The organism is Jannaschia sp. GRR-S6-38, from assembly GCF_029853695.1.
GTDB lineage: Bacteria > Pseudomonadota > Alphaproteobacteria > Rhodobacterales > Rhodobacteraceae > Jannaschia > Jannaschia ovalis.
Genome location: NZ_CP122537.1, coordinates 3,112,333 through 3,168,501, shown reverse-complemented (window position 1 = coordinate 3,168,501; position 56,169 = coordinate 3,112,333). Strand labels below are relative to the sequence as shown.

Annotated in this window: 54 protein-coding genes (2 of these 54 cut by a window edge); 30 read left to right on the top strand and 24 right to left on the bottom strand. The window is 70.2% G+C overall.

Annotated elements, in window-relative coordinates; translation table 11 throughout:
• Positions 1-184 carry the 5' end (the start) of a carbohydrate ABC transporter permease gene (locus tag P8627_RS16290; protein ID WP_279965304.1) on the bottom strand. The gene continues 761 nt to the left of window position 1, outside the view, so only the first 184 of its 945 coding nucleotides appear in the window; the start codon lies at positions 182-184; the stop codon falls past the left edge of the window.
• A 96-nt stretch (positions 185-280) separates the two neighbouring features.
• Positions 281-1,588: an ABC transporter substrate-binding protein gene (locus P8627_RS16285; RefSeq protein WP_279967503.1), complete on the bottom strand. Its 1,308-nt coding sequence runs from the start codon at positions 1,586-1,588 to the stop codon at positions 281-283.
• 196 nt (positions 1,589-1,784) lie between these two features.
• Here P8627_RS16285 and P8627_RS16280 point away from each other — a divergent pair, with 196 nt between their 5' ends.
• Complete coding sequence (locus P8627_RS16280) at positions 1,785-2,825, top strand: LacI family DNA-binding transcriptional regulator (protein WP_279965303.1); 1,041 nt, start codon at positions 1,785-1,787, stop codon at positions 2,823-2,825.
• 25 nt (positions 2,826-2,850) lie between these two features.
• Here the strand turns inward: P8627_RS16280 and P8627_RS16275 are convergent, their stop codons facing one another.
• The 4 genes from P8627_RS16275 to P8627_RS16260 form a co-directional block, all read right to left on the bottom strand.
• Positions 2,851-3,687, bottom strand: coding sequence for an ABC transporter permease (locus P8627_RS16275; protein ID WP_407932953.1), 837 nt, complete (start codon positions 3,685-3,687; stop codon positions 2,851-2,853).
• Between the two features lie 9 nt (positions 3,688-3,696).
• Complete coding sequence (locus tag P8627_RS16270) at positions 3,697-4,494, bottom strand: ABC transporter ATP-binding protein (protein ID WP_279965302.1); 798 nt, start codon at positions 4,492-4,494, stop codon at positions 3,697-3,699.
• A gap of 50 nt (positions 4,495-4,544) precedes the next feature.
• Positions 4,545-5,546: an ABC transporter substrate-binding protein gene (locus P8627_RS16265; protein WP_279965301.1), complete on the bottom strand. Its 1,002-nt coding sequence runs from the start codon at positions 5,544-5,546 to the stop codon at positions 4,545-4,547.
• Positions 5,547-5,733: 187 nt separating this feature from the next.
• Positions 5,734-6,420 carry a GntR family transcriptional regulator gene (locus tag P8627_RS16260; protein ID WP_279965300.1) on the bottom strand — a complete coding sequence of 229 codons (687 nt, stop codon included), beginning with the start codon at positions 6,418-6,420 and terminating at the stop codon, positions 5,734-5,736.
• A gap of 114 nt (positions 6,421-6,534) precedes the next feature.
• Between P8627_RS16260 and P8627_RS16255 the strand changes: the two genes are divergently transcribed.
• From P8627_RS16255 to P8627_RS16220, 8 genes are all read left to right on the top strand, one after another.
• Complete coding sequence (locus P8627_RS16255; RefSeq protein ID WP_279965299.1) at positions 6,535-6,822, top strand: UxaA family hydrolase; 288 nt, start codon at positions 6,535-6,537, stop codon at positions 6,820-6,822.
• 2 nt (positions 6,823-6,824) lie between these two features.
• The gene (locus P8627_RS16250; protein WP_279965298.1) at positions 6,825-8,006 is read left to right on the top strand and encodes a UxaA family hydrolase; all 1,182 of its coding nucleotides are present in this window, start codon (positions 6,825-6,827) and stop codon (positions 8,004-8,006) included.
• Between the two features lie 71 nt (positions 8,007-8,077).
• Entirely contained in the window at positions 8,078-9,073 is a 996-nt protein-coding gene (locus P8627_RS16245; protein ID WP_279965297.1) for an Ldh family oxidoreductase, read from the top strand.
• Positions 9,074-9,192: 119 nt separating this feature from the next.
• Positions 9,193-11,613 carry a GcvT family protein gene (locus P8627_RS16240; RefSeq protein WP_279965296.1) on the top strand — a complete coding sequence of 807 codons (2,421 nt, stop codon included), beginning with the start codon at positions 9,193-9,195 and terminating at the stop codon, positions 11,611-11,613.
• Between the two features lie 102 nt (positions 11,614-11,715).
• Positions 11,716-12,294 (top strand): nucleotidyltransferase family protein, encoded by a 579-nt coding sequence (locus tag P8627_RS16235; protein ID WP_279965295.1) that lies wholly within the window; start codon positions 11,716-11,718, stop codon positions 12,292-12,294.
• A 160-nt stretch (positions 12,295-12,454) separates the two neighbouring features.
• Entirely contained in the window at positions 12,455-13,633 is a 1,179-nt protein-coding gene (locus tag P8627_RS16230) for an ammonium transporter (RefSeq protein ID WP_279965294.1), read from the top strand.
• A 134-nt stretch (positions 13,634-13,767) separates the two neighbouring features.
• Positions 13,768-14,238 (top strand): c-type cytochrome, encoded by a 471-nt coding sequence (locus P8627_RS16225; RefSeq protein ID WP_279965293.1) that lies wholly within the window; start codon positions 13,768-13,770, stop codon positions 14,236-14,238.
• Positions 14,239-14,243: 5 nt separating this feature from the next.
• A complete protein-coding gene (locus tag P8627_RS16220; protein WP_279965292.1) occupies positions 14,244-15,131 on the top strand; it encodes a c-type cytochrome in 888 nt (295 codons plus the stop codon).
• A 4-nt stretch (positions 15,132-15,135) separates the two neighbouring features.
• On the opposite strand, the gene P8627_RS16215 is transcribed toward P8627_RS16220, so the two are convergent.
• A complete protein-coding gene (locus tag P8627_RS16215) occupies positions 15,136-16,239 on the bottom strand; it encodes a S1C family serine protease (protein ID WP_279965291.1) in 1,104 nt (367 codons plus the stop codon).
• A gap of 4 nt (positions 16,240-16,243) precedes the next feature.
• Positions 16,244-17,200, bottom strand: a complete 957-nt coding sequence (gene lipA, locus P8627_RS16210; protein ID WP_279965290.1) for a lipoyl synthase — start codon at positions 17,198-17,200, stop codon at positions 16,244-16,246.
• A 172-nt stretch (positions 17,201-17,372) separates the two neighbouring features.
• On the opposite strand from lipA, the gene P8627_RS16205 reads away from it, so the two are divergent.
• Both P8627_RS16205 and P8627_RS16200 read left to right on the top strand, forming a co-directional pair.
• Complete coding sequence (locus tag P8627_RS16205; RefSeq protein WP_279965289.1) at positions 17,373-18,785, top strand: sensor histidine kinase; 1,413 nt, start codon at positions 17,373-17,375, stop codon at positions 18,783-18,785.
• A 20-nt stretch (positions 18,786-18,805) separates the two neighbouring features.
• Complete coding sequence (locus P8627_RS16200; RefSeq protein ID WP_279965288.1) at positions 18,806-19,234, top strand: response regulator; 429 nt, start codon at positions 18,806-18,808, stop codon at positions 19,232-19,234.
• Between the two features lie 6 nt (positions 19,235-19,240).
• On the opposite strand, the gene speB is transcribed toward P8627_RS16200, so the two are convergent.
• Positions 19,241-20,206 (bottom strand): agmatinase, encoded by a 966-nt coding sequence (gene speB / locus P8627_RS16195; RefSeq protein WP_279965287.1) that lies wholly within the window; start codon positions 20,204-20,206, stop codon positions 19,241-19,243.
• 93 nt (positions 20,207-20,299) lie between these two features.
• Between speB and P8627_RS16190 the strand changes: the two genes are divergently transcribed.
• The gene (locus P8627_RS16190) at positions 20,300-20,800 is read left to right on the top strand and encodes a flavin reductase family protein (protein ID WP_279965286.1); all 501 of its coding nucleotides are present in this window, start codon (positions 20,300-20,302) and stop codon (positions 20,798-20,800) included.
• Here the strand turns inward: P8627_RS16190 and P8627_RS16185 are convergent.
• Genes P8627_RS16185 through cysS form a run of 3 tightly spaced genes read right to left on the bottom strand, consistent with a single transcriptional unit; the run spans position 20,797 to position 24,739 of the window.
• The gene (locus P8627_RS16185) at positions 20,797-21,573 is read right to left on the bottom strand and encodes a squalene/phytoene synthase family protein (RefSeq protein WP_279965285.1); all 777 of its coding nucleotides are present in this window, start codon (positions 21,571-21,573) and stop codon (positions 20,797-20,799) included. The two genes, P8627_RS16190 and P8627_RS16185, sit on opposite strands and share 4 nt — an antisense overlap.
• The gene (cimA, locus tag P8627_RS16180; protein WP_279965284.1) at positions 21,570-23,174 is read right to left on the bottom strand and encodes a citramalate synthase; all 1,605 of its coding nucleotides are present in this window, start codon (positions 23,172-23,174) and stop codon (positions 21,570-21,572) included. The genes P8627_RS16185 and cimA overlap by 4 nt, the downstream gene beginning before the upstream one ends.
• The gene (gene cysS / locus P8627_RS16175; protein ID WP_279965283.1) at positions 23,171-24,739 is read right to left on the bottom strand and encodes a cysteine--tRNA ligase; all 1,569 of its coding nucleotides are present in this window, start codon (positions 24,737-24,739) and stop codon (positions 23,171-23,173) included. The genes cimA and cysS overlap by 4 nt, the downstream gene beginning before the upstream one ends.
• A 191-nt stretch (positions 24,740-24,930) precedes the next feature.
• Here cysS and P8627_RS16170 point away from each other — a divergent pair, with 191 nt between their 5' ends.
• A complete protein-coding gene (locus P8627_RS16170) occupies positions 24,931-26,109 on the top strand; it encodes a pyridoxal phosphate-dependent aminotransferase (RefSeq protein ID WP_279965282.1) in 1,179 nt (392 codons plus the stop codon).
• Complete coding sequence (locus P8627_RS16165) at positions 26,106-26,924, top strand: isocitrate lyase/PEP mutase family protein (RefSeq protein WP_279965281.1); 819 nt, start codon at positions 26,106-26,108, stop codon at positions 26,922-26,924. Before P8627_RS16170 ends, P8627_RS16165 begins: the two co-directional genes overlap by 4 nt.
• On the opposite strand, the gene eda is transcribed toward P8627_RS16165, so the two are convergent.
• The 3 genes from eda to hisI form a co-directional block, all read right to left on the bottom strand.
• The gene (eda, locus tag P8627_RS16160; protein ID WP_279965280.1) at positions 26,921-27,553 is read right to left on the bottom strand and encodes a bifunctional 4-hydroxy-2-oxoglutarate aldolase/2-dehydro-3-deoxy-phosphogluconate aldolase; all 633 of its coding nucleotides are present in this window, start codon (positions 27,551-27,553) and stop codon (positions 26,921-26,923) included. The genes P8627_RS16165 and eda overlap by 4 nt on opposite strands.
• Before the next feature lie 63 nt (positions 27,554-27,616).
• Positions 27,617-29,437: a phosphogluconate dehydratase gene (edd, locus tag P8627_RS16155; protein ID WP_279965279.1), complete on the bottom strand. Its 1,821-nt coding sequence runs from the start codon at positions 29,435-29,437 to the stop codon at positions 27,617-27,619.
• Positions 29,438-29,537: 100 nt separating this feature from the next.
• Positions 29,538-29,897 carry a phosphoribosyl-AMP cyclohydrolase gene (gene hisI, locus P8627_RS16150; protein WP_279965278.1) on the bottom strand — a complete coding sequence of 120 codons (360 nt, stop codon included), beginning with the start codon at positions 29,895-29,897 and terminating at the stop codon, positions 29,538-29,540.
• 68 nt (positions 29,898-29,965) lie between these two features.
• Between hisI and P8627_RS16145 the strand changes: the two genes are divergently transcribed.
• Positions 29,966-30,421, top strand: coding sequence for an iron-sulfur cluster assembly scaffold protein (locus P8627_RS16145; RefSeq protein ID WP_279965277.1), 456 nt, complete (start codon positions 29,966-29,968; stop codon positions 30,419-30,421).
• A gap of 201 nt (positions 30,422-30,622) precedes the next feature.
• Here P8627_RS16145 and P8627_RS16140 read toward each other — a convergent pair whose 3' ends face one another.
• The 5 genes from P8627_RS16140 to sciP form a co-directional block, all read right to left on the bottom strand.
• Positions 30,623-30,748, bottom strand: a complete 126-nt coding sequence (locus P8627_RS16140) for a hypothetical protein (RefSeq protein ID WP_279965276.1) — start codon at positions 30,746-30,748, stop codon at positions 30,623-30,625.
• Positions 30,749-30,865: 117 nt separating this feature from the next.
• Entirely contained in the window at positions 30,866-32,950 is a 2,085-nt protein-coding gene (recG, locus tag P8627_RS16135; protein ID WP_279965275.1) for an ATP-dependent DNA helicase RecG, read from the bottom strand.
• Entirely contained in the window at positions 32,947-35,193 is a 2,247-nt protein-coding gene (gene ligA, locus P8627_RS16130; protein ID WP_279965274.1) for an NAD-dependent DNA ligase LigA, read from the bottom strand. Before ligA ends, recG begins: the two co-directional genes overlap by 4 nt.
• Before the next feature lie 483 nt (positions 35,194-35,676).
• Positions 35,677-36,330 (bottom strand): response regulator transcription factor CtrA, encoded by a 654-nt coding sequence (gene ctrA / locus P8627_RS16125; protein WP_279965273.1) that lies wholly within the window; start codon positions 36,328-36,330, stop codon positions 35,677-35,679.
• Between the two features lie 147 nt (positions 36,331-36,477).
• Positions 36,478-36,756: a CtrA inhibitor SciP gene (gene sciP / locus P8627_RS16120; RefSeq protein ID WP_279965272.1), complete on the bottom strand. Its 279-nt coding sequence runs from the start codon at positions 36,754-36,756 to the stop codon at positions 36,478-36,480.
• A 130-nt stretch (positions 36,757-36,886) separates the two neighbouring features.
• Between sciP and mnmA the strand changes: the two genes are divergently transcribed.
• From mnmA to P8627_RS16100, 4 genes are all read left to right on the top strand, one after another.
• Positions 36,887-38,026, top strand: a complete 1,140-nt coding sequence (gene mnmA, locus P8627_RS16115; RefSeq protein WP_279965271.1) for a tRNA 2-thiouridine(34) synthase MnmA — start codon at positions 36,887-36,889, stop codon at positions 38,024-38,026.
• Between the two features lie 170 nt (positions 38,027-38,196).
• Positions 38,197-38,619, top strand: coding sequence for a DUF2852 domain-containing protein (locus P8627_RS16110; RefSeq protein WP_279965270.1), 423 nt, complete (start codon positions 38,197-38,199; stop codon positions 38,617-38,619).
• 61 nt (positions 38,620-38,680) lie between these two features.
• Positions 38,681-39,130 carry an RDD family protein gene (locus P8627_RS16105; protein ID WP_279965269.1) on the top strand — a complete coding sequence of 150 codons (450 nt, stop codon included), beginning with the start codon at positions 38,681-38,683 and terminating at the stop codon, positions 39,128-39,130.
• Between the two features lie 116 nt (positions 39,131-39,246).
• Positions 39,247-40,065: an arginyltransferase gene (locus P8627_RS16100; protein ID WP_279965268.1), complete on the top strand. Its 819-nt coding sequence runs from the start codon at positions 39,247-39,249 to the stop codon at positions 40,063-40,065.
• Between the two features lie 6 nt (positions 40,066-40,071).
• Here P8627_RS16100 and P8627_RS16095 read toward each other — a convergent pair whose 3' ends face one another.
• Positions 40,072-41,778 (bottom strand): divergent polysaccharide deacetylase family protein, encoded by a 1,707-nt coding sequence (locus P8627_RS16095; RefSeq protein WP_279965267.1) that lies wholly within the window; start codon positions 41,776-41,778, stop codon positions 40,072-40,074.
• Positions 41,779-41,905: 127 nt separating this feature from the next.
• On the opposite strand from P8627_RS16095, the gene P8627_RS16090 reads away from it, so the two are divergent.
• The 6 genes from P8627_RS16090 (at position 41,906) to lexA (ending at position 46,784) form a co-directional block, all read left to right on the top strand.
• The gene (locus tag P8627_RS16090) at positions 41,906-42,499 is read left to right on the top strand and encodes an anthranilate synthase component II (RefSeq protein WP_279965266.1); all 594 of its coding nucleotides are present in this window, start codon (positions 41,906-41,908) and stop codon (positions 42,497-42,499) included.
• On the top strand, positions 42,496-43,515 hold the full coding sequence (trpD, locus tag P8627_RS16085) for an anthranilate phosphoribosyltransferase (RefSeq protein ID WP_279965265.1): 1,020 nt from the start codon (positions 42,496-42,498) through the stop codon (positions 43,513-43,515). The genes P8627_RS16090 and trpD overlap by 4 nt, the downstream gene beginning before the upstream one ends.
• Positions 43,512-44,324, top strand: a complete 813-nt coding sequence (gene trpC, locus P8627_RS16080; RefSeq protein ID WP_279965264.1) for an indole-3-glycerol phosphate synthase TrpC — start codon at positions 43,512-43,514, stop codon at positions 44,322-44,324. Before trpD ends, trpC begins: the two co-directional genes overlap by 4 nt.
• Positions 44,321-44,800, top strand: a complete 480-nt coding sequence (moaC, locus tag P8627_RS16075; RefSeq protein WP_279965263.1) for a cyclic pyranopterin monophosphate synthase MoaC — start codon at positions 44,321-44,323, stop codon at positions 44,798-44,800. Before trpC ends, moaC begins: the two co-directional genes overlap by 4 nt.
• On the top strand, positions 44,797-45,972 hold the full coding sequence (locus P8627_RS16070; RefSeq protein ID WP_279965262.1) for a molybdopterin molybdotransferase MoeA: 1,176 nt from the start codon (positions 44,797-44,799) through the stop codon (positions 45,970-45,972). Before moaC ends, P8627_RS16070 begins: the two co-directional genes overlap by 4 nt.
• Before the next feature lie 119 nt (positions 45,973-46,091).
• Positions 46,092-46,784, top strand: a complete 693-nt coding sequence (gene lexA / locus P8627_RS16065) for a transcriptional repressor LexA (protein WP_279965261.1) — start codon at positions 46,092-46,094, stop codon at positions 46,782-46,784.
• Positions 46,785-46,791: 7 nt separating this feature from the next.
• Here lexA and P8627_RS16060 read toward each other — a convergent pair whose 3' ends face one another.
• Positions 46,792-48,849, bottom strand: coding sequence for a ComEC/Rec2 family competence protein (locus P8627_RS16060; RefSeq protein ID WP_279965260.1), 2,058 nt, complete (start codon positions 48,847-48,849; stop codon positions 46,792-46,794).
• Positions 48,850-48,973: 124 nt separating this feature from the next.
• Here P8627_RS16060 and gltX point away from each other — a divergent pair, with 124 nt between their 5' ends.
• Entirely contained in the window at positions 48,974-50,371 is a 1,398-nt protein-coding gene (gene gltX, locus P8627_RS16055) for a glutamate--tRNA ligase (protein WP_279965259.1), read from the top strand.
• An 81-nt stretch (positions 50,372-50,452) separates the two neighbouring features.
• The gene (gene gltA / locus P8627_RS16050) at positions 50,453-51,748 is read left to right on the top strand and encodes a citrate synthase (RefSeq protein WP_279965258.1); all 1,296 of its coding nucleotides are present in this window, start codon (positions 50,453-50,455) and stop codon (positions 51,746-51,748) included.
• Positions 51,749-51,821: 73 nt separating this feature from the next.
• Here the strand turns inward: gltA and P8627_RS16045 are convergent, their stop codons facing one another.
• The gene (locus tag P8627_RS16045) at positions 51,822-52,925 is read right to left on the bottom strand and encodes a DUF6456 domain-containing protein (RefSeq protein WP_279965257.1); all 1,104 of its coding nucleotides are present in this window, start codon (positions 52,923-52,925) and stop codon (positions 51,822-51,824) included.
• A gap of 207 nt (positions 52,926-53,132) precedes the next feature.
• Here P8627_RS16045 and P8627_RS16040 point away from each other — a divergent pair, with 207 nt between their 5' ends.
• A complete protein-coding gene (locus tag P8627_RS16040) occupies positions 53,133-53,462 on the top strand; it encodes a DUF6477 family protein (RefSeq protein WP_279965256.1) in 330 nt (109 codons plus the stop codon).
• Here P8627_RS16040 and P8627_RS16035 read toward each other — a convergent pair.
• Positions 53,417-54,946 carry a trimethylamine methyltransferase family protein gene (locus P8627_RS16035; RefSeq protein WP_279965255.1) on the bottom strand — a complete coding sequence of 510 codons (1,530 nt, stop codon included), beginning with the start codon at positions 54,944-54,946 and terminating at the stop codon, positions 53,417-53,419. The genes P8627_RS16040 and P8627_RS16035 overlap by 46 nt on opposite strands.
• A gap of 139 nt (positions 54,947-55,085) precedes the next feature.
• On the opposite strand from P8627_RS16035, the gene P8627_RS16030 reads away from it, so the two are divergent.
• Positions 55,086-56,024, top strand: a complete 939-nt coding sequence (locus tag P8627_RS16030) for an ATP-grasp domain-containing protein (protein WP_279965254.1) — start codon at positions 55,086-55,088, stop codon at positions 56,022-56,024.
• Between the two features lie 46 nt (positions 56,025-56,070).
• A protein-coding gene (gene guaA / locus P8627_RS16025; RefSeq protein WP_279965253.1) for a glutamine-hydrolyzing GMP synthase crosses the window boundary here: on the top strand, positions 56,071-56,169 show its 5' end (the start). Its footprint extends 1,476 nt past the window's final position; only the first 99 of its 1,575 coding nucleotides appear in the window; it begins with the start codon at positions 56,071-56,073; its stop codon lies off the right edge, out of view.

The following is a 56,169-nucleotide window of genomic DNA, read 5'->3' as shown; positions in this document are numbered from 1 at the left end:
CGCGGAAGTTGGTGAAGCTCAGCCGCACCGTCCAGATCAGCGGGAAGATGTTGATCGCCAGCAGCAGCACGATCGACGGGCCCACGAAGAGCCAGGCGATGGCCCGGTCGCTGAGCCCGCGAATGCGGCGTGCGACATCCGGCGGGGTGGCGCGGGCCACCCGATCGATTGGGGTCTCAGCCATCTGAACCTTCCCGGGGATGGGGCGCGGCGCTCCGCGGAGCGCCGCGCCTTGGAAGGAGCCCCCGGTGCCCGACGGGCCCCGGGAACCCGGTCGCGATCAGAGCTTGCCTTCGTCCTCGAAGGTCTCCGTCCAGTCCTCGATCAGCTTGTCCAACGCCTCCTGCGCGGTGCCCTGGTCGGCGACCACGTAGTCGTGCAGCCGCTTCTGCATCGCCAGGAGCAGCTCGGCATAGGCCGGCTCCTGCCAGAAGTCCTGGACTTGGTTCATTGCCATCAGGAAGTCGCCCGCGAAGGGGGCCGAGGCCTCGAAGCCGTCGCCCTCGATCACGGCGGTGTGGACAGGGTAGCCGCCCAGTTCCCACCATTTCTGCTGCACATCGGGCTGCGCGAACCACTTGATGTATTCCAGCGCGGCGTCCTGCTTGTCGCTATAGGACACGACGCTGATCCCCTGTCCGCCCAGCGTCGAGGCGGCGACATTGGCCGAGGGGTTCACGAAGAAGTCGATCTTCTCCCCGCCCACATCCGGGTCGGCATAAAGGCCCGGGAAGAAGGCGAACCAGTTCATCGCCATCGCCACCTGGCCCGATTTGAACGCGTCGAGCGACTGCTCCATATAGGCGTCGGTATAGCCCGGCGGCGTGCAGCACTCGTAGAGCTCCTTGTAGAACTCGAGCCCCGCGACGGCCTCGGGCGAATTCACCGCCCCGTCCATCTGGTAGCTGCCCGGCTCGGTCTCGTATTTGAAGCCATGCGTGTAGAGCGCGGCCGTGGCGCCCATCGTGATCCCCTCCGAGCCGCGCTCGGTGAAGATGGAGGCGCCGTAGCGGGTCTGGCCGTCGATCTCTCGGTTCTGGAAGAACGCGGCGATCTCCTTGAGCTCGGCCATGGTGGTGGGCTCGGCCAGCGGACGGCCGTGCTCGGCCTGGAAGGCCTCCTGCACCTCGGGCATCTCGAACCAGTCCTTGCGATAGAACCAGCCCAGCGCGTCGCCCATGGCGGGCAGCGCGTAGTAATTCTCCGATCCCTTGGGCCAGGTGGAATAGGCATAGACCGCCGCGTCGGCGAAATCGTCCATGCTGATGGCTTCGGCCTCGAAGAAGTCGTTGAGCTTCACGTAATGGCCGTTCTCGGCGCCGCCGCCGATCCACTGGCTGTCCCCGATCAGAAGGTCGCAGAGCTGGCCGCCGGAGTTGAGCTCGTTGAGCATACGGTCGGCGAAATTGGGCCAGGGGACGAATTCGAAGCTCATGCTGTGGCCGGACTCGGTCTCGAAATCCTTCGACAATTCGACCAGGGCGTTGGCCGGATCCCAGGCCGCCCAGCACAGGGTCAGGTCTTCGGCCTTCGCGGCGCCGGCCATCGAGACGATGGCTGCCGTGCAGCCGAGTAAAGCGCGTTTCATCATTAATATCCTCCCGTTTCGGATCGCGGTCTGTCGCCGCCGACCATCGCCCGGAGTTGGCATCTGAACCTGCCGCAGGGGACGAGGGTGCTATTGAGGTACGTGCCTCAACTCGATTCGGCAACAGAATTGTCTGAGGTGCGCACCTCATTTTGCGCTTTCTTACCCGGGGACGCCTATCGTAATGTCCGGCGCCATGACCGACCGCACAACCGACCGCACCACCACCCGCCCGACCACCCGCGACGTCGCCCGCGCCGCGGGCGTCAGCCTCGCGACGGTGGACCGGGTGTTGAACGGCCGTGCGGGAGTGCGCACCAAGACCGTCGAGAGCGTGCAGGACGCGATCCGGCGGATCGGGTTCGAGCGCGATCCCGTGGCCGCCGCGCTCGCGCGCCGCCGCGACCTGCGCTTCGCTTTCGCCCTGCCCGAGCATGGCGACCAGTTCCTGTCGCGCCTGACCGCGCATGTCGCCGAGGCCGACGCGGCGCTCGGCGCGGAGCGCGTCCGCGTCGAGGTCATCCACCTGCCCGACGGCCCCCACCGCGCCGCCGAGCGGCTGGACCAGATGAAGGCCGGCGACTGGGACGGCCTGGCGCTGCTCGCGCCCGGGACGCCGGTGCTGCGCGACGCGATCGGACGGTTGCGCCAGCGCGGCATCCCCACCGTCGCCGTCATCGCCGACCAGCGCGCCGCGGCGCGCTTCGTGGGCATCGACAATCGCGCGGCCGGGGCCACGGCCGGCGCGCTGATGGGCCGGTTCGCGGCCGGGCGCCGCGGCTCGATCCTGGTGCTGACGGACCGGCTGTCGCTGCGCGACGCCGTCGAGCGGCGGCTGGGCTTCGACACGGTCATCGGCGCGCGCCATCCCCATCTGCGCCCCCTGCCCTCCGTCGAAACCCGCGGCGACGCGGCCCGGACGCGCGAGGTGATCGCCCGCGCGCTGGAGCTGCGGCCGGACCTGGTCGGCGTCTACATGCTGTCGCTCGAGGCGCAGGTGCCGCTGCGCGCCCTGGCGGAATTCGCGACCTCGGACATGATCCGCATCGCGCATGAGCGCACGCCCTTCACCGAGACGGCGCTGCGCGAAGGGCTCGTCGATGCGATCATCACGCAGGATACCGGCCATGTCGTCCGCAGCGCGATCCGGACGCTGCGCGCCGAGGTGGAGGGGCGCCCCGTCCTCGCCGCGCAGGAGCGGATCCGGATCGAGATCCTGCTGGAGGAAAACCTCTGAGGGACTAAGCCGGCCGGCTCGGCCCTCAGGTTCCCCGGTCCGCCCAGCCCGCGAAGATCCGCTCCAGCCAGACGACGATATAGTAGAGAACGATGCCCAGGACCGCGAGCGCGATGAGCACCGCAAACATCAGCGGATAGTCGGAATTCGTCTTGCCGCTGTCGAACAGCGCCCCGAGACCGCGCCCGTGCGGCGAGACGATCTCCATCAGGTTGGTGCCGATGAAGGCCAGGGTGACCGAGACCTTCAGCGCGCCGAAGAACTCCGGCAGCGTCTTGGGCAGCGCGATCTTGCGGAAGATCGTCAGCTTCGACGCCCCGAGCGAGCGCAGGATGTCGCGGTATTCCGGCTCGAGCGTGGACAGCCCGATCGAGACCGAGACGGCGATCGGGAAGAAGGAGATCATGAAGGCGATCAGCACCGTGTTGAAGTCATGCGCGCCCACGAAGAGCAGCGCCACGATCGGCACGACGGTCGCCTTCGGAATCGCGTTGAACCCCACCAGCAGCGGATAGAGCGCATCGCGCATCACCCGGCTGAATCCCATCACCATGCCAATCAGGACCCCCACGATCATGGCCAGCACGAGCCCCACCACCGTCCGCCACAGGGTCTGCCAGCCCATGACGATGAACAGCTCCCAATAGCGCGAATAGGCCGGCGGCAGGTCGGAGGGCGAGGCCATGACGTAGTTCGGCCAGTCGTTGACCCAGACCAGCGCCTCCCAGACGGCGAGGAAGACCAGGATGGCGACGACGGGCGCGACCACGGCCCGGCTGGTCAGCCGCGAGATCAGCGTGGCGTTGCGCGGCGCGACGGTCGGCGCCTCGGGCGCGGGGCTGTCGGCGGGAACATAGGCCATGGCGGGCTCCTATTCGGCGGCTTCGGCCGGGGCGCGGCCCTGCGCGACGGCGATCTGGTGGCGCAGCACATTGAGCTGGTCGGCGGCCTTGGCGGTGTAGAGCTGGTCGATGTCGCGCGCGCCCTGCGTCTCGACATCGAGGACGTATTGCACCGTCGCGGGGCGGCCCGAGAGCACGAAGACCTCGTCGGCCAGGAAGATCGACTCGCGCAGGTCATGGGTGATCAGGACGCCGGTGAACGGCTCCTCGGCCTTCAGCCGGTGCATGGTCTGCCACAGATCCTCGCGCGTGAAGGCGTCGAGCGCGCCGAAGGGTTCGTCGAGGATCAGCACATCCGGCTGGTGGACCAGCGCGCGGCAGAGCGAGGCGCGCTGGCGCATCCCGCCCGACAGCTCCGAGGGGCGCTTCTCCTCGAACCCTTCCAGCCCGACAAGCGACAGCAGATGCCGCGCCCGGTCCTGCTGCGCGCGGCGGTCGAGCCTCGTGGGCACGATCTCGAGCGGCAGAAGCACGTTCTGCAGGATGGTGCGCCATTCCAGCAATACGGGGTTCTGGAACGCCATGCCCACAGTCGAGCGCGGCCCGGTCACCCGCTCGCCATGCAGCCAGACCTCGCCCTGATCGGGTTTCATAAGGCCCGCGATCAGCCGCGTCAGCGTGGACTTGCCGCAGCCCGACGGCCCGACGACGGCCGCGAAGCCGCCCTCGGGCACGGCGATGTTCAGGTCGCGCAGCACCGGCAGCGGGCCGGCGGCGGTCTGGTAGGCGTGGGTGACGCCCTTGATCTCGATCAGGTGGTCGGACATGGGCCCCTCCGGTCCGGTGCGCGGGCGACGCGGGGCCGCCCGCGCGGGTGTCAGTTCATCGCGAAGCCGCCCTCGGGCAGATAGGCGTCGGTGAAATAGAGCGCCGCGTCGGGCGCGTTCTGGAAGTCGTAGGTCTCGGCGATCTGTTCCAGCGCGCGGGCCATGCGCTCGGGGTCGATCGTGCCCATGCCGTTCGCGGCGACGTAGTCGGTCATCACGTTGGCGTCGACGGCCAGCTGCAGGCGCCGCTTCTCGAGCTCGGCATCGGCGGCGGGGTTGCGCGCGATCAGGCTGGCGATGGCGGCGTCCGGATCGGCGATGGCATCCTTCCAGCCTTCGGCCACGGCGGCGAGGAAGGCTTGCACCAGCTCGGGGTTCTCCTCCGCGAAATCGGTGTTGACGATCACCGCGTTGCCGTAGAGCGCGAGCCCGTGATCGGCCATCAGGATGGTCGAGATGTCGTCTTCGGGCACGCCCAGGCGCACGAGGTTCAGGAAGGACGAGAACGAGAAGCCCGTCACCGCGTCGACCTCGCCCCCGGCCAGCATCGGCTCGCGCGTGGGAAAGCCCACCGGCTCGACCGTGATGGCCGACACGTCTAGGTCATTGGCCGTCGCGAAGGCCGGGAATTGCGCCCAGGCCCCGTCAGGCGGCGGCGCGCCCAGCACCTTGCCCTCCAGGTCCTTGGGCGCTTCGATCCCCAGCGATTTGCGCCCGACGATGGCGAAGGGCGGCTTGTCGTAGACCATCATCACCGCCGTCACCGGCGCGCCGGGGTTCTGGTCGAGAAACTTGATCAGCGAGTTTATGTCGGCGAAGCCCACGGGGAAGGCGCCGGTCGCGACCTTCGGGATCGCGTCGAGCGAGCCCTGGCCGGCGGCGACCTCGACCTCCAGCCCGGCCTCGGCGAAATGGCCGTTGTCGATGGCGGCGAAATAGGGCGCCGCGGGGCCTTCGAATTTCCAGTCGAGCGCGAAAGGCATCTCGGTCTGGGCGGCCACCGAAGTGGCCATGAGCGCCCCGGCGATCCCGGCAATGGCACGATGCAGCATGGTAGTCCTCACCCGTTGTTCTGTTGGCGGTCGGGTCGGCCCTGGCCGCACCCCCCGCGCGGTTCTAGCCCCGGCCCGGCCGTGATGGGCAGGTTCGGAGCGCGATCAGCGTAACTGAATCCCGGGGCGCGGCAACCGGCGCCGCATTTTTGGGCGCCCTGCCCCGCATCGAGCAGCCCGCAAGCCCTCAGCGCAGGTCGACCGCGTAGGTGAGCTCGGCCATCGCGTAGGTGCAGCGGCGCAGCTCGGCCACCTTGCCCGCGACGTCGCCCGCCTGCCGCCGGATGAGCAGAAGCGCCTCGCCCGCCGCGACCTCGAGCCCGTCCTGCCCGGCTTCGGCCACGGCCGGCGCCAGGGTTTCGGAGGCGGTGAGGATCGCGACGCCGTAGGCGCGCTGGTAGAAGGGATAGAGCGCGTTGGCCGGGGTCTGCCGCTCGCCCAGGCCCGGAAAGCGGTCGGCGGCGACGACGACCCGTTCGCGTGCGGCCAGCCGACCGTCGATCCGGCGCAGGCGGTCGATCTCGTAGACGCGGGGCGAGTCCAGCGCGACCTCGTCCGGCGTGGCGTCGCGCAGGGTGACCGACTGGCGCTCCAGCACCGGGGTGACCAGCGCGCCCGCCGCGTCGCGCAGCCGGAAGAAATGGAACAGCGCGGTCTCGTCGGTCGAGACGGCGACGAAGGTGCCCCGCCCCTGCCGCCGCTCCAGGATGCCGCGCGCTTCCAGAAGCGAGAGCGCCTTGCGCGCGGTGCCCTGGCTCGCGCCGTATTGCGCGCCGATCTCGGTCTCGGAGGGCAGCATCTGGCCGGGCGACAGATCGCCCCGCGCGATGCGGTCCGTCAGGTCGGCCAGGATGCGGCGATAGAGCGGTTCCATGCGCCACCGATAGCGGCGGACCGCCGGGCGCTCAAGTCTTATATCTTCACTCTTGTATAAGACTACTGAGAGGCGTAGAAGACACCCAGACTCAGGACACCCAGGGAGGATGAGATGAGCAAACCCCAGCTTCTCGTGCATGACAAAGCCGACAATGTCGGCGTCGTCGTGGTCGAGGGCCTCACGGCGGGCACCGACATGCTCGGCGTCGTGACCCACGACAACAGCGATTTCCGCCTGACGGCCAAGGCCGACATCCCGATCGGCCACAAGGTCGCCCTGAAGGAACTGAAGGCCGGCGATACCGTCATCAAGTATGGCGAGGATATCGGCAAGATGGTGGGCGACGCCGAGACCGGCGGTCACGTCCATACCCATAACTGCAAAACCAAGAGGTGGTAAGAATGGCGCTCGATTTCACCAACCGCATGGTCAATGCCTGGCGCCGCGAAAACGGCCGCGTGGGCGTCCGCAACCACGTCGTCATCCTGCCCGTCGACGATATCTCGAACGCCGCCTGCGAGGCGGTGGCCAACAACGTCAAGGGCACGCTGGCCATCCCGCACGCCTATGGCCGCCTGCAATTCGGCGAAGATCTGGAGCTGCATTTTCGCACCATGATCGGGACCGGCGCGAACCCCAACTGCGCCGCCGTGGTCGTCATCGGCATCGAGCCGGGCTGGACCAAGAAGATCGCCGACGGCATCCGCGAGACCGGCAAGCCGGTCGCCGAGTTCTCGATCGAGCAGAACGGCGATTTCGAGACGATCCGCGCCGCCAGCTGGAAGGCCAAGGAATTCGTCCACTGGGCGACCGAGCTCCAGAAAGAGCCCTGCCCGATCACCGATCTCTGGGTCTCGACCAAATGCGGCGAGTCCGACACGACCACCGGCCTCAGCTCCTGCCCGACCGTGGGCAACATGTATGACAAGCTGATCCCGCACGGCCTCTACGGCTGCTTCGGGGAGACCTCCGAGATCACCGGCGCCGAGCATATCTGCGAAAAGCGCGCCGCGACACCCGAGGCCGCCAAGAAGTTCAAGGAGATCTGGCAAGCCTATACCGACGACGTGATCTTCGCCCACCAGACCGACGATCTGTCGGACAGCCAGCCCACCAAGGGCAATATCGAGGGCGGCCTGACCACCATCGAGGAAAAGGCGCTGGGCAACCTCGAGAAGATCGGCCGCGAGTGCAAGTATATCGACGCGATGGGCCCGGCCGAAGAGCCGAAGAAGGGCCCGGGCCTCTACTTCATGGACACCTCCTCGGCCGCGGCCGAATGCGTGACCCTGATGGCCGCGGCGGGCTACGTGATCCACACCTTCCCGACGGGTCAGGGCAACGTGGTCGGCAACCCGATCGTCCCGGTCATCAAGATCTCGGGCAACCCGCGCACGCTGCGGACCATGTCCGAGCATATCGACGTGGACGTCACCGGCGTGCTGACGCGCGAGCAGACCATCGACGAGGCGGGCGACGCGCTGATCGACATGATCGAGCGCACCGCGAACGGCCGCTACACCGCCGCCGAAGCGCTGGGTCACCGCGAATTCTCGATGACCAAGCTCTACCGCTCGGCCTGAGTTCGGCACATGACTGCGGGCGTCCCGGCCTTTCCGCCGGGGCGCCCGTTCCACGTCCGCAGGAGAGTTCCATGCCGCAGACCGTCCCCGTCGCCGATCTCGAGGACCTGGCCGCGCGCGCCTTCCAGCGTGCCGGCGCCGATGCCGCCATCGCCGCCCGCGTCGCGCAAGCGCTGGTCGCGGCCGAGCGCGACGGCCAGGCCGGCCACGGGCTGAGCCGGATGCCCAGCTATGCGGGCCAGGTCGAGAGCGGCAAGGTCGACGGGCGCGCGCTGCCTCAGGTCGCGTTCCCCGCGCCCGGGCTGATGCGGGTCGACGCGCGCCACGGCTTCGCCTTCCCCGCCATCGACGCGGCCATCGACGCGCTGATCCCCGCGGCCCGCGCGCAGGGCATCGCCTGCGCCACGCTGCACCGCTCGCACCACGCGGGCCAGCTCGGTCCGCATGTCGAGCGGCTGGCCGATGCGGGGCTGGTCGCGATCATGATGGCAAACACGCCGGCCGCCATGGCGCCCTGGGGCGGCAAGACCGGCCTTCTGGGCACCAACCCCATCGCCTTCGCCGCCCCGCGCGCAGGCGCGATCCCGCTGGTCATCGACCTGTCGCTCTCGGCCGTGGCGCGCGGCAAGATCATGGCCGCCAAGCGCAACGGCACGCCGATCCCCGAAGGCATCGCGCTCGACGCCGCGGGCGCGCCCACCACCGACCCCGAGGCCGCGCTGGCCGGCACGATGGTGCCCGCGGGCGGGGCGAAGGGCGCGGCGCTCGCGCTGATGGTCGAGGTGATGGCCGCCGCGCTGACCGGCGCGAATCTCGCGGGCGAAGCCTCCAGCCTCTTCGACGCCGCGGGCGATCCGCCGGGGCTCGGCCAGGTGATCATCGCCATCGACCCCGGCGCGGCCTCGGGCGGGGCCTATGCCGCGACGCTGGAGCGGCTGGCGGCCGCCATCGAGGCCGATGACGGCGCGCGCCTGCCCGGCGCCAACCGGATGGCGAAGCGCGCCCGCACCGAGATCGAGGTGGGCGACGCGGCGCTGGCGGATCTCCGGGCGCTGGCGGGCGACTGACGCGTCGGGGCCCCGCCCCCGCCCCGCCGCCAAAAACCGACACCGCCCTGTCGCAACCCCCCTATCCCGCGCCGCGCCGCCTGCCCTAGCCTGAGTCCCGAAGCGACGGAGGGACGGACATGCAGGACAGCGCGCGCGTGGTCATCATCGGGGGCGGCGTGGTCGGCTGCTCGGTTCTCTACCACCTGGCCCGCGCAGGATGGACCGACGCGCTGCTCCTGGAACGCTCCGAGCTGACATCCGGCTCCACCTGGCACGCGGCAGGCGGCTTCCACACGATCAACGGCGATCCGAACGTGGCCAAGCTGCAGAAATACACGATCGAGCTCTACAAGGAGATCGAGGCGCTCTCCGAACAGGCCACCGGCGTCCACCAGACCGGCGGCGTGCTGCTGGCCTCGACGCCGGACCGCTTCGACTGGCTGAAATCCACCGCCGCGAAGGGCCGCTACCAGGGCATCGAGATCGACATCATCACCCCCGAGGAGGCGCATGAGGCCTTCCCGCTGCTCGACCCGTCGAAGTTCATCGGCGCCGCGCGCACGCAGGTGGACGGCCATCTCGACCCGTCGGGCACGACATATGCCTATGCCAAATCCGCCCGCAAGCTGGGCGCGAAGATCGAGACGCACACCAAGGTCGAGGCCATCACGAAGACCCATGACGGCTGGCTGGTCCACACGAACAAGGGCGACGTGCGCGCCGAGCACGTGGTGAATGCCGGCGGCCTCTGGGCGCGCGAGGTGGGCCGGATGGTCGGGCTGGAGCTGCCCGTGCTGGCCATGGAGCACATGTATCTGCTGACCGAGGACATGCCCGAGGTGGCCGAGATCAACGCCCGGACCGGCAAGGAGGTCATCCACGCCGTCGATTTCGACGGCGAGCTTTACCTGCGCCAGGAGCGCGGGGGCATGCTGATGGGCACCTACGAGAAGGCCTGCGTCCCCTGGTCCGAGCGCGAAACGCCCTGGGATTTCGGCCACGAGCTGCTGCAGCCCGATATCGACCGGATCGCGCCCAGCCTCGAAGTCGGGTTCGAGCATTTCCCCGCCTTCCAGAACGCGGGCATCAAGCAGATCATCAACGGCCCCTTCACCTTCGCCCCCGATGGCAACCCGCTGGTCGGGCCGATCCGCGGGCTGCCCGGCATGTGGTCGGCCTGCGGCGTGATGGCGGGGTTCAGCCAGGGCGGCGGCGTGGGCCTCGCGCTAGCCAACTGGATCACCGAGGGCGACCCGGGCTTCGACGTCTGGGCGATGGATGTGGCGCGCTACGGCGACTGGGCGACGCTGAGCTACACCAACCCCAAGGTGCAGGAGAACTACGCCCGCCGCTTCTCGATCCGCTTCCCGAACGAGGAGCTGCCCGCCGCGCGGCCCCACAAGACGACGCCGATCTACGACCGGCTTCTCGGGCTCGGCGCGCAGATGGGCGACAGCTGGGGGCTGGAGGCGCCGCTGTGGTTCTCGCCCGACGACACGCGGGACGTGTTCTCCTGGCGGCGCTCGACCGATTTCGACCATGTCGCCGCCGAGGTCCGCGCCTGCCGTGAGGGCGTGGGGCTCATGGAGATCTCGGGCTTCTCGAAATTCCGCGTGACGGGCCCCGATGCCCGCACCTGGCTCGACCGCATCTTCGCCTGCCGCATCCCCGCGCCGGGGCGCATGGCGCTGGCGCCAATGCTGAAGCATGACGGCAAGCTGCAGGGCGACCTGACGATCTCCTGCCTGGCGGAAGGCGATTTCTTCCTCGCCGGCTCGGGCATGGCGGAGGTCTTCTACATGCGCTGGTTCGAGACCCATCGCGGCACCGAGGACGTCACGGTCGAGAATATCGGCCTGAAGATGTGCGGCCTCTCTGTCGCCGGACCGAAATCGCGCGAGCTGATGGCCACGGTCACGGGGCGCGAGTTCGGCAATGACGCGATGCGCTTCATGCGCGTCGCGCGGATGGATGTGGGCCTCGCCCCCTGCATCGTCGGCCGCGTCAGTTTCACCGGCGATCTGGGCTACGAGATCTGGATGGCGCCCGAATATCAGCGCGCGGTCTTCGAGCTGCTGATGCAGGCGGGTGCGCCGCTGGGTCTCAAGCCCTTCGGCCTGCGCGCGCTCAACGCGATGCGGCTGGAGAAGAACTACGGCGGCTGGGGCCGGGAATACCGGCCCATCTACGGTCCGCTGGAAGCCGGTCTCGACCGCTTTGTCGCCTATTCGAAGGATGCGGAGTTCATCGGCAAGGCCGCCGCGCTGGCCGAGCGCGACGCGGGCGGCAGCCTGCGGCTGCGCAGCTTCGCGGTCGAGGCGGTCGATGCCGACGTGATCGGGGACGAGCCGATCTTCCTCGGCGACGCTTGCGTGGGCTGGGTCACCTCGGGCGGCTTCGCGCACCATGCCGGCCGGTCGATGGCGCTGGGCTACGTGCCGCGCGACGAGGCCGACAGCGAAGGCCCCTGGACCATCGAGGTGCTGGGCCACCGCCTGCCGGCGCGCATCCAACACGCGCCGCTCTTCGACGCGAACGGAGCGCGGCAGCGCGGCTGAACGGGAAGGCGCGAGGGGCCCGCCCCTCGCGCGCCCCGAGCCATGTCTGACCAGGGGAAGACCGCATGGCGACGGCCCTGAAAGACCTGTAGACGCCCGATCATGCGACCCGCTCCCGCCATCCTGATCCTCGCCGCCGGCGCCGCCACGCGGATGCGCGGCGCCGACAAGCTGCTCGAGGAGGTCGACGGCACGCCCCTGATTCTGCGCGCCGCCCGCGCCGCTTGCGCGGTCTCGCCCGAGGTGCTGATCGCCCTCCCCGCGGAAGACCGGTCGCGGCGCGCCTGGCTGGGCGACAGCCCCGCGCGGCTGATCGATGTCGACGACCGCGCCATGTCCGCCTCGATCCGCGCGGGCGTAGCCGCCTGTCGGTCGGACGCGCTGCTGATCCACCTGGCCGACATGCCCGAAATCGGCGCCGCCGAGTTGCAGGCCGTGTCCGACGCCTGGCGGGCGGGCACAGCGCCGATCCTGCGCGCCACCGCGGCGGACGGCACGCCCGGCCAGCCCGTCGTCTTCGACCGCGCGCTCTATCCCGAGCTCAGGGCGCTGGAGGGCGACGCCGGGGCCAAGCCGCTTCTGCCGCGGCACCCGGTGGAGCGCGTGGCCCTGCCCGGCCGCGCGGCGCTGACCGATCTCGACACACCCGAAGACTGGGCGGCCTGGCGCGCGCGGCGCTGATTCAAACCTGCCCGCTTTTCGGGCATCTCCCGCCCCGACGCGCGCATCCAGCAGGCAGATCACGGATTGCCGCGAAAACCGGCAATCGGGTCAAACCTGCCGCTTTCCCCGGCACCCCGCCCCCGGCAGACCGCGCCGGAAACCGAGGGAGAGAGACGACATGGTCGGAGCCGACACCGCCTGGATCATCGTGGCCACCGCGCTGGTCCTGTTCATGACACTGCCGGGCCTGGCGCTGTTCTACGGGGGGCTCGTGCGGTCCCGGAACGTGCTGAGCGTCTTCATGCATTGCTACGCCATCGCCTGCCTGATGAGCGTGCTCTGGCTGGCGGCGGGCTACTCCATCGCGTTCGGCGACGGTGGCGCGCTCTGGGGCGGGCTGGGCAAGGCCTTCCTGATCGGCATCGACGGCGACACGCTGGCCGGCACGATCCCGGAGGTCCTGTTCTTCGCGTTCCAGATGACCTTCGCGATCATCACCCCCGCACTGATCGTCGGCGCCTATGTCGAGCGCGTCGGCTTCGGCTTCGTGCTGGCCTTCTCGGGCGCGTGGATGCTTCTGTGCTACGCGCCCGTGGCGCATTGGATCTGGGGCGGCGGGATGCTGTCGGATGGCGGCATCTTCGGCGAGATCGGGGTGCGCGACTTCGCGGGCGGCCTCGTCGTGCACGAGACGGCGGGCCTCGCCGCGATCCTGGTCTCGGTCTTTCTCGGGCCGCGCGGGGACCGCAGCAAGCCGCCGCACAACCCGGGCTACGTGATGATCGGCGCCTCGATGCTCTGGGTCGGCTGGTTCGGCTTCAACGGCGGCTCGCAGCTGGCCGCCGATGGCGGCGCGGCGATGGCGCTGACCGTGACCCATATCTCGGCGGCCACGGCCTCGCTGACCTGGGCGGCCTGGGAGAAGATGAAATACGGCCGCGCCTCACTGGTGGGGATCGTGACGGGCACCATCGCGGGCCTCGCCTCGATCACCCCGGCCTCGGGCTTCGTCGGCCCGATCGAGGCGCTGATCATCGGCGGTGTCGCGGGCGTGCTCTGCCAGGAGGCGGTCAACGTGATCCGCAACGTGCTCAAGATCGATGACACGCTGGACGTCTTCGCGGTGCATGGCGTGGGCGGCATCTTCGGCACGATCATGATCGCCGTCTTCGGCGCCGGCACCTGGACCGCGCAGCTGGGCGGCGTGGCGGTGGTGGGCGTCTTCACCGTGGCGATGACGCTCGCCATCGTCCTGGTGGTAAGGATGATCTTCCCGATCCGCGTCTCGCCGGATGTCGAGCAGGAGGGCCTCGACCTCGCGGTGCATGGCGAGCAGGCCTATCACCCGGGCAATTGACCCGCGCCGGGGCGGCGGATCATCGCCGCCCCGCCTCACTGTTCCGTGATCCCGAAGATGGCGACGCTTGACCGGTGCGGCGCGGCCGCCGCAGGCTCGCCCCGCAACGACCAGCCCGACCAGGAGATTTCACGATGAAGCGCCTGACCCTTATCGCCGCGACGGCGGCGGCCTCGGCCATCGCCGCCAGCGGCCTTGCCGAAAGCCACGAGAAGATGCCCGCCGAGATCGCGGCCCGCCACGGGCAGATGCAGCTGATGTCCCTGCATCTGGGCGTGGTCGGCAACATGGCACGCGGCAATATCGATTACGATGCCGCGCAGGCGCAGATGGCCGCCGACAACCTCGTCGCGGTCTCGCAGATCTCGCAGGACCTGCTCTGGCCCGAGGGCACGGCGAATTCCGACAGCCAGTTCTCGCGCGCGCTGCCCGCCATCTGGGAGAGCCGTGCCGATTTCGACGCCAAATGGGACGCGTTCGGCACGGCGACGCTCGAATTGCAGGCCGTGGCCGGCGACGGGCTCGATCCGATGAAGGGCGGGCTGGGCGCGGTGGGCCGGACTTGCGGTGGCTGCCACGATGACTACCGCGTGGCGGACGACTGAGCCCGATGCGCCGCCCCCTGGCCGCGCTCGCGGCGATCGGGCTGGCCGTCATCGGGGCGGGCCTCTGGATCACACGGCCCGACGGGTTGCCCGATGACGCCATGGCCGCGTTCGACGGCGACGCGGCGGCGGGCGAGCGCATCTTCTGGGCCGCCGGATGCGCCTCCTGCCACGCGGCTAAGGATGCCGAGGGCGAGGACCGCCTGATCCTGGTCGGCGGCCAAGCCTTCCCGTCCGAATTCGGCACCTTCCGCGCGCCCAACGTCTCGATGCATCCCGAGCACGGGATCGGCCTCTGGTCGGCGGAGGAGTTCGCCAATGCCGTGCAGCGCGGCATCTCGCCGGGTGGCGCGCATTACTACCCGGCCTTCCCCTACACCGCCTATGCGCTGGCCGGCCCGCAGGACGTGGCCGATCTCTGGGCCTTCTGGCAGACCCTGCCGGCGGCCGAGACGCCCAGCCTGCCGCATGATCTGGGCTTTCCCTTCAGCATCCGGCGCGCGGTCGGGGTCTGGAAGGCGCTCTATACGCCGCAGGACTGGGCAGTCGCCGTCGAGGGGGCGGACGCGAAGCGCGGGCGGTACCTCTCCGAGGCGCTGGGCCATTGCGCGGAGTGCCACACGCCGCGCGACGCGCTGGGCGGGCTGGACCGGACGCGATGGCTGGCGGGGGCGCCGAACCCCTCGGGCAAGGGGCGCATCCCCAACATCACGCCCGCCGCGCTCGACTGGTCCGAAGCCGAGATCGCGCAATACCTGGCCGACGGCTTCACGCCGGAATTCGATTCCGCGGGCGGTCACATGGTCAGCGTGATCAAGAACCTCGTCCGGCTGCCCGAGGGCGATCGCCGCGCCATCGCGGCCTATCTCAAGCAGGTGCCGCCGGTGGAGTGACCGCTCAGCCGGGGGCGAGCGTCACCTCGACCTCGCGCGCGCCGCCCGGCCCCTCCAGCGTGAGGCGCACGACCTCGCCGACATCGCGCCCGTCCAGGGCCGCGGTCAGGTCGCGCGTGCCCGCGATGGGCGTGCCGTCCAGCGCGACGATCCGGTCGCCGGGCAGGATCGCGCCGGCCCGGCCCGCCCGGGCCGGTTGCAGCCCCGCGCCGGAGGCCGGGCCATTCGGATCGACGGCCACCACCATCGCGCCCGACAGCCCCTGCCGCCGCGCCATCGCGTCGAGGCGGGCATCCGTCGTCACGCCGATCGAAGGCGGCGCGTAGCGGCCGCGCGCGATGAGCTGCGGCACGACCCGGTTGACCGTGTCCACCGGCACCGCGAAGCCGATCCCCGCGCTGGCGCCCGAGGGCGAGAAGATCGCCGTGTTCACGCCGACCAGCCGCCCCGCGCTGTCGAGCAGCGGGCCACCGGAATTGCCGGGATTGATCGCCGCGTCCGTCTGCACCAGCCCGCGGATCACCGCGCCCTCCTCGCCCGGCAGTTCTCGTTCCAGCGCCGAGACGACGCCCGTGGTCAGGGTGAAATCCAGCCCGAAGGGGTTTCCGATGGCGAAGACGCGCTGGCCCACGCGCAGATCCTCGCTGCGCCCGATGGGCAGCGGCCGGGGGCGCTGGGCGAAGACGTCGACGCGCAGCACGGCTAGGTCGTGGTCGCGCGACACGCCCACCAGCCGGGCGTCGAAGCTGCGACCGTCGGCCAGGCGGACCGTCGCGCGCCGGGCGCCGCGGATGACATGGGCGTTGGTGACGACATGGCCGGCCGCGTCCCAGACGAAACCCGACCCGGTGCCGCGCGGCACCTCCATCCCGCCCCCGAAGAGCCCACGTCCGACGCCCGAGGTCGCGATGAAGACGACGCTGTCCTGCGCCGCCTCGAAGAGCGCGATGGTCGCCGCCTCGTCCGCGCCCAGCGTGCCGCGCTCGGCGACGGGGCGGGGGGAGGAGGTATCGAGAAGGACGGCCTCGATCGCGGGCGCCAGGCGCCAGGCCAGCACGCCCCCGAAACTGGCCGCCAGCAGGGCCAGCGCCAAGCCCGCCCGGCGCATGGGCTCAGGCCTTGCCGAGCTTCTTTAGCCGCGCCTCGCGCAGCCGCGCGAAATCGTCCCCCGCATGGTAGCTGGACCGCGTCAAAGGCGTGGCCGAGACCATCAGGAAACCCTTGCCGTAAGCCGCCTTCTCGTAGGCGGCGAATTCCTCGGGCGTCACGAAGCGGTCGACAGCATGGTGCTTGGGCGTGGGCTGCAGATACTGGCCGATGGTCAGGAAATCGATATCGGCGGCGCGCATGTCCTCCATGACCTGCACGACCTGCTGGCGCGTCTCGCCCAGGCCGACCATGATCCCCGACTTGGTGAACATGGTCGGATCCAGCTCCTTCACGCGCTGCAGAAGCCGCAGCGAGTGGAAGTAGCGCGCGCCCGGCCGGACCTCGGGATAGAGGCCGGGCACGGTTTCGAGATTGTGGTTGAAGACATCCGGTTTCGCCGCAACGACCACTTCCAGCGCCTCGGGGGCGCAGCGGATGAAATCGGGGGTCAGGATCTCGATCGTGGTGTCGGGCGCGCGGCGGCGGACGGCGCGGATGGTCTGGGCGAAATGCTCGGCCCCGCCATCCTCGACATCGTCGCGGTCCACCGAGGTGATGACCACGTGGTTCAGCCCGAGCTTCTGCACCGCATCGGCCACGCGCCCGGGCTCGAACACGTCGAGCGCCTCGGGCGGCTTGCCGGTGGCGATGTTGCAGAATGTGCAGGCGCGGGTGCAGACCTCGCCCATGATCATCATCGTGGCGTGGCCCTGGCTCCAGCACTCGCCGACATTGGGACAGCCCGCCTCTTCGCAGACCGTGACGAGCTTATTCTCGCGCATGATACGGGCGGTCTGCTTGTAGCCTTCGCCCACGGGCGCCTTCACGCGGATCCAGGCGGGCTTCTTCGGCTGCGGATTGTCGGGCCGACGCGCCTTTTCGGGATGGCGCTCGGACGGGATCTTCAGATCGCGGGGCATGCGGGGCTCTCCGGTCGTGTCGCAAGCGACATAGGACATGCGCCGCGCGCGCGCCAGACCGTGCGCCGCCGATGCGCGGACGCGCCGCGGCGATTGACCGTCCGCAGCGCCACCCTAGGTCCGCAGAGGCGGGTTTGCATCGGACGCATCACAGAGCCAAGGAGGTCGGGTCGTGTCACCAGAAGATCTCAGTATCGACGACCTGCTTTCGACCACCCTGGAAGCCTCCGTCATCCTCGATCTCGACGGCGTCGTCGTCGCGGCCAGCGAGGCGTATCTGCGCCTGACCGCGAAGACCCGCGACGAGCTCGTCGGCCACCGTCTGCTCGATGCCTTCGACCGCGGGCCCGAGGCGCCGCAGCCGGTCGACTCGCCCCTCGCACAGTCGCTCCGGCGCGTGGCCGACCGTGGCATGGCCGAGTCGATGGCGACCTTTCGCTGGCCGATCCTGCGCCGGACCGAGACGGGCGATGTCTGGAAGAGCGCGTGGTGGGACGCGGTCAACACGCCGATCGTCCGAAATGGCGAGATGATCGGTATCCTGCACGTCGTCCGCGACGTGACGGCGAGCGTCCTGCAGGACCAGGGGGCCCGCACGCGCGAACGGATGATCGCGCGCATGACGGGCCTCGCCTCCTCGCAATTCGATCCGAAATCCGACCGGGTCGACGCCTCGCCCGCGCTTCTGAACCTCTTCGGATTCCCGGAATCCACCGGTTTGATGACCTCGGCGGAGTTCTTCGACCGTGTCCATCCCGACGACATGGCCAATGCCGCGGCGGCAATGGAGAATATGCTGGCGGATCCCGAGGCGCCGTTCTTCGAGGTCGAGTACCGGGTGCAGCTTCCCGGCGGCGAGACCCGATGGGTCGCGACGTCAGGCGAATTCATCAGCCGCGATGAGGACGACCCGATCATGATCTCGCTTTCGCGCGACGTGACGGATGCCCGGTTGCGCGAGCAGGAGCTGATCGAGACCCTGGCGGAGCGGGACCGCCTTCTGACCCAGAAGGACACTCTGTTGGGCGAGGTGAACCACCGCATCAAGAACAGCCTGCAGATCGTCAATTCGCTGCTCAAGCTCGAGGTGCGATCCGCCGAGGGGTCCGAGTTGCGCAAACGGCTCGCGACCACGCTGTCGCGGGTCCAGGCCATGGCGTCGGTCCACGATCTCATCTTCCGTGCCGACCAGATGGCGACGGTCGCCCTGGGCGAGCACCTGCCCAAGCTCTGCCGCGCGATTGACGAACTGGCCCCCGACGGCGCCAGCGTCGCCTGCAATTGCGCCCCGGTCGTCCTGACGACCGACCGGGCCATCAGCCTCGCACTTCTGGTCAACGAGTTGATCACGCCGCCGCTGACCGAGGGCCGCAGCCGCCACGTGGACGTAGAGCTCTCCGAGGTCGACGACACGCTCCGGCTCCGCGTACATTACGACGGCTCCGGATCGCGCGGCTCGAATTCGGTCAGCCGGCGCATCGTCGACAGCATCGCCCGGCAATTGGACGCATCCGTCGAATTCGAAGAACGCGATGGACGTGAATGCGTCATCGCTGATATGCAAGGCGTCATGTCTGCGGGATGATCGGTGCTGGGAGGGTTGATATGCGACAGGAAGACCCTCTGAAGGTTTTGATCGTCGAGGATGAGACCCTCATCGCGATCGACCTCGAATACGAGATCACGGATATGGGCCATGTCGTGTCGGGCACCGCGCCCGATTTCGCGACCGCCAAGCGCAGCGTCATCCGCGACCGACCCGACGTCGCGCTGATGGATATCCGGCTGAAGAACGGCGAGGACGGCATCGACGTCGCCCAATGGCTCCGCGAGGAGGCCGATGTGCCCTGCATCTTCGTCAGCGGCAATCTCGACGACAAGCTCAGCGAGCGGATCGCGCCGCTGGAGCCGGTCGCCTGCGTCGGAAAGCCGGTGCTGGGTCCGCTCCTGTCGGATGCGCTGACGCAGGCCAAGACGCTGCGCGACCGGGCGCTCGACCGCTTCGGCGGCTTCCCGATGCCCGGTGGGACCTGACGCGTCTCAGCCCGCCCGCCGCGTCCAGCCCCAGAGACAGATCAGCTCCATCACCACATGCGCCCCCGCGATGGCGGTTGCGCCCGTCGTGTCATAGGGCGGCGAGACCTCGACCACGTCGCCCCCGACAAGGTCGATCCCCGCCAGATCGCGCAGGATCGCCGCCGCCTGCCCGCTCGACAGCCCGCCCCAGACCGGCGTGCCGGTGCCCGGCGCGAAGGCCGGGTCCAGCGCGTCGATATCGAAGGTGAGATAGCAGGGCCGGTCGCCGACCACCTGCTTGATCCGCGCCGCGATCTCGCCCGGGGCGGCCTCGTGCACCGCCCGCGCGTCGATCGTCGTCACGCCCAGCGTATCCGGATTGACCGTGCGGATCCCGACCTGGACCGAGCGTTCCGGGTCGATCACGCCGGTCTTCACCGCCTTGTAGAACATCGTCCCGTGGTCGATCCGGTCCATGTCGTCGTCGGGCCAGGTGTCGGAATGCGCGTCGAACTGGATCAGCGCCAGGGGCCCGTATTTCTCGGCATGCGCCTGTAGGATCGGGAAGCTGACATAGTGATCGCCCCCCATTGCGATGCAGCCCGCGCCCTGCAGCAGGATGCCCCGCACATGGTCGCGCAGCGCGCCGGGGAAGTCGGCGACCTTGGCGTAGTCGAAGCCGACATCGCCGTAATCGGCCACCGCGAACTCGTCGAGCGGCGAGTAGTCCCAGCCATAGGGCGGGTCGAAGGGCTGCAGCGCGCTCGCCTCGCGGATGGCGCGGGGGCCGAACCGCGCGCCGGGGCGGTGCGTCACCGCCTGGTCGAAGGGCACGCCGGTGACGGCCAGATCGTACCCGGCCAGATCCTTGGTGTAGCGGCGGCGGAAGATCGAGGGGGCGCCGCCGAAGGCGTTCTCGAAGGACAGGCCCCGCGGATCCTCCCGCGTGAAGGCCCGGTCCACCTGATCGCGCGCATCCTGCAGGGCCATGGCTCGTCTCCGTCTGTCGCGGGGCGACATGAGCATGGCCGCCGCCCGAGGGAAAGCCCTCGACTCGGGGCGCGGTTCGGCTACGTGGGGGGCATGGATCAGCCCCCCCTCCGCGACGCCTTCATCCACGCAATGTCCCGCGCCGCGGCGACGGTCAGCGTGGTCACGACCGACGGGCCCGCGGGGCTGGCCGGCGTGACGGTCTCGGCCATGACCAGCGTCTCCGCCGATGGCGAGGCGCCGACGATCCTCGTCTGCGTGAACAAGGGGGCCTCGGCGGCCGAGCCGATCCTCGCGAACCGCTGCTTCGCGGTGAACGTGCTGGAACACGAGCAGCAGCCGCTGGCCGATCTCTTCGCCGGCCGCACCGAGGCGCAGGGCGCCGCACGGTTCGACGGGCTGCCGGTCACCCGGCTCGCCACCGGCGCACCGGTCCTGAAGGCGCTGGCGAGCTTCGACTGCACGCTGCAATCGGCGGATTTGGTCGGAACCCATCACGTCATCATCGGCGCCGTCCGCGCCGTGCGCGTCGAGGAGACGGGCACGCCGCTGATCTACGGCATGCGCGGCTACCTCAAGGCCGAACGGGCCTAGACCCGGCCCGTAACCGCCGCGCGCATCAGCCGCCAGCGGCTGCCCGCATCCGACAGGTCGGGCTGGTCGCCCGGCCGGTCGCGAAAGGCGCGCAGGATGGGGCCCACGTCACTCAGCACCAGGAACACGCCGCGCGCCGCTTTCGGGGGCCGGGCCTCGCGAAACCGCGCCAGCGCCGCCAATCCCGCCTCGGCCAGGTCGCGGACCCGGTCTTCGGGCGGGCCAGGCGGCAGCGGCGCGCGCCCGCGCTTCGCCAGGTCCGGCGCGGCCAGCAGCCAGGAGGCGATGCCATGCGCAAGCCCCCCATCGCGCACCGCCGCCGCATCCTCGGCCCCCGCCAGCCGCGCGGCCGACCACAGAAGCGTCCCCGCCGTGCGGTCGAGATAGCGGGTGAGATCCGCCGGATCGGCGATCCGCAGCCCCTCGATATCGTCGTGGCGCGCGACGATCATGTCGTCGAGATCCTGCGCCGCGCGCCGGTCCACCACGGCCGCGAGCGGGGTCACCACCTCGTGGCGCCGCACCTTGCCGCCCGCCGCGATCTCGTCCAGCGCCTCGCGCCACCACTGCAGCCGCATCTGCGCGATCATCGGCTCGCTGGTGACCCAGGGCGCGCGCGCGACCTCGATGTTGAAGGCGTAAAGCGGGAACAGCATCGCGCGCAGCCGCACCGGCGCGGCCATCACGGCGCGGAACCGCGCGGGGTCGCCGCGGCGGACCAGGTCGGCGCAGGCGGCGATGTCGTCACTGGATCCGGGGGCGGTTTCGGTCATGCCTCCTGACATAGCTTCCAGCGCACCGCGTCCAGCAGCGCCTCGAAGCTCGCATCGACGATATTGGCCGAGACGCCCACCGTGGACCAGCGCCGCCCCTTGCCGTCCTCGTGGTCGATGATGACGCGGGTCACCGCCTCGGTGCCGCCCTGCATGATCCGCACGCGGTAATCGGTCAGGCGCATGTCGTCGATCTGCCCCTGGTAGCGCCCCAGATCCTTGGCCAGCGCCTTCGAAAGCGCGTTGACCGGGCCGCGGTCGCTGCCGGTCTCGTCGAGGCTTTCGGAGACCGACAGCTTCTTCTCGCCATCGACCTTCACGACGACGACGGCCTCGGACAGGCTGACCATCCGGTCGTATTTGTTCTTCCGCCGCTCGACCGTGACGCGGTAGCGCTTCACCTCGAAGAAATCCGGCAGCAGCCCCAGCTCCTCGCGGGCGATCAGCTCGAAGCTGGCCTGGGCCACGTCGAAGGCATAGCCGCGATCCTCGGCCTCCTTCACGCGGGTCAGGATGCGGGAAAGCTGATCGGGCGCGCCCTCCAGCCCCGCCTCGGCCAGGCGGCGGCGCAGGTTCGACAGCCCCGCCTGGTTCGACATCGGCACGACGCGCATGTTGCCGACAGCTTCGGGGGGCACGTGTTCGTAGGTGGTCGGATCCTTCAGGATCGCGCTGGCATGCAGCCCCGCCTTATGCGCGAAGGCCGAGGCACCGACATAGGCCGCCTCGCGCCGGGGCACGCGGTTCAGGATGTCGTCCAGACGCCGCGAGACCTGCATCAGCATCGGCAGCCGGTCGCGCGCGATGCCGGTCTCGAAGCGGCTGGCGAAGGGCTCCTTCAGGAGCAGCGTGGGGATCAGCGCGGTCAGGTTGGCGTTGCCGCAGCGCTCGCCCAGCCCGTTCAGCGTGCCCTGGATCTGGCGCGCGCCGGCCTCGACCGCGGCCAGGGTGCCGGCCACGGCCTGCTCGGTGTCGTTATGGGTATGGATGCCCAGCCGGTCGCCCGGGATGCCGGCCGCGATGACGGCGCGCACCACCTCGGCGATGCGCGCGGGCATGGTGCCGCCATTGGTGTCGCAGAGCACGACCCAGCGCGCGCCCGCGTCGAGCGCGGCGCGCAGGCAAGCCACGGCGTAATCGGGATCGGCGGCGTAGCCGTCGAAGAAATGCTCCGCATCGAACAACGCCTCGCGCTGCCGCGCCACCAGATGCGCGACCGAGTCGCGGATCGCGGCGAGGTTTTCGTCGAGGCCGATGCCCAGCGCGGTCTCGACATGGAACGGATGGGTCTTGCCCACCAGGCAGACGGCGCTGGTCCCGGCGTTCAGAACGGCGGCCAGCACGTCGTCATTATCCGCCGACCGCCCGGCCCGCTTGGTCATGCCGAAGGCCGTGAGCGTCGCGCGCGTCGTCGGCGGCGCGTCGAAGAACTCGCTGTCGGTTGGGTTGGCGCCGGGCCAGCCGCCCTCGATCATGTCGACGCCCAGCGCGTCGAGCATGCCCGCGATCTCGTGCTTCTCGGCCGCAGAGAACTGCACGCCCTGCGTCTGCTGCCCGTCGCGCAGCGTGGTGTCGTAGAGGTGGAGGCGTTCGCGGGTCATACTGCAGCGACGACCGACGCCAGGCTAATCAGCTTTGGATTGAAGCGCGGATACATCGAACCACTAACACCTGCGTGCCGAATATCGCCACCAAGCTCGAATTGAACCGGCGATGGCCGCCGTTCGCCGCCAAGCTTTTGGATAAGTGAAACGTCGAAATTAATGCGTCGCTCGCAAGCAAGAGCGTATAATTTCGCCCAACCGAAAGCTTCTTCTTTATCTGACTGTGACCAAGAGGAATTTGGCCCGTCGTCTTTGAGGGCTATTCCTCCGGCCTGCAGAAATGCTCTAATCGCATCAGCGGTCACGAAGTCCTTTCTACTCCTCGCCTCATTCCGCTCAGAAATTGCTTTCTCAATATCCCGTACAACGTCTTCTTGATCCGGATCATTCAGATGTTGTTGCAGCCAGCCGCCCATCCCGTCGCCCAGCAGCCCCAGCATTTCGGCCGAGGCCCGCAGCCCCGCGCCGTCGCCCGCCTTGGCCAGCCGGTGCAGCACCGCAATCGCCCCCGGCGCGTTCAGGTCATCGCGCAGCGCGTCCAGCACCTCGGGATGCACCGCGCCGCCATCCGCGGCCATCGCCCGCCACTTCCGCAGGGTCGCCTCGGCCTCGCGCGCCTTCTCCCCGGTCCAGTCCATCGGCTTCGAATAATGCGTGCCGAGGAACACGAACCGGATCACCTCGCCCGGGATCCCGCGATCCAGCAGGTCGCGCACGGTGAAGAAATTGCCCAGGGACTTGGACATCTTCCGCCCCTCGACCTGCAGCATCTCGTTGTGCAGCCAGACCCGCGCGAAGCCCGCGTCCGGGTCGGCGCAGCAGGATTGCGCGAGCTCGTTCTCGTGATGCGGGAACATCAGGTCGGTGCCGCCGCCATGGATGTCGAAGGCGGGCCCCAGCAATTCGCGCGTCATGGCCGAGCACTCGATATGCCAGCCGGGTCGGCCGCGACCCCAGGGGCTGTCCCAGCCCGGCTGGTCGGCATCGGACGGCTTCCAGAGCACGAAATCCATCGGGTCGCGCTTGAAGGGGGCGACCTCGACCCGGGCGCCGGCGATCATGTCATCGACCGAGCGGCCCGACAGCGCGCCGTAATCCGCGAAGCTGTCGACCGCGAAGAGCACGTGGCCGTCGGCGGCATAGGCATGGCCCTTGGCGATCAGCTCCTCGATCATGGCGATCATCTGCGGGATGTATTCCGTCGCCCGCGGCTCCAAATCGGGCGCGGCGTTGCCGAGCGCGGCCATGTCGTCGTGGAACCAGCCCAGCGTCTCCTCGGTCACCTCGCGGATCGACCGCCCTGTCTCGGCCGCGCGCGCGTTGATCTTGTCGTCCACGTCGGTGACGTTGCGCGCATAGGTGACGTGATCGGCCCCGTAATCGTGGCGCAGGAGCCGCGCCAGCACGTCGAACAGGATCACGTTGCGCGCATTGCCCAGATGCGCGCGGTCATAGACTGTCGGGCCGCAGAGATAGAGCCGGACATTGTCGGGATCGATCGGCGCGAAGGGCTCGATCCGTCGGGTCGCGCTGTTGCGCAGGCGGATGGTGGGGCGGGTCATCCCGGCCTCTCCTGTCGTCTGGGGGCGGGGACGGAGCGCGGTCGCGGGCAGCCGTCGCCCGCCGATCCAATGGGCGGACGCGTCAGATGCAGATGATGCAGATGCCGCGATACATGGCCTCCCGATAGCATGCGGTCGCGGCGCCCCGCAACCGTTTGACAAGCCCGCGCGGCTTGTGTCCCGTGCCCGGGATGGCGAAGATTTCCGACAGGGTCCGCGGGCTGACCGCGGGCATGGGCGACGGCTGGGGCGTCTATCACCGGGCGCGGGCGCTGAAGGCGCAAGGCGTGGCGATCACCGACCTGACCATCGGCGAGCACGATATCCGCACCGATCCCGCGATCCTCGACGCGATGCAGGCCTCGGCGCGCGGCGGGCATACCGGCTATGCCGCGCTGGCGGGCACGGGCGATCTGCGCGACGCGATCGCCGCGCGGGTGACCGAGCGGACGGGCATGCGCACCACGCGCGAGAACGTCCTGGTGACGCCGGGCGGCCAGGCGGCCCTGTTCTCGGCGCTGATGGGGGTGATGGATCCCGGCGCCGAAGTGGCGCTGCCCGATCCCTATTACGCGACCTATCCGGGCACCGTCCGCGCCGCGGGCGGCGTGCCGGTCCCGGTGCCCACCCGCCCCGAGGACGGCTTCCAGCCCCGGGCCGAGGCGCTGTCGGCCGCGATCGGCGACCGGTCCGCCGCGCTGATGGTGAATTCGCCCAACAACCCCACCGGCGCGGTCTACGGGGCCGAGACGATGGACGGCATCGCCGAGGTCGCGCAGCGCCACGATCTCTGGCTGATCTCGGACGAGGTCTACGACACCCAGCTCTGGTCCGGCGGGCACCTGTCGGCCCGCGCCCTGCCCGGCATGGCGGATCGGACGCTGGTCGTCGGCTCGATGTCGAAATCGCATGCCATGACTGGCAGCCGGATCGGCTGGCTGGTCGGGCCGCCCGCGATGATCGCCGATCTCGTGGTGCTGGCCACCCACACGACCTACGGCGTCGCGGGCTTCGTGCAGGACGCGGCGCTGCACGCGCTGCGCCTCGGGCCGGAGTTCGAGGCGCGCATCGCCGCGCCCTTCCGCCGCCGCCGCGCCGCCTGTCTGGAGCTTCTGGGCCAGGCCGCGCGCATCCGCGCGCATCCCTCGGCCGGCGCGATGTACCTGATGCTGGATATCCGCGCGACGGGGCTCTCCGCCACCGCCTTCGCCGAGCGCCTTCTGGACGAACGCCGGATCGCGGTGATGCCGGGCGAGAGCTTCGGCCAGGCCGCCGCGGGCCATGTCCGGGTCGCGCTGACCCTGCCCGACGACGCGCTGCTCAACGCGTTCGACAGCATGCTGAGCTTTGCCGAGGAGATCATGGCATGACGACATTTCGCGAGATGCACCGGCCCGGCGACCCGCTGGTCTTGGCCAATGCCTGGGATGTGGGCTCCGCCCGGATGCTGGTCGCGCTGGGCGCGAAAGCGATCGGCACCACATCCGCCGGCTATGCCTTCACCCGCGGGCTGCCCGATGGCGGCCGCGTCGGTCGGGACGAGGCCATCGCACATGCGGCGGACCTCGCGAAACATGTGGGCGTCCCGGTCTCGGCCGATCTGGAGGATGGCTACGGCCCCGATCCGATGGATTGCGCGAAGACCGTCCAGCAGGCCGCGCTGGCGGGTCTGGCCGGATGCTCGATCGAGGATGTCGGCCCCGACGGCACGGCCTACAGCTTCGCCGCCGCCGCGGCGCGGGTCGAGACCGCCGCGCAGGCCGCCCGCCAGGCGCGGCACGATTTCGTCTTTTGCGCCCGGGCCGACGGCGTCATGCACGGCGTCTATGACGTGGACGAGGCGATCCGCCGGTTGCAGGCCTTCGAGGCGGCGGGCGCGGATCTGCTCTACTGCCCGATGCCGGGCGAGATGGCCGATCTGAAGCGGATCATCGCCGCGGTGACGAAGCCGGTCAACGCGCTCGCCGCGGGGCCCTGGACGCAGGTCAGCGGCAAGGACTTCGCCGAGGCCGGCGTCGCGCGGATCTCGCTAGGCTCCGCGCTCGCGCGCGCCACGCACCAGACCATCCGCGACGCGGCGCAGCCCCTGTTCCTGGCGGGGGATTTCAGCCGCCTCGGCGGGATCGGCTCGGGCGAAGTGGACGACTACCTCGCGAAAGGGGCCGAAGGGGCGGAGCTGCCCTAGCCCGCCGCCTCGCGCGCCAGCGCCTCGATCGCGGCCCAGTCGCCGGCCGCCATCCGGTCCTTCGGCGCGACCCAGCTGCCGCCGACGCAGATCACGTTCGGCAGGGCCAGGTAGTCGCCCTTGTTCGCGGGGCTCACGCCGCCGGTGGGACACCATTTCACCTGCGGGATCGGCGCGCCGATGGCCTTCAGCGCCGCCGCGCCGCCCGAGGCCTCGGCCGGGAAGAATTTCAGCATGTCGTATCCGCGCTCCAGCAGCGCCATCGCCTCGGTCGCGGTGGCCGCGCCCGGCAGAAGCGGCAGGCCCGCCTCGGTGCAGGCATCGAGCAGCCGGTCCGTCGCGCCGGGCGAGACCCCGAAGCGCGCGCCCGCATCTACCGCGGCGGCGACGTCGGCGGGCGTCAGGAGCGTGCCGGCCCCGACGATGCCGCCTTCCACCGTCGCCATCTCGCGGATGCAGTCCAGCGCGGCGGGCGTGCGCAGCGTCACCTCGAGCGCGGGCAACCCGCCCGCGACCAGCGCCGTGGCTAGCGGGCCCGCCTGCGCGGCGTCGTCGAGGACGAGGACCGGGATGACGGGCGCGCGCCCGGCGATCTCGCGGGCGGCGCGGGACTGTTCCTGCGGGGTCATGGTCGTGCCTCCGGCTGGCGTCGTGACGTGAGTATTTCCCGACCCGTGATGGGCCGGGCGGGCCTAGATGACCACCCCCGCGCCCTGGTCGGAGCGGCCGGCGGTGTTGCGGAAGACCTCGAACAGCTCGCGGCCCAGCCCGAAGCCGTTGGCCGACAGGTCGGGATGGACGATCTCGCGCGCCTCCACGTCCGGCTCGAGGCACTCGATCACGCCCGCCGTCGCGTCGTAGCGGATCATGTCGCCGTCGCGGATCTTGGCGATCAGCCCGCCATCCAGCGCCTCGGGCGCCACGTGGATGGCCGAGGGCACCTTGCCCGACGCGCCCGACATGCGCCCGTCGGTGATCAGGGCGATCTTGTGCCCGCGTTGCAGCACCACCGAAAGCGACGGGGTCAGGGCGTGCAGCTCGGGCATACCGTTGGCCTTGGGACCCTGGTAGCGCAGCACGACGATGCAATCGCGGTCGAGCTCGCCCGCCTTGAAGGCGGCCTTCACCGCGTCCTGGTCGTGGAAAACGCGGGCCGGGGCCTCGATCACGTGAAGCTCCTCGGCCACGGCGCTGATCTTGGTCACGCCGAGGCCCAGGTTCCCGCGCATCTGCTTCAGGCCCCCGGACTTGGCGAAGGCGTCCTGCGGCGGGCGCAGGATCTTGTCGTTCTGGCTTTCGCGGGGGCCCGGCTCCCAGCGGACGCGGCCCGCATCGAGCTTGGGCTCCGAGGCATAGGCGCCGAGGCCCTGCCCCGCGACGGTCGCCACGTCCTCGTGCAGAAGCCCGGCCTCGAGCAGGTGCCCGATCATGTAGGGCAGCCCGCCCGCGGCGTGGAAATGATTCACATCGGCGAGGCCGTTGGGATAGACGCGCGCCATCAAGGGCGTCGCCTCGGACACGGCATCGAAATCGGCGCAGGTCAGCTGCACGCCCGAGGCGCGGGCCATCGCGATCAGGTGCAGGACGAGGTTCGTCGACCCGCCCGTCGCCATAAGCCCGACAAGGCCGTTCACATAGGCCCGCTCGTCCAGGATATCGCAGACCGGGGTGAATTCGTTGCCGAGACCCGTGATCTCGGTCGCCCGCTTGGCGGCGGCGTCGGTCAGCGCGTCGCGCAGCGGCGTGCCGGGATTGACGAAGCTCGCGCCCGGCAGGTGCAGCCCCATGAACTCCATCAGCATCTGGTTGGAATTGGCCGTCCCGTAGAAGGTGCAGGTGCCCGGCCCGTGATAGGACGCCATCTCGGATTTCATCAACTCGGCCCGGCCGATCTTGCCTTCCGCGAAATCGCGACGGGTCTTGGCCTTCTCCTCGTTGGGCAGCCCCGAGGGCATGGGGCCGGCGGGCACGAAGATGCCGGGCAGGTAGCCGAAGGTGGCGGCGGCGATGACGAGGCCGGGCACGATCTTGTCGCAGATGCCCAGATAGAGCGCCGAGTCGAAGGTGTTGTGGCTGAGCGCCACGCCGGTCGCCAGCGCGATCACGTCCCGGCTGAAGAGGCTCAGCTCCATCCCCTGCTGGCCCTGCGTGACCCCGTCGCACATCGCCGGAACACCGCCCGCGACCTGCGCGGTGGCGCCCGCCTCGCGCGCGGCGGCCTTGATGCGGTCGGGGTAATCCTTGAAGGGCTGATGCGCGCTCAGCATATCGTTATAGGCTGTGACGATCCCGACATTGGGCGTGCGCTCGGCGACGAGCGCGCCCTTCTCGCCGCTCTCGAAATCGCCGGGCATGGCGGCATAGGCATGGGCCTGGTTGCCGCAATCGAGATGGCCGCGGCGCGGGCCCTTCGACGCCTGGTCGCGCATGCGTTTCAGATAGGTCTCGCGCGTCGCGCGGGAGCGGTCGCGGATACGATCGGTGATCTCGTCGATGCGGGAATCGAGCGGCATGGCGGTCCCTCCTGTCTGTCGCGGGCCCAATGCCATGTTAGCGTTAACGGTTCAAGATGCGACGGTGCCGCGCCGCCCGGGGCACCGGTCGGGCTTCGGGTCAGCTTTCCGGCGCCATCAGCTCCACTTCCCGCCCGTCGCGAATCGCGGTGTAGAAGCAGCTCCGCCGGTTCGTGTGGCAGGCCGGGCCCACCTGCTCGACCCGCATCAGCAGGCAGTCACGGTCGCAATCGACGCGCAGGTCGACGAGCGTCTGCACATGGCCCGAGGTCTCGCCCTTCACCCAGAAGGCCCCGCGCGACCGCGACCAGTAGGTGACGCGCCCGGTCTCGAGGGTTCGGGCCACGGCATCGGCATTCATCCAGGCCATCATCAGGACCTCGCCGGTGGCGTGATCCTGCGCGATCGCGGGAATCAGGCCGGCGGCATCGTAACGCAGGGTGTCGGGGTCGAAGCTCATGGGGGACGCCTTTGCATCAGGGGTGCGGGACGCTACCTAAGTGGCAGCCGACGCGAAAGGAATGGCGGATGTCCGACGCCGACCTCATCAAGCTCTACTCCGGGCGCATCCTCGCGCTGGCCGCGGACATGCCCGCGACCGAGCCGCTTGAGGCGCCGATGATCGTCGCCCGCAAGCGCTCGCCGCTTTGCGGATCGACGGTGACCGTGGCGCTGGATGTCGAGGACGGCCGGATCAGCCGCTACAGCCAGGACGTGAAGGCCTGCGCGCTGGGCCAGGCCTCGGCCGCGGTCTCGGGCCGCGCCATGATCGGCCGCACCCGCGACGAGGTCGCCGCCGCACGCGACGGGCTGCGCGCGATGCTCAAGGATGGGGGCCCGGTGCCGGGCCCGCCCTTCGAGGGGTTCGAGGTGCTGGAGCCCGCGCGCGACTACCGCAATCGCCACGCCTCGATCCTGCTGGCGCTCGACGCGACGGTCGAGGCCATGGACCAGTTGGCCGAGGCCGGCCAGCCCGCGCAGTAACGCACGATCGAGACAAAAAACCGCCGCGCTCCGTGGGGCGGAGGCGGCGGAAGTTGCGTCTGATCGCTCGGGCAGTGGCCGAAGCCCCGGGGACAGGGGCGGATCGGTCGGCGCGGCCCCCTCGGGGTGGGGACTGCGCCTCCGGCGGGTCGGGCGAGCCAGCCGGAAATCAGCGATGGACGCGGGCAGTGACGGAAATTCTCAGGCTAGCAGCGCGGGAAGGTTCAGCAATCCCAGCAGCAGGGTCACCAGCCAGACGCCGCCCAGCACGTCGGTCACGGGGTCGCGTTCGATGCGGCGGACGGTGCGGATGATCTTGCGGGCCATTGTCAGGCTCCTTCTTGGCTGCTCTCGTTGCATGTTTGTTCTCATACCGACCCGTCGCCTGTCCAGAACTTTTTTGGAACATTCGCGAACAAACCCGATCTGTTCCGCCGATTGGCCCTATCCGACGGACAGAAGCCGCAGCGCGCGATCCTGCTCCATGAGCCACAGAAGCAGGCGCACGGCCGCGCCGCGCGGGCCCGCTAGGCCGGGGTCGGCGGCCAGCACGGCCCGGGCATCGGTCTGGGCCGTGGCCATCAGCCCGGCCTGCCGTTCGAGATCGGCGATGCGGAAGCGCGGCAAGCCCGATTGCGCCGTGCCGAGCACATCGCCCGCGCCGCGCAGGCGCAGGTCCTCCTCCGAGATCCGGAAGCCGTCCTCGCTCTCGCGCAGGATCCGCAGCCGCGCCTCGGCGGTCTCGCCCAGCGGCGGCTTGTACATCAGAAGGCAGGTCGAGGCGGCGGCGCCCCGCCCGACGCGGCCGCGCAACTGGTGCAGTTGCGCCAGGCCGAAGGTCTCGGCCCGTTCGATCACCATGATCGAGGCGTTGGGCACGTCGACGCCCACCTCGATCACCGTGGTCGCGACCAGCACCTTGGTCTTGCCCTCCACGAAACGCGCCATGGCGGCGTCCTTCTCGGCGGGCGGCATCTGGCCGTGGACGAGCCCCACAACCCCCTCACCGAACGCCGCGCGCAGCGAGCGGAACCGCTCCTCGGCGGAGGTGAGATCGGCCGTTTCCGACTCGTCGACCAGCGGACAGACCCAGTAGGCCTGCCGCCCCTCGTCGATGGCGGCATGCAGCTTGGCGATCACGTCCTCCATCCGGCCCACCGGGACGGCAGCGGTGGTGACGGGCGTGCGGCCCGGCGGTTTTTCGTCGAGCACGCTCAGCTCCATGTCGCCATATTGCGTCAGCGCCAGGCTGCGCGGGATCGGCGTGGCGGTCATCACCAGCACGTCGCAGGCGGCGTTCTTCTCGCCCAGAAGCATGCGCTGGCGGACGCCGAAGCGATGCTGTTCGTCGATCACGGCAAGGCGCAGGTCGGCGAATTCCACGTCGCGCTGGAAGACGGCATGGGTGCCCACGAGGATCTGGATGTCCCCGCGCGCGAGCGCGTCGAGCTTGGCCTGCCGCTCGCGGCCCTTGTCGCGCCCGGTCAGGATCTCCAGCACGACACCCGCGGCATCGGCCAGCGGGCGCAGCCCGGCGGCGTGCTGGCGCGCGAGGATCTCCGTCGGTGCCATCATCACCCCCTGCCCGCCCGCTTCGACCGCCGTCAGCAGCGCCATCAGCGCGACCAGCGTCTTGCCCGCGCCCACATCGCCCTGCAGCAGGCGGTTCATGCGCCGCGGCTGCGCCATGTCGGCGGCGATCTCGTCGATCGAACGCCGCTGCGCGCCCGTGGGCGCGAAGGGCAAGGCCGCGAGGACGCGGCGGCGCAGATGGCCGTCGCCCTCGGTCGCGCGCCCCTTGCGGGCCCGCTCCGTCGCCCGCGCCAAGGCCAGCGTCATCTGATGCGCGAAGAGCTCGTCATAGGCCAGCCGCTGCCGCGCCACGGTGCCGGGCGACAGGTCGGCCGCGCCTTCGGGGTGATGCGCCGCCTGCAACGCCGCAGCGAAGCCGGGCCAGCCGCGTTCGGCCAGAAGCGCGGGGTCGATCCATTCCGGCAGCTCGGGCACGCGCTTCAGCGCGGCCTCGACGGCCTTGGCCATCATCTTCGCCGTCAGCCCCGCGGTCAGCGGATAGACCGGCTCGTAGGCAGGCAAGGCCTCGCCCTCGGCCAGGACATGGTCGGGATGCGGCATCTGCGCGACGCCGTCATAGAGCTCGGCCTTGCCCGAGATCATGCGCCGCTGCCCGGTCGGCAGAAGCCGCTGGTGCAGGTCGGCCGAGCCGCGGAAATAGACCACCTGGAAGCTCGTCTTCGCGTCCTCGACCTCGATCCGGTACGGGCGGCCGCGCGTCGCAGGCGGGATGTGGCGGCCCACGGTGACGGGCACGGTGACCACCCCCGGCAACACCGCGTCGCGGATCGAGGCAACCGGCGTCCGGTCGACGCCCCCGGTGGGCAGGGTCAGCACCAGGTCCTTCGGCGTCGCGACATGCAGGTTGGCGAACAGCTTCGCCGATTTCGGCCCGATCCCGGGCAGCGTCTCGAGCCCGGAGAACAGCGGGAACAGCCGTTCGGGCCGCCCGCTCATGCGTCGCCGATCAATTCGAGCCAGCCATCCTCGTCGATCGTCTCGACGCCTAGCGCCGCGGCTTTCTCGGCCTTCGAGCCCGCGCCCGGGCCCGCGACCACCAGGTCCGTCTTCTTCGAGACCGAGCCCGAGACCTTCGCGCCCAGCGCCTCGGCCCGCGCCTTGGCCTCGGCGCGGGTCATCTTCTCGAGGCTGCCGGTGAAGACCACCGTCTTGCCGGCCACCGGGCTTGCCGCGGCGACGGGTTCCGGCGGCTCGATCTCCAGCGCGGCGACGAGCGCATCAATGGCGGCGCGCTCCTTCGGGCCGGCCATCGCCTCGCAGACCGCCAGCGCCAGCGTCGCGCCGATGCCGTCGATGCCCACCAGCTCCTCCCAGGCCGCGCGCGCCTCGGGCGGCACGTCCGCCCAGACCTTGTCGCGCGTCTCGGAAATGCGCGCGCGGCGGCCCTCTTCCTTCGCCGCGGCCCGCTCGTCGCGGATCGCGTCCTCGGCCGCGCGGTGGGCCTCGGCGGCCGGATCGGCGGCGTCGACGGTGGCGGCGAAGGCGTCCCAGTCGCCGAAATGCCGCGCCAGGTCGCGGCCGGCCACTTCGCCCAGATGCCGGATTCCCAGCGCGAAGAGCACGCGGCCCAGCGGCTGCCGGCGCGCCGCGTCGATCGCCGCGAAGAGGTTCGCGGCCGAGGTCTCGCCCCAGCCGTCGAGATTGGCGAGGCTCTTCACGCCGCCGCCATAGCGGTCCTGCAAGGTGTAGATATCCACTGGCGAGGCGATCCAGCCAAGCTCGTGAAACCGCTCGATCTCCTTCTCGCCCAGCCCCTCGATATCGAGCGCGGCGCGCGAGACGAGATGCTTGAGGCGCGCGACGACCTGCGCGGGACAGATCAGACCGCCGGTGCAGCGGCGCACGCTTTCGCCCGGCTCGCGCGTGGCGGGGCTGCCGCATTCGGGACAGGTCTCGGGGAAGTCGTAGCGCACGGCGCCCTCGGGACGGGCCTCCAGGTCGACGGCACGGACCTTCGGGATCACGTCGCCCGCGCGGTAGATCTCGACCCGGTCGCCCACTCGCAAATCGGCGCCGCCGCGGATCGGCGCGCCGGCATTGTCGCGCCCGGCGATGTAATCCTCGTTGTGCAGCGTCGCGTTCGAGACGACGACCCCGCCCACGGTCACGGGCTCGAGCCGCGCGATGGGGCTGAGCGCGCCGGTGCGGCCCACGTTGATCTCGATGGCCGTCAGCCGGGTCCAGGCGGTCTCGGCCGGGAACTTGTGCGCGATGGCCCAGCGGGGCGTCGTCGATCGGAAGCCCAGCCGGCCCTGCAGGGCCAGGTCGTCGACCTTGTAGACGATGCCGTCGATATCGTAGCCCAACTCCGCGCGCCGCGCGGCGATGTCGCGATAGAGCGCGAGGATCACATCCGGCCCGTCGCAGACCCGCGTTTCGGGATTGGTCGGAAAGCCCAGGCCCGAGAGTCGCTCCAGCGCGTCGTGCTGGGTGCCGGCGAGCGGCTCCGACAGCGCGCCCCAGCCATAGGCGAAGAAGCGCAGCGGCCGCGCGGCGGTCACCTTCGGATCGAGCTGGCGCAGGCTGCCGGCGGCGGCGTTGCGCGGGTTGGCGAATGCCTTGCCCCCCGCCTCGGCCTGCGCGGCGTTGAGCGCGGCGAAATCGGCATGGGACATGTAGATCTCGCCACGCACCTCCAGCAGTTCGGGCGCGTTCTGCAGATTATGCGGGATCTCGGCGATGGTGCGGACATTGGCGGTGACGTCCTCGCCGGTCTGGCCGTCGCCGCGGGTGGCGGCGTGGATCATGCGGCCGCCCTCGTAGCGGACCGACAGGCTCAGCCCGTCGATCTTCGGCTCGGCGGTGTAGGGGAGCGGCGCGTCGGGCGCGAGACCCAGGAAGCGGCGGATGCGGGCGTCGAACTCCGCGATATCCGTATCGTCGAAGGCATTGGCCAGCGACAGCATCCGCTGCGCGTGGCGGATCTTGCCGAAGCCCTCCGCGGGCGCGGCGCCGACCTGCTCGGACGGGCTGTCGTCGCGCTTGAGCTGCGGGAAGCGGGCTTCGATGGCGGCGTTGCGGCGCTTGAGCGCGTCATAGGCGGCATCGCTGATCTCGGGCGCGTCCTCGACGTGATAGGCGGCATCGGCGCGGGCGATGGCCTCGGCCAGACGGGCGAGTTCGGCCGCGGCCTGTTCCGCGTCGAGCGCCTCGACGGCGATCTGCTCCTGTTGCGCCACGGGGGCCTCCGCCTGCGATCCTGCACAGGGTTTAGGCCGCGGCCCCGCCGCGTTCCAGCGATTCCCGGCGGGCGGCGTCGCGACGGTGGGGAGGGATCGGGGTGCGTGGCGAGGTCTCAGGACCCTCCACCCCGTTGTCCGAAGATGAAGACCTTAGCCGACCGGCGACCATGCCAATTTCGAGCCGGGTGGCTCGGACAGTCGAAATCGGCCGGTGCTCAGGCGTCCCGTGATCGATGTGACGGCCCTCCCCGGCCAAGCGCCCGGTTTCAGCTAGAGCGCGATCACGACGCCGGATCGACGGAGATGGATCCTCAGGAGGTGATGGACCGTGGGAGGCGCCTGGCCTCGTCTCGCCCGAGCGAGGGGCCGGGGCCGAGTCCGCGCCCCAGGATCGGGCATCCGACCCGCACTAGGCCCGTCGCAGTCGCGGACCCTCCGCCGATACGGACGCGCCGGACCCGGCGCGTTCCGCCATGCGGGTCAGGCGCTGGCCAACCGTTTCGTCTCGTCGACCGGATCGCGCAGCACGTAGCCGCGGCCCCAGACCGTCTCGATATGGCTTTCGCCGCCCGTCGCCTCGCTCAGCTTCTTGCGCAGCTTGCAGATGAAGACGTCGATGATCTTCAGCTCGGGCTCGTCCATGCCGCCGTAGAGATGGTTGAGGAACATCTCCTTGGTGAGCGTCGTGCCCTTCCGCAGGCTCAGAAGCTCCAGCATCTGGTATTCCTTGCCGGTCAGGTGCACGGACTTTCCGTCCACCTCGACCGATTTCGCATCGAGGTTCACCGCCACCGTGCCGGTGCGGATGATCGATTGCGAATGCCCCTTCGAGCGGCGGACGATGGCATGGATCCGCGCGATCAGCTCGTCGCGATGGAACGGCTTCGTCATGTAGTCGTCGGCGCCGAACCCGAAGCCCTTGATCTTGTTCTCCGTGTCGTCGGAGCCCGAGAGGATGAGGATCGGCGTTTCGATCCGGCTGAGGCGCAACTGCTTGAGAACCTCGTGCCCGGTCATGTCCGGCAGGTTCAGGTCGAGCAGGATCAGGTCGTAATCGTACAGCTTGGCAAGATCGACGCCTTCCTCGCCCATGTCGGTGCAATAGACGTTCAGGTTGGCGGTGCCGAGCATCATTTCGATGCTCTTCGAGGTCGTCGGATCGTCTTCGACGAGGAGGATCTCGCATGGCTCGCTCCGGGGGACTGCTTCGGTCGTGTTTACCTTGCGTTCAATTCCTTAACTTATGGTTACCCGAGCCATCGTTAACGTCGCCTGACCTTCTTAACCGTTTCGGAAGCGTTGCAGAAGCGTCGATTTCAGCCCGTTCGTGCCGTGACGCGACATGGCCGATTGCCAGCTCTCGAATTCCTCGCGCGACAGGTCGTAGCGATCGATCGCCTCGTCGAGGCTGATCAGCCCCGCCTGCACGCCGCGGACCACCGCTTCCTTGCGGCGGGCCACCCATCGGCTCGTGCCCGCGGGGGGCAGATCGGCGCGGCTCATCTGCGTGCCGTCCGGCAGGGTCACGACATGCGGTCCCTGCCCCTTTCTGAGATACATCGCGTCCTCCTGTGGAAAAGTCGCGACTGTCTGACGCGGCGAGCCTTAAGCACGGGTGAAGCGGCGGGTTGAGAATAGGCCCGATTTTCCTATATCTGGCGCCGATCTCTCTTCCGCCGGAGTTACCGGGATGCCCCTCGACGCCCGCCTCAATTCGCTCGGCCTGCCGAAAGCGCCCGCCGACACGCGCGTGGTCGTCGCCATGTCGGGCGGCGTCGACAGCTCCGTCGTGGCCGCGCAGCTGGCCGAGGAAGGCTATGACGTCGTGGGCGTGACGCTGCAGCTCTACGACCACGGTGCGGCGCTGGCCAAGAAGGGCGCGTGCTGCGCCGGCCGCGATATCCACGACGCCCGCCGCGTCGCCGAGACGATGGGCTTTCCGCATTACGTGCTCGATTACGAGAACACCTTCCGGGAATCGGTGATCGACGAATTCGCCGACGCCTATCTGGGCGGCGCGACGCCGGTGCCCTGCATCCGCTGCAACGAGCGGGTGAAGTTCCGCGACCTTCTGGAGACCGCGAAGGACCTGGAGGCCGATTGCATGGCGACCGGCCATTACATCCAGCGCAGGCCGGGCGCGCGCGGCCCCGAGCTGCACCGCGCGGCCGATCCGGTGCGCGACCAGTCCTACTTCCTGTTCTCGACCACGTCGGAACAGCTCGACTACCTGCGCTTTCCGCTGGGCCACCTGCCCGACAAGGCCGCGACGCGCGCACTGGCACAGCGCTACGGCCTGCCGGTGGCCGACAAGCCCGACAGCCAGGATATCTGCTTCGTGCCCAATGGCGACTACGCCGCCGTGATCGAGAAGCTGCGCCCCGGTGCGGGCGAGCCGGGCGCGATCGTCGACACCGAGGGGCGCGAACTCGGCCGCCATGACGGCGTGATCCACTACACGATCGGCCAGCGCCGGGGCCTGGGCATCGGCGGGCTGAGCGAGCCGCTTTACGTCGTCAAACTGGACCCGGAGGCCCGGCAGGTCGTGGTGGGCCCGAAATCCATGCTGGCCACGCGGCTCGTCCCCGTGCGCGAGATCAACTGGCTGGGCGATGAGCCCCTCGAGGCCCGCGCCGAATGGCATCTGGGCGTCAAGGTCCGCTCGACCCGCCCGCCGCGCGACGCGATCCTGCGGCCCAAGCCCGACGGCACCGCGGAGGTCGAGCTTTTGACCGCCGAGGAAGGCGTCTCGCCGGGCCAAGCCTGCGTGTTCTACGACATGGACGGCACCCGCGTCTTCGGCGGCGGGTGGATCTGGCGCGGCTACTGAGCCCGGCCGGGCGATTTTTCGTATCCGCTAAAGCATTGGCGCTGAGCGATTTTTCGGCCCCAATGTAAATCACCTTCACTTTTTTCGGCCCGAAGGCTTGCAGGGCCCCGATGCGCTCCCCAAATCGGTAATGTGAAAGACATTCACATACAAACCCGAAGGAGACGCTCATGACCCCCGCCCCCGCCCAAGCCGTTGCAATGACCGGCTCGTGGCTCGCCCGAACCGAGGCCTGGCTCGACGCCCGAGGCCGCGGCGCCTGGATCGCCGTGATGGTTCTCGGCTTCATCTTCTTCTGGCCCATCGGCCTGGCCCTTCTCGCCTACATGATCTGGAGCAAGCGCATGTTCGCCAATCGCAACGCCATGACCTGCGGCGCACGCCGTGCCCGCCATGCCTCCGCCGCGTTCCGCTCGTCCGGCAACGCCGCCTTCGACGCCTACAAGGCGGACATGCTGCGCCGGCTGGAAGACGAGCAATCCGCCTTCGAGGAGTTCCTCGAGCGGCTGCGCGAGGCCAAGGACAAGGCCGAGTTCGACCAGTTCATGGAGGATCGCTCCAAGCGCGAGGCCCCCAAGTCCGACGACGCCTGACCGACCGTGCGGCCCCGATTTCCGGGGCCGCACCCTTCCCGATCGCCCAAGGACCCACCAGATGACCGCCATGACCTACGCCGCCGGCCTGCCCGATCCCATCCACCAGCCCGAATTCTACGAGGGCGTCGTCTCCCGCCGGGCGCTGGCCTGGATCGTCGACATCCTCATCATCACCGGCTTCACCTTCCTCGCGGGGCTTTTGACGCTCACGCTCGCGTTCTTCCTCTGGCCGGTGGCCTTCGTCGCCATCGGGGCCGTCTACCGCATCGGCACGCTGGCCAGCGGCTCGGCCACCTGGGGCATGCGCCTCATGGGGATCGAGCTTCGCGACCACCGCGGCGAACGGTTCGACAGGGTGCAATCGGTGCTGCACGTCTTCGGCTACTACCTGTCGATCAGCTTCCTGCTGCCGGCGCTGGCCAGCATCGGCGCCATGCTCGCGACCGAGCGGCGGCAGGGCCTGACCGACCTCGTGCTCGGCACCGCCGCGATCAACCGCCCGGGCTGAGCCCAGCCAAGATCGGCGCGACCTCCGGGATCCGGGGGTCGCGCCATCATTCCGATTGACCTGTCCCCTCGGTCGTCTAGGCTTCGCTCCGACAGCAGCTGACAAAGTACGATCCGATGCGCCACAGCCTACCGCTGACGCCGCAATTCTATGTGACGGCGCCGCAGACTTGCCCCTATCTGGACGGGCGGCGCGAGCGGAAGCTGTTCACCGCGCTGCAGGGCTCCGGCGCGGCGGAACTCAACGACAAGCTCTCCAAACAAGGCTTCCGACGCTCGCAGAACGTGCTCTACCGCCCGTCCTGCGCCGACTGCGCGGCCTGCCTGTCGGCGCGCATCGCCATCGGCCGCTTCCGGCCCTCGCGCTCGCAGCGCAAGACGCTGGCGCGCAACGCCCATCTGCGCCGCGAGATCACCTCGCCCTGGGCGACCGAGGCGCAATACGCGCTGTTCCGCCAATATCTGGAGGCCCGGCATGCCGATGGCGGCATGGCTGACATGGACATCTTCGAATTCGCCGCGATGATCGAGGAGACTCCGATCCGCACCCGCGTCGTCGAGTATTGGGACGACCGGGGCGAGACGCCGGTCCTGCGCGCCGTCTGCCTGACCGACGTCCTCGATGACGGGCTGTCGCTCGTCTACAGCTTCTACGATCCCCATTGCCGCGGCGACAGCCTGGGCACCCAGATCATCCTCGACCATGTCGAGATCGCGCGCGATGCCGGCCTGCCTTACGTCTATCTCGGCTATTGGGTGCCCGGCTCGCCCAAGATGGGCTACAAGGCCCATTTCTCGGCGCTCGAGATCTTCAAGAGCCGCGAATGGCGGCCCCTCGGCGATCCCGAGGAGCATGCCGAGGACACGCATCCGCTGGCGGTGGAGCCCATCGCCGAGCAGGTGGCCCGGATCGACCTGCCCGACACCGCGACCTGAGCCGTCTCAGCCCGCCTCGCCGTTCGGACCCGCGCGCCCGGTCAGGATCGCGCTGACCGGCGCGATCGCGACCTCGTCCGAGCGCCCGCCCAACCGCCAGGAATAGAGCGCGGTGACCATCTCGGGCGTCGCCCGTCCGACCACCAGGACGGACCCGCCCTGCGTTGCCTCGAAGGCGGCGCGGTCGAGATAGCGGGTGATCACCGAGGCCCGTTCGTCGCGCCCGTCGAGAACCCGGTAGAGCTGGATCGCGGGCACGCCCGCGCGCTCCGCCGCGTCGACCTCGGATCCCAGCCCGCCCGGCCGTGCCACGAAGCCCATGCCATCCCCCGCCAGCGCGCGCAGCAGCGCGTCGAGCGCGGCACGATTGTCGGCGAAGCCGCCCCGCTCGATATCGAGGACGGCCAGCGCCTCGGGCACGGCGCCCTGCGCCCCGACCAGCGCGACCTCGACATCGCGGGCGTCGCCCGCGGGCGCAAGCGCGTCGGCCAGCAACATCACCTCCTGGCCCGCGGCGCGGTAGGCGGCGGCCGCCTGCGCCGCGGCCGGGTCGGTCGCGTCGACGGCGAAGGTCACGGGAAAGTCGAAGCCGGTCAGGCTGTCGCGATCGACCGCGCCCGCGCCGTCATCGACCAGGACTACGCCGAGAAGCGGCAACCCCTCGGGGTTGTCGAAGTCGGCGGCGAAGCGGGACAGCGCCCCCGGCACGGCGGCCCCGGGCTCCGACGCGTCCGGCGCCGGGGCGGTGACGCGGTCCAGAACGTTCGCGGCGTCGCGCTCGCTGTCGAGCACGATGCGGCGCGGCATCTGCCGCGGTCCATCATCCGCCGCGGACGTGTCCGCCGCGACCGCCGCCTCGGGCTCCGCCTCGGGCGCGGGCGGCGCATCGACGATTTCCGCCTCCGGCACCACGCGGATCCCGGCGCGGCCCGTGCCCGGCGCGGCGGCGTCGGGCGCCGGCGCGAGGGGCGTCGCGACGCTTTCCATCGGAGCCGGCGCCGCCTCCGGAGCCTCTGCCGTCGCGCTCGCCTCGGGCGCGGGCGGCGCGGCCGTCTCCTCCGCCGCGACCGGCGCCGCCTCGGCGGGCGCCTCTTCGGGCTCGATCTCGGGGGCCGCGGGCTCCGCCGGCGTCGTTTCGACGGCCGAAGCGAGCTCGGCCTCCGACGTCTCGTCGACCGGCGCGGCCTCGGGCTCGACCGCGCGGAAGGTCTGCGGCGGCGCATCCTGTGGCGTCTGCGGCAGCGCCGGGGCGTCGCCATCCTCGGGGGGCGCGACCAAGGCCGCGACACTGCCCGTCTCCGGCTGCGTGGCGCTTTGCGTGTCGGGCCGCGGCGCCGCGGAGGGGGCGCTGCCCGCGGGCGGCAACCCGGCCGCCAGCGGATCCGGCCGGCCCGGGGCCTCGGGCGCGCCGAGTTCCAGCGGGCCATCCTCGGGCGGGCGGTTGAATTCGCTGCCCGCCGGAAGCTCGACCGCGTCGGCGACGGATCCCGCCGTCGTGGCGGCCGTCCGCTCCGCCCCCGTGGCCACGGGCGCGGCCGCCGGGCGATCGGGCTGCGCGGGCGGTGCCTCGGCCTGGTCGCGCAGGATCGGCTGCTGGGGCGGCGCGGTGGCGCGCTGCGGCGCGGGCCCCGGCACCAGCAGCGAAACCCCGGCCAGAAGCACGGCGCCCAGCCCCAGTGCCGATACCGATCCCAACAGAACGCCCTTCAGCATGACCAACCCTCTGCCCGTGTCCCGCGCGCCGGAACGCGCCTTGACCCTGCCCCCGGGCCTTGGGCATGTATACCGCGCGCGTGGCCCAATCCTACCCCCCGCGCCCCCGGCCGGGAAAGGAAACGGCGTGCTCCTGCTGATCGACAACTATGACAGCTTCACCTGGAACCTCGTGCATTACGTGGCCGAGCAGGGGGCCGAGGTGCGCGTGGTCCGCAACGACGCAATCGACGTGCAGCAGGCGATGGCGCTGAACCCGGCGGGCGTGCTCCTGTCGCCGGGTCCCTGCGATCCGGACCAGGCCGGCATCTGCCTCGCAATGGTCGAGGCCTGCGCCGAGACGCGCACGCCGCTGATGGGCGTCTGCCTCGGGCACCAGGCCATCGGCCAGGCCTTCGGCGGCACCGTCACGCGCGCGGCCGAGATCGTGCATGGCAAGCTGGGGCGGATGCAGAACGACGGCACCGGCGTTTTCGCGGGCCTGCCCGCGGCCTTCGACGCCACCCGCTACCACTCGCTGATCGTTGATCGCGAGGGGCTGCCCAATGCGCTGGTCGTCAACGCGCAGCTCGCCGACGGGACGATCATGGGGCTGCGCCACCGCGACCTGCCAATCCACGGCGTGCAGTTCCACCCGGAGAGCATCGCCTCGGAACATGGGCATGCCGTGCTGAAGAACTTCCTCGACCTGATGCCCGACAGCCGACCGGCCGCGGCATGACCGATCTCAAACCGCTGCTCGACGCGGTGCCCGACCGCGCCCTGACCCGCGCCGAGGCCGAGGCCGCCTTCGCCACCTTCTTCGACGGCGCCGCGACGCCCGCGCAGATCGGCGGCTTCCTGATGGCGCTGCGCACCCGCGGCGAGACCATCGACGAGATCGCCGCCGCGGCGGCCGCGATGCGCGCGCGGATGAACCGCGTGGCCGCCCCCGAGGACGCGATGGACATCGTCGGCACCGGCGGCGACGGCAAGGGCACGCTCAACATCTCGACCGCCACGGCCTTCGTGGTCGCGGGCGCAGGCGTGCCGGTGGCCAAGCACGGCAACCGCAATCTCAGCTCGAAATCGGGGGCGGCCGACGTGCTGACCCAGATGGGAATCGAGGTGAACATCTCCGCGCAAGTCGCGGAAAAGGCTTTGGAACACTGCGGCATCTGCTTCATGATGGCGCCGATGCACCACCCCGCCACGCGCCACGTCATGCCCGTGCGCAGCGAGCTCGGGACGCGCACGGTCTTCAACATCCTCGGCCCGCTCACCAATCCCGCCGGCGTGCGCCGCCAGCTCACCGGCGCTTATGCGCCGCACCTGATCCGCCCGATGGCCGAGGTGCTGGGCGCGCTGGGCTCCGACGCGGCCTGGATCGTCCACGGCGCGGACGGCACCGACGAGATCTCGATCGCCGGCCCCACGCAGGTGGCCGAACTGGCCCATGGCGAGGTCACGGAGCGCATGATCACGCCCGACGATGCGGGCCTGCCCACGCATCCCTTCGAGGCCATTCTCGGCGGCGAGCCCGAGGCCAATGCCCGCGCCTTCCGCGCGCTGATGGAGGGCGCGCCCGGCGCCTATCGCGACGCGGTGCTCCTGAACGCCGCCGCCGCGCTGGTGGTTGCGGGCCGCGCGGCGAGCCTGCCCGAGGGCGTGGCCATGGCCGCGCAATCCATCGACAGCGGAGCCGCCGGCGCGAAAGTCGAGGCCCTCGCGAAATTCACAAGCGAGGCCGCATCGTGAGCGAACCGACCATTCTCGAACGCATCAAGGCCTACAAGCTCGACGAACTGGCCGAGCGCAAGGCCGCCCGCGACCAGGCCGCGATCGAGGATGCCGCGCGCGCCGCGCCCTCCGTGCGCCCCTTCGCCGACGCGCTGCACCAGGCGTCGATCACCGGCTACGGGCTGATCGCCGAGGTCAAGAAGGCCAGCCCGTCCAAGGGACTGATCCGCGCCGATTTCGACCCGCCCGCCATCGCGCGCGCCTATGCCGAGGGCGGCGCGGCCTGCCTGTCGGTCCTGACCGACGGGCCCAGCTTCCAAGGCGACGACCAGTTCCTCGTCGACGCCCGCGCGGCCGTGGATCTCCCCGTGCTGCGCAAGGATTTCCTCTACGACCCGTGGCAGGTGGCCGAGAGCCGGGCGCTGGGCGCCGACTGTATCCTCATCATCATGGCCAGCGTCTCGGATGCGCAGGCCGCCGAACTGGAGGCCGCCGCCCGCGACTGGGGCATGGACGCGCTGATCGAAGTCCACGACCGCGCGGAACTGGAGCGCGCCGACGCGCTCAAATCGCCGCTTCTGGGGATCAACAACCGCGATCTCAACACCTTCGCTACCGATCTTCAGACGACCCGCGACCTCGCCCGCCGGGCCTCCGAGGCGCGGCTGCTGGTGTCCGAGTCCGGGCTGAACACGCCCGCGGACCTTGCCGACATGGCCCGCCACGGCGCGCGCTGCTTCCTCGTGGGCGAAAGCCTGATGCGGCAGGAGGATGTCGCCCAGGCCACCCGGACGCTGCTGGCCAACCCGCTGGTCGCGCAGAGATGAGCGGCAAGCTCAGCCATTTCGACGAGACCGGCGCGGCCCATATGGTCGACGTCACCGCCAAGCCCGACACGGACCGCGTCGCGGTGGCCGAAGGTTGGGTGAAGATGTCCCCGCAAACGCTTGAAATCGTGACATCGGGTACGGCGAAGAAGGGCGACGTGATCGGCACCGCGCGCCTCGCCGGCATCATGGGCGGCAAGCGCACGGCCGAGCTGATCCCGCTCTGCCACCCGCTGCCCCTGTCGAAGCTCGCCATCGACATCGCGCCCGATCCCGACCTTCCCGGCCTGCGCCTGACCGCCACAGTCGCCACGCGCGGCCCTACGGGCGTGGAGATGGAGGCGCTGACCGCGATCTCGATCGCCTGCCTGACCGTCTACGACATGGCCAAGGCCGTGCAGAAGGACATGGAGATCGGCGGCATTCGCCTGCTGTCGAAAACCGGCGGCAAGTCGGGCGACTGGACGGCGCCGTGATCTCGGTCGCCGCTGCGACCGAGGCGCTGCTGGCGCTGGTCCGCGCGATGCCAGTCGAAGCCGTTCCGCTGGCCCGGGCCGGCGGTCGGGTCCTGGCCGAGCCGATCCGCGCGCGCCACGACCAGCCGCCCTTCCCGGCCTCCGCCATGGATGGCTACGCCGTCGCGGCCGACACCGTCGCGCCCGACGACGCCTTTACGGTCATCGGCGAGGCGGCCGCGGGTCATGCCTTCGCGGGCGGCTGCGGCCCCGGTCAGGCCGTGCGCATCTTCACCGGCGCGCCCCTGCCGCCGGGCGCGACCCGCGTCCTGATCCAAGAGGACGTCGCGCGCGACGGTGACCGCATCACCGTCACCGCCGATCCCGGCGACGCCACCCATATCCGCGCCGCCGCCTCGGATTTCGAGGCGGGCTTCGCGCTGCATCCCCGCCGGCTCAACAGCCGCGACGTCGCGCTGGCCGCCGCGATGGGCCACGCCGATCTCTCCGTGCGACGCGCGCCCGAGGTGGCGATCCTGATGACCGGGGACGAGCTCCGCGCGCCCGGCACCGCGCTGCGGCCGGGCGAGATCGTCGCTTCGAACGGCTACGGCCTGGCCGCTATGCTGCGCGCCGCCGGTGCAAGCCCGCGCCTTCTTCCGATGGCGCGCGACACCGGCGAAAGCCTCGCCGCCGCGCTGGATATGGCGGCGGGCGCGGATCTCGTGCTCACCATCGGCGGCGCCTCGGTCGGGGATCACGACCTCGTCGCCGGCGCCGCCGGGGCCGCCGGGATGGAGCTTGCCTTCCACAGGGTCGCGATGCGCCCCGGCAAGCCCCTCTTGGCCGGTCGGCTGGGCGCGGCGGCGCTGGTCGGCCTTCCCGGAAATCCGGTCTCGGCAATGGTTTGCGGCGTGATCTTCGTGTTGCCGATGGTCCGCAAGATGCTGGGCGAAGACCCCACGCTCCCCATCGAAACCCTGCCGCTCGCCGCACCGATCCCGGCCAACGGCCCGCGGGAGCACTACATGCGCGCCCTGCGCCTGCCCGACGGGCGCTGCCGCGTCGCGGAGCGGCAGGACAGCGCGCTGCTCTCGGTGCTGGCCGCCAGCGACCGGCTGGTGCTCCGCCCGCCCGGGGACGCCGCGCGGCCCGAGGACGATATCGTCCGCACGATCCCCCTGCCCGCCTGACGCCGCCCACCGGCCGGGGGCCGCCCAGCCCGGGCACGAAGCGCGAACGTCCGGTTGACACAAAACCGGAACCTTCCTAGAACGAAAGCGCATTGCCTCGACGGCACAAGGAGATAGACATGCTCACGCGCAAGCAGCGGGACCTTCTGGCCTTCATCCACAAGCGCGTGCAGCGCGATGGTGTCCCGCCCTCCTTCGACGAGATGAAGGACGCGCTGGACCTGCGCTCCAAGTCCGGCATCCATCGCCTCATCACCGCTCTCGAGGAGCGCGGCTTCATCCGCCGCCTCGCCCATCGCGCCCGCGCGATCGAGATCATCCGCCTGCCCGAGGACCTCGCCGCGTCGGGCGGGTTCGTGCCCCGCGTGATCGAGGGTGACGGCCCTGCGCCGCGCGCGCCCGCCACCGCGCGGACGGTCCAGGTCGACGCGATCGAGCTGCCGCTGATGGGCCGCATCGCCGCCGGTGTCCCGATCGAGGCGATCAGCGAAGTCGAGAACCACGTGGCCGTGCCCGGCCAGATGCTGGATCGCGGCGGCGAGCATTACGCGCTCGAGGTGCGCGGCGACTCGATGATCGACGCGGGCATCAATGACGGCGACGTGGTCGTGATCCGCGAACAGGACGCCGCCGACAATGGCGACATCATCGTGGCCCTGGTCGAAGGGCACGAGGCGACGCTCAAGCGCTACCGCCGCCAGAACGGCATGATCGCGCTGGAGGCCGCCAACCCGGCCTACGAGACGCGGCTTCTGCGCGAGGATCAGATCCGCGTGCAGGGTCGTCTGGTCGGCCTGATCCGCAGCTACTGACGCGGTCTCAGCGCGGAACCCAGGGCCGCGCGCCCTGCCGGTCCCGCGCTGAGATCTCCCACCAGCCATCCTTGCCCGGGTAGAGCGCGATCGTTCCCGTCGCCCGCAGGGCCTCCGCGTCGAGGACGCGGCATCCCGCGACCGGCGCCTCGGGCGGGTTCGGCGTGATCAGCCAGCCGCCGAGCGTCGCGCAATCGGCCGCGCGGTCGGGCAGGTCGCGCTTGCCGCGCGCCACGTGAAGGCGCGGCAGGTCGGGATCACCGGGACGGGCCCGGGCCGCGGCCAGGGGCTGCGCCGCCGCGTCGCCGTCATTCTCCAGCCAGGCCTCGGCGGTGAAGCCGGCCCCGCTCTCGCGGCTGAGCCAGCGCCCCTCCGCCCCGGCGAGGCCCACCAGCCGCGCATCTTCCGCGATCAGGACCGCGGGCCGCACTGTCACGGCCCAGCCCGCCAGCCCGCAGGCGAAGACGGCGACGCCCAGGGCCCGGCCCCGGCCGCGCGCGCAGCCCACGATCGCCATCCCCAGCCCGATGAGCGGCAGGACCGCCGCCCCCGGTGCGACCACGGGCCGGACGGCCTCCGGCAGGGCCGCGACCCAGGCCGCGACGCCCAGGATCCACTCGATTCCCAGCCCCGCCAGCGCCAGCGCCCATCCTTCGAGGCCCAGCGGCCAAAGCAGCATCGCCACGAGCAGAAGCGGCATCACCACCGTGCCCATCATCGGGACCGCCAGCAGGTTCGCCAGCACGCCGAACTGGCCCAGCCGGTTGAAATGCGCCGCCGCGAAGGGCGCGGTGGCCGCGCCCGCCACGATCGAGGAGACGAGCAGCGCCAGCACCGCGCCGCGCCAGCCGCGGGTCCAGCCGCCCAGATCGAGCGCCGAGATCCGGCGGAAGGCCAGCACCAGCGCGCCGGTCGCGGCGAAGGACATCTGGAACCCCGGCCCCGTCAGCGCCTCGGGCCGCCAGGCCAGCACGATCAGCGCCGCGATGGCCACGCTGCGCAGCGACAGCGCGCGCTGGCCCAGCAGCACCGCGCCCAGCATGACGGCGGCCATCACGAAGGCGCGCTGCGTCGCGATCCCGCCGCCCGACAGGAACAGGTAGGCCAGGGCGAAGGGCAGCGCGACGCCCGCCGCCCATTGCCGCGTCGGATAGCGCAGCGCGAGCGGCGGGATCAGCGCCAGACCGCCGCGCACGGTCCAGAAGACGAAACCCACCAGCAGGCCCATATGCAGCCCGGAGATCGCCAGCAGATGCGCGAGATTGGAGGCGCGCAGGTCGGCGACCACCGCCTCGGACAGCGCGCTGCGATCGCCCGTGGTGATCGCCGCCGCCACCGCGCCCGGCTGGCCCGGCAGGCGCGCCCGCAGCCCGTCGCCGATCGCCTGCCGGATGGACGCGACGCGCGTGGCCCAGCCGGTCTCGGCCTCCGCCGCCTGCAACAGCGGCACCCGCGAATAGCCGAGCGCGCCCAACTTCAGGAACCAGGCGTGGCGCTGGAAATCGAACCCGCCCGGCTCGGTCGGCCCGGCCGGCGGCGACAGATGCGCCGTCGTCATGATGCGCTGGCCCGGCATCGGCGGCACCTCGGCCCCGCCATGGAGCGAAATCCGCACGCGCCGGGGCGTCTCGGCCTGCGACACGCGGTCCAGCCGCACGCGGTCCAGCGTCAGCCGCACCGCGCCGGAGGCCGAGCGATCGATCGCGCGCACCCGGCCTTCCACCGCGCCGTAATACCGGAAGTCGAGAACCGGCCCCGCGACGAGCTGCGTCCGCGTCTGCGCCGCCAGACCGCCCAGCAGGAAGACGGCGCAGCAGAGCGGCAGGAACCCCGCGCCGGCCCGGCCGCGCCACGCCAGCGTGAGGAGTGCTGCGGCTGCAAGCACCACCGCCAGACGGGCCGCGCCGCCGGGCTCGGCCGGAAGGGCGAAATAGGCCCCGATCCCGCAGGCGAAGACGGTCGCGAGCCAGGGCAGGCGGTGGCCCCGGAGATCCTGGCAGGCCAAGGCGATCCGGGCGCCGAACCCCGCCTCCGCGGGCGCCCCGACGGTGGCGGCGGGCTGCATCCTTGCCCTCCCCCGATGGGCTGCTAGAACGCGGCGATGCTGGCCCGCCCAGGGTTTACAAACCGTTAATTCACCGGGCCCGCCGCCCGCATGCCCCGCCTGCCACCACGAGGTTCCGATCCCCATGACCCGACCCGTCGTCACCCGCTTCGCGCCGTCGCCCACGGGCTATCTGCATATCGGCGGCGCGCGCACGGCGCTGTTCAACTGGCTCTATGCCCGCGGGCGCGGCGGCCGGTTCCTGTTGCGGATCGAGGACACGGACCGGGCGCGCTCGACCGAAGCGGCGACGCAGGCGATCTTCGACGGGCTGGGCTGGCTCGGGCTCGACTGGGACGGCGAGGCGGTCAGCCAGGCCGCGAATGCCGACCGCCATGCCGCGGTGGCGCGCGAGATGCTGGAGGCGGGCCACGCCTATCGCTGCTGGGCCAGCCAGGAGGAGATCGAGGCCTTCCGCGAGGCCGCGCGCGCCGAGGGCCGCTCGACCCTCTATCTCAGCCCGTGGCGCGACGCCGATCCGGCGGACGCCCCCGACGGCCCCTTCGCAATCCGGCTGAAGGCGCCCCGCGACGGCGAGACCGTGATCGAGGACAGGGTGCAGGGCCGCGTCACCTTCCGCAACGACCAGCTCGACGACATGGTGCTGCTGCGCTCCGACGGCACGCCGACCTACATGCTGGCCGTGGTGGTCGACGATCACGACATGGGCGTGACCCATGTGATCCGCGGCGACGACCACCTCAACAACGCCGCACGGCAGGCGCAGATCTACGACGCGATGGGCTGGGAGCAGCCGGTCTGGGCGCATATCCCGCTGATCCACGGCGCCGACGGCAAGAAGCTGTCGAAGCGCCACGGCGCGACGGGCGTGGGCGAATACGCCGAGATGGGCATCCCCGCCCCCGCGCTGCGCAACTACCTGACCCGGCTGGGCTGGAGCCATGGCGATGACGAGTTCTTCACCGACGCGCAGGCGCGCGACTGGTTCGACCTCGACGGGATCGGCAAGGCCCCGGCGCGGCTGGATCTCAAGAAGCTCGAAAACCTCTCCGGCCAGCATCTGAGCGTAATGGCGGATGACGCGATCCTCGCCGCCGTGGCCGACTGGGCGGCGCGGACCGGGCGGGCCCCGATCGACGCCGCGCGGCTGCGCCCGGCCATCCCGCTCGTGAAGGACGCGGCCCGCACCCTGCCCCAGCTGATCGACCGCGCGGCCTTCGCCCTGGCCGACCGTCCGATCCGTCCCGACGAGAAGGCGGAGAAGGCGCTGGACGCGGTATCCCGTGGCATACTGTCCGAATTGACGCCGCACCTGCGAAATGCTAGCTGGACCCGCGACGCGCTGGAGGGTGTCGTGGGCGATCTGGCCCAGGCGCACGGTATCGGCCTGGGCAAGCTGGCCGCGCCCCTGCGCGCCGCTCTGGCCGGTCGCACGGCAACCCCCAGTGTCTTCGACATGATGCTCGTGCTGGGTCGCGACGAGACCCTCGCGCGGATTTCCGATGCCGCCACCGCGGCCTGACGAAGAGACTGGAAAGGCGGGGTTCCACCGCCAGATCAACAGGTTGCGGATACCCGCTTCCACCCGACCGGAAGGACTGACATGGCCGACACCCCCAAGACCGCGACCCTGACGCTTGACGGCGAAAGCTACGACCTGCCGATCCATTCGCCCTCCGAAGGGCCCGACGTGATCGACATCCAGAAGCTCTATGGCTCCGCGGGGGTGTTCACCTACGATCCCGGCTTCACCTCGACCGCCGCATGCGAAAGCGCGATCACCTTCATCGACGGCGCCGAGGGCGTCTTGCTGCACCGCGGCTATCCGATCGACCAGCTCGCCGCCGAGTCCCATTACCTCGAAGTCTGCTACCTTCTGCTCTACGGCGAGCTGCCCTCGGCCGAGCAGCTCGAGACCTTCGAGACGACGGTCACGCGCCACACGATGATCCACGAGCAGATGCACAATTTCTTCCGCGGCTTCCGTCGCGATGCGCATCCGATGGCGACGATGGTGGGCGTGGTCGGCGCGATGTCGGCCTTCTACCACGACAGCACGGACATCAACGATCCCTGGCAGCGCGAGGTCGCGTCCTTCCGCCTGATCGCCAAGATGCCCACCATCGCGGCGATGGCCTACAAGTACTCGATCGGCCAGCCCTTCGTGTATCCGCGCAACGATCTCGATTACGCGGCCAATTTCCTCAACATGTGCTTCTCGGTCCCCGCCGAGCAGTACAATCCGGACCCGATCCTCGCTCGCGCGATGGACCGGATCTTCACGCTGCATGCCGATCACGAGCAGAACGCCTCGACCTCAACGGTGCGGCTGGCGTCCTCTTCGGGCGCGAACCCCTTCGCCTGCATCGCCGCCGGCATCGCCTGTCTCTGGGGCCCGGCGCACGGCGGCGCCAACCAGGCCTGCCTCGAGATGCTGCGCGAGATCGGGACGGTCGACCGCATCCCCGAATTCATCGCCCGCGCCAAGGACAAGAACGATCCGTTCCGCCTGATGGGCTTCGGGCACCGGGTCTACAAGAACTTCGACCCGCGCGCGAAGGTGATGAAGCAATCCGCCGACGAGGTGCTGGAGCTTCTGGGGATCGAGAACAACCCCACGCTCCAGGTCGCCAAGGAGCTGGAGAAGCAGGCGCTCGACGATCCGTATTTCGCCGAGAAGAAGCTGTTCCCGAACGTCGATTTCTACTCGGGCATCATCCTCGAGGCGATGGGCTTCCCGACCTCGATGTTCACGCCGATCTTCGCGCTGTCGCGCACCGTCGGCTGGATCTCGCAGTGGAAGGAGCAGCTGTCGGACCCGGCGCTGAAGATCGGCCGCCCGCGCCAGCTCTATACCGGGCCGACGCAGCGCGATTACGTCCCCGTTGCCAAGCGCTGAACGGGCGCACTCGAGACAGCGAAAGGCCCGAGTCCCGCGATCCGGGCCCTTTTGCTGCGCGCCCGGGCCCGGGTCAGCGCAGACCGTCGTAATGCATCCGGAGACGCTGCAGCGCGATCCGCAGCACGATCTTGCCCGACCGGGCGGCCCAGCCCATGCGCTTCTCCGCGGCCTCCAGGCCTTCGAGGAAACAGCACACCCGCAGCACCACATCGGCAAGCCCCGGCCCGAGAGCGCGCAACGCCTCGGAGACGCGGGCGCGGGCATCCTCGGGCCCGGCCAGAGGATCACCCGCCGCCATCTCGCCGCGCCCGCCCGCCGTCAGGAACCGCTCCCAGTTCTGGCCGACCCGGGGGCCCATCTGCGCCCGCTCGAAATCCTCCCGCAGCCGTTCGCCCGCCACGACGAGATCCATCGACAGGAACGGCTTGCCGTCCCGGTCGCGCTTGCGCGCCAGCGCGCCCAGCGGCGACTCGGCCAGGTTCACGCGCAGGGACTCGCCCTCGCCTTCGGGCAGGACCCGCTCGCCCATCTCCATATGCTGGGTCAGGAAGGGGCTGGGACTTTCGGACATGCCGCGCGCCTCGACCTTGCGGGCGAGATCGGCGTCGAGCAGCCGGCGCAGCGCCGCGCGCCCGGCCTCGGTGATGCGGTAGCGCGTGACGCGGCCGACCTTGAAGCAGGACACCCAGTCCTTCAGCACGAAGGCCTGCGCCACCGCCTTGGGCAGGGTCGCGATCCGCGTCGGCGTTCCGTCCGTGTCCCGAAGAACCACCGCCTGCGGCATCTCCTGGCCGACCGCGAGAAACGCGCCCGACTCGCAGAGGCGGCGCAGCACGCGGCGCGCCTCGCGTGTCAGCGTGTCGTCGTCGATCAGGGAAGCGCGGTCGGGGATGGCTGACATCTGGCTGTCGTCCTTTCGGGGATGGGTGTGTGCGGCGGCGCCTCCAGCGGCCCGGGCCAGCAGGTCGAGCGCGTCGTCGACCAGCGGATCATCGCGCCGCCGCTCGATCTGGCGCACCTGGCGCAGAACGGTCGAGGCGGCGCAGCCGACCTCGCTTGCGACATGGCGCAGCGGCCGCCCGGCATAGGTGTGCTGCAGGTAGACGCGGGCCGCGTCGGGCACCCATTCGGGCAACCGATCGCTCTGCGCGGAAGGGGCGGGCGGGGACACCATAAAGGCCTCGATACGGGCTGTGGAAAACCCGGTCAGGACTCGCGGCGATTGGTTACCAAGCCGTTAATTGTAATGTCCGCCAGACAGAATTGTTTCCAAGATGTAAACGCCTCGCCGGCAGCGTTCGCCGCTCCGCGACAAGGCGCAACAGGCCGCCTCCGCGGCGCAGACTGGACCCCGTGATTTTCATCGGCGGAGGCCAGCCCCATGTGCGATCTCATCAGCGACGTGAACCGCTTGCGGCGTCCTCGCCTGCTCATCGAGGCTGCGGTCCGCGGCCAATCCGCCTATCAGCGCCGGCGCGACCTGCGCCGGATGCTGCGGATCGCCATCCCGGTCGATGCGCGCGCCGCGCTCGCCAAGCTGCTGCCGCTCGAGGCCGCGCTGGAGAAGCGGCGCGTCACCTGCGACAAGAACTACTCGGCCGCCCGGCATGTGGATATCATGATCGCGCTGATGGCCGAGGCGCGCAGCCTCAAGGCGGAGAAGCCTCAGGCCGCGACGCCGTCGAGCCCCGCCTTGCGGCGCGCCACGTAATCGGCCAGCGCCTCGCGGATCGCCGGGTCCAGCGGCGGCGCCTCGTAATCGGCCAGCATCTTCGCCATCTTCGCCTGCGCCAGCGCGCGGGTGTCGCGCGCGCCCTCCTCCAGCCAGGTCTCGAAGGGCTTGTAGTCGAAAAGGCCGGACCGCCAGAAGGCGGCTTTGAAATGCGCCTGCGTGTGCTCACAGCCCAGGTAATGCCCGCCCGGGCCCACCTCGCGGATCGCGTCCAAAGCCTGCGCCTCGGTGCCGTGATCCACGCCCGCGGCCATCTTGTGCAGGATCCCGAGCTGGTCGGCATCCATGACGAATTTCTCGAAATCCGCCACCAGACCGCCCTCCAGCCAGCCGCAGGCATGCAGCATGAAGTTCACGCCCGCCAGAAGACCCGCGTTCAGCGAATTCGCCGTTTCGTAGGCCGCCTGCGCGTCGGGCAGCTTCGAGCCGCAGAAGGATCCACCCGACCGGTAGGGCAGCCCCATTCGCCGCGCCAGCTGTCCCGCGCCGTAGGTGATCTGCGCCGCCTCGGGCGTGCCGAAGGTGGGCGCGCCCGAATTCATGTCGATCGAGGTGACGAAGGCGCCGAAGATCACCGGCGCGCCGGGCCGGACCAACTGGCTGTAGGCCACGCCCGCCATCACCTCGGCCAGCACCTGCGTCAGCGTCCCCGTGACCGAGACCGGCGCCATCGCCCCGCCCACGATGAAGGGCGAGATGATGCAGGCCTGGTTGGCGGTCGCGTATTCCTCGAGCGCGCCCATCATGATCGAGTCGAAGGTCAGCGGCGAGTTGATGTTGATCAGGCTGATCAGCGCCGTGCGATCCCGAAGCCCGCCGAACAGGATATCCGTCATCTCGACGGAATCGCGCGCGCGGCTGGGCTCCGTCACCGAGCCCATGAAGGGCTTGTCGGTCAGCGTCATATGCGCGGTCAGCATGTCCAGGTGGCGCGTCGCGACGGGGATATCCGTGGGCTCGCAGACGGTGCCGCCGGAATGGTGCAGCCAGGGCGACATGTGGCCCAGCTTCACGAAGATCTCGAAGTCTTCCATCGTGGCGTAGCGGCGCCCGCCGGCGTCGCGCACGAAGGGCGGGCCGTAGATCGGCGCCAGCACGAGGTTGCGGCCCCCGATCTCGACGTTGCGCTCGGAATTGCGGGCGATCTGGGTGAAGTTCGCAGGCGCCGTCGCACAGAGCTTGCGCGCGAGCCCGCGGGGGATGTGGACGATCTCGCCGCGCACATCCGCGCCCGCCTCGCGCCAGCGTTGCAGCGCCGCGGGGTTCTCGACGAAGGCGACGCCGACCTCCTCCAGCACCGTCTCGGCATTCCGCTCGATGATCTCCAGCGCCTCCGCCGAGAGGAGCTCGTAATCGGGGATTTGCCGCGTGATGGTCCCGGCGGTGACGATCTTGCCGCTCGTCCGCTCGGCCCGGCGCGCGGCGCCGCCGCCACCGCGTTTCCTGCGCGTGCCCTCGACCATTCCCATCCTCCGTCGTCCCTGACCTGCGGATAGCCCGCGTGCCCGGGCCCGCGCCGCCGATTTGCGCCCTGCGCGGGCGAAAGGCGACACGGCGGCGCGGCGTTGACCCCGATTGGGCAAGCTGCAAAAGCTGCGCCGTATGACCGGTACGATCATCCTGCCCTACAGCGCCAAGCGCGTGACCCGGACCGACCTCGACGAGATCGGCGCCCGCATCGCCCGGCGCGCGCCGCTCGTCTCGTTCCAGCCCTTCGACGTGGCCTTCCCGCCTGCCTGGCTCGAGGGACCCTTCCGCGCGCCGGTCGTGACGGTCACGCTGAACGTGACCGGCGCGAAACGGCTGCTGAAGCGGGTTCCGGGGCCGAAATACGTCGCCGCGAACCCCACGAAACTCGCGCTCCTCAAGCATCTGGCCGCGTCTGGCCTGCCGGTGCCGGTCTCCGCGCCGCTGACCGAAAGCTTCACGCCCGATCCCGCGCAGTTCGGCCCCTACCTCACCGTGAAGACCATGGCGCCCGGCACCTCGCGCGCCAAGGGCATCGTCAGCCTGAAGACCGCCGATTTCGCAGGCCAGCGCGCCAAGCTCCTCAAGACCTATGCCGAGGAGATCGCCGCAGGGCACCGGCCGATCGTCCAGCGCTACGTCCCGACCGGCAAGCGCCCGACCCATGTCCGCGTCTCCTGCGTGTTCGGCCGCGCGGTGGTGTCCTTCCGCACGACCGCGCCCAAGCCCTTCGACCCGGAGTCGATGCGCGGGATCGTCGGCGGCGTCTCCACCTCGAACGCTGCCGCCACGCGGTCCCGCACCCTCGAGGCCGAGGCGGAGGTGGTGGAACTGGGCGAGCGCGCTGCGAAGGCCTTCCCCGACATCCCCGTGATCGCGACCGACATCATCCGCGCCTCAGATACCGGCCAGCTCTTCTGCCTGGAGGCCAATGTCGGCAACCTCGCCGCGCTCTCGGCCCCGATCTGCGACGAGCTGCGCGCCGACCTCGGCGGACAAGCCCTGCTCGACCAGTTCGGCGCCTATGACGTGATCGCCGAAACCTTCCTCGAAAAGCTCGAAGCGGCGCGCTGAAACCGCGGCATCTTGCGCCCGGATGCCGCCCCTCCTACCAAGCACCATGCAAGCCGCCACCGAACACCAGCGCCTCCTGATCGTCGATTTCGGCAGCCAGGTGACGCAGCTCATCGCCCGCCGCCTGCGCGAGCTGAACGTCTAT

Coding starts and splice junctions, on each gene's coding strand:
- P8627_RS16190 (WP_279965286.1), top strand. CDS start 20,300: ATGGATCAGCCCCCCCTCCGCGACGCCTTCATCCACGCAATGTCCCGC.
- P8627_RS16035 (WP_279965255.1), bottom strand. CDS start 54,946: ATGGTCGAGGGCACGCGCAGGAAACGCGGTGGCGGCGGCGCCGCGCGC.
- P8627_RS16145 (WP_279965277.1), top strand. CDS start 29,966: ATGTCCGACGCCGACCTCATCAAGCTCTACTCCGGGCGCATCCTCGCG.
- cysS (WP_279965283.1), bottom strand. CDS start 24,739: ATGACCCGCCCCACCATCCGCCTGCGCAACAGCGCGACCCGACGGATC.
- P8627_RS16245 (WP_279965297.1), top strand. CDS start 8,078: ATGCCGCAGACCGTCCCCGTCGCCGATCTCGAGGACCTGGCCGCGCGC.
- P8627_RS16105 (WP_279965269.1), top strand. CDS start 38,681: ATGACCGCCATGACCTACGCCGCCGGCCTGCCCGATCCCATCCACCAG.
- P8627_RS16060 (WP_279965260.1), bottom strand. CDS start 48,849: ATGCAGCCCGCCGCCACCGTCGGGGCGCCCGCGGAGGCGGGGTTCGGC.
- P8627_RS16280 (WP_279965303.1), top strand. CDS start 1,785: ATGACCGACCGCACAACCGACCGCACCACCACCCGCCCGACCACCCGC.
- sciP (WP_279965272.1), bottom strand. CDS start 36,756: ATGTATCTCAGAAAGGGGCAGGGACCGCATGTCGTGACCCTGCCGGAC.
- recG (WP_279965275.1), bottom strand. CDS start 32,950: ATGAGCGGGCGGCCCGAACGGCTGTTCCCGCTGTTCTCCGGGCTCGAG.
- P8627_RS16165 (WP_279965281.1), top strand. CDS start 26,106: ATGACGACATTTCGCGAGATGCACCGGCCCGGCGACCCGCTGGTCTTG.
- speB (WP_279965287.1), bottom strand. CDS start 20,206: ATGGCCCTGCAGGATGCGCGCGATCAGGTGGACCGGGCCTTCACGCGG.
- P8627_RS16185 (WP_279965285.1), bottom strand. CDS start 21,573: ATGACCGAAACCGCCCCCGGATCCAGTGACGACATCGCCGCCTGCGCC.
- P8627_RS16240 (WP_279965296.1), top strand. CDS start 9,193: ATGCAGGACAGCGCGCGCGTGGTCATCATCGGGGGCGGCGTGGTCGGC.
- cimA (WP_279965284.1), bottom strand. CDS start 23,174: ATGACCCGCGAACGCCTCCACCTCTACGACACCACGCTGCGCGACGGG.
- moaC (WP_279965263.1), top strand. CDS start 44,321: ATGAGCGGCAAGCTCAGCCATTTCGACGAGACCGGCGCGGCCCATATG.
- mnmA (WP_279965271.1), top strand. CDS start 36,887: ATGCCCCTCGACGCCCGCCTCAATTCGCTCGGCCTGCCGAAAGCGCCC.
- P8627_RS16265 (WP_279965301.1), bottom strand. CDS start 5,546: ATGCTGCATCGTGCCATTGCCGGGATCGCCGGGGCGCTCATGGCCACT.
- trpD (WP_279965265.1), top strand. CDS start 42,496: ATGACCGATCTCAAACCGCTGCTCGACGCGGTGCCCGACCGCGCCCTG.
- P8627_RS16215 (WP_279965291.1), bottom strand. CDS start 16,239: ATGCGCCGGGCGGGCTTGGCGCTGGCCCTGCTGGCGGCCAGTTTCGGG.
- P8627_RS16285 (WP_279967503.1), bottom strand. CDS start 1,588: ATGAAACGCGCTTTACTCGGCTGCACGGCAGCCATCGTCTCGATGGCC.
- P8627_RS16100 (WP_279965268.1), top strand. CDS start 39,247: ATGCGCCACAGCCTACCGCTGACGCCGCAATTCTATGTGACGGCGCCG.
- P8627_RS16140 (WP_279965276.1), bottom strand. CDS start 30,748: ATGGCCCGCAAGATCATCCGCACCGTCCGCCGCATCGAACGCGACCCC.
- P8627_RS16095 (WP_279965267.1), bottom strand. CDS start 41,778: ATGCTGAAGGGCGTTCTGTTGGGATCGGTATCGGCACTGGGGCTGGGC.
- P8627_RS16200 (WP_279965288.1), top strand. CDS start 18,806: ATGCGACAGGAAGACCCTCTGAAGGTTTTGATCGTCGAGGATGAGACC.
- gltX (WP_279965259.1), top strand. CDS start 48,974: ATGACCCGACCCGTCGTCACCCGCTTCGCGCCGTCGCCCACGGGCTAT.
- P8627_RS16220 (WP_279965292.1), top strand. CDS start 14,244: ATGCGCCGCCCCCTGGCCGCGCTCGCGGCGATCGGGCTGGCCGTCATC.
- lipA (WP_279965290.1), bottom strand. CDS start 17,200: ATGCCCCGCGATCTGAAGATCCCGTCCGAGCGCCATCCCGAAAAGGCG.
- ctrA (WP_279965273.1), bottom strand. CDS start 36,330: ATGATGCTCGGCACCGCCAACCTGAACGTCTATTGCACCGACATGGGC.
- P8627_RS16260 (WP_279965300.1), bottom strand. CDS start 6,420: ATGGAACCGCTCTATCGCCGCATCCTGGCCGACCTGACGGACCGCATC.
- lexA (WP_279965261.1), top strand. CDS start 46,092: ATGCTCACGCGCAAGCAGCGGGACCTTCTGGCCTTCATCCACAAGCGC.
- P8627_RS16170 (WP_279965282.1), top strand. CDS start 24,931: ATGGCGAAGATTTCCGACAGGGTCCGCGGGCTGACCGCGGGCATGGGC.
- P8627_RS16225 (WP_279965293.1), top strand. CDS start 13,768: ATGAAGCGCCTGACCCTTATCGCCGCGACGGCGGCGGCCTCGGCCATC.
- hisI (WP_279965278.1), bottom strand. CDS start 29,897: ATGAGCTTCGACCCCGACACCCTGCGTTACGATGCCGCCGGCCTGATT.
- P8627_RS16235 (WP_279965295.1), top strand. CDS start 11,716: ATGCGACCCGCTCCCGCCATCCTGATCCTCGCCGCCGGCGCCGCCACG.
- P8627_RS16040 (WP_279965256.1), top strand. CDS start 53,133: ATGTGCGATCTCATCAGCGACGTGAACCGCTTGCGGCGTCCTCGCCTG.
- eda (WP_279965280.1), bottom strand. CDS start 27,553: ATGACCCCGCAGGAACAGTCCCGCGCCGCCCGCGAGATCGCCGGGCGC.
- P8627_RS16270 (WP_279965302.1), bottom strand. CDS start 4,494: ATGTCCGACCACCTGATCGAGATCAAGGGCGTCACCCACGCCTACCAG.
- P8627_RS16275 (WP_407932953.1), bottom strand. CDS start 3,687: ATGGCCTATGTTCCCGCCGACAGCCCCGCGCCCGAGGCGCCGACCGTC.
- P8627_RS16045 (WP_279965257.1), bottom strand. CDS start 52,925: ATGGTGTCCCCGCCCGCCCCTTCCGCGCAGAGCGATCGGTTGCCCGAA.
- P8627_RS16110 (WP_279965270.1), top strand. CDS start 38,197: ATGACCCCCGCCCCCGCCCAAGCCGTTGCAATGACCGGCTCGTGGCTC.
- P8627_RS16250 (WP_279965298.1), top strand. CDS start 6,825: ATGGCGCTCGATTTCACCAACCGCATGGTCAATGCCTGGCGCCGCGAA.
- P8627_RS16230 (WP_279965294.1), top strand. CDS start 12,455: ATGGTCGGAGCCGACACCGCCTGGATCATCGTGGCCACCGCGCTGGTC.
- edd (WP_279965279.1), bottom strand. CDS start 29,437: ATGCCGCTCGATTCCCGCATCGACGAGATCACCGATCGTATCCGCGAC.
- P8627_RS16255 (WP_279965299.1), top strand. CDS start 6,535: ATGAGCAAACCCCAGCTTCTCGTGCATGACAAAGCCGACAATGTCGGC.
- P8627_RS16030 (WP_279965254.1), top strand. CDS start 55,086: ATGACCGGTACGATCATCCTGCCCTACAGCGCCAAGCGCGTGACCCGG.
- gltA (WP_279965258.1), top strand. CDS start 50,453: ATGGCCGACACCCCCAAGACCGCGACCCTGACGCTTGACGGCGAAAGC.